This window comes from Isoptericola sp. NPDC056573, from assembly GCF_042793335.1.
Taxonomy (GTDB): domain Bacteria; phylum Actinomycetota; class Actinomycetes; order Actinomycetales; family Cellulomonadaceae; genus Isoptericola.
The window spans coordinates 369,203-423,912 of the sequence record NZ_JBHTUY010000001.1 but is presented as its reverse complement, the minus strand read 5'-3'; the positions used below and the strand labels follow the sequence as shown (position 1 = coordinate 423,912).

55 protein-coding genes and 1 tRNA gene (2 of these 56 running past the window's edge) are annotated in these 54,710 nt (G+C 74.3%); 21 read left to right on the top strand and 35 right to left on the bottom strand.

The genetic code is table 11. The annotated features are described in order from the left end of the window. The 4 genes from ACFQ8E_RS01950 to melA form a co-directional block, all read right to left on the bottom strand. Positions 1–755: the 5' portion of a carbohydrate ABC transporter permease gene (locus tag ACFQ8E_RS01950; protein WP_430548880.1), read on the bottom strand. 145 nt of this gene lie to the left of the window's left edge; 755 of the gene's 900 nt are visible here — the first part of the coding sequence; it begins with the start codon at positions 753–755; its stop codon lies beyond the left edge, outside the window. Further along, positions 752–1,723 (bottom strand): carbohydrate ABC transporter permease, encoded by a 972-nt coding sequence (locus ACFQ8E_RS01945; protein WP_430548879.1) that lies wholly within the window; start codon positions 1,721–1,723, stop codon positions 752–754. Before ACFQ8E_RS01945 ends, ACFQ8E_RS01950 begins: the two co-directional genes overlap by 4 nt. Next, complete coding sequence (locus ACFQ8E_RS01940; RefSeq protein ID WP_430548878.1) at positions 1,707–3,020, bottom strand: ABC transporter substrate-binding protein; 1,314 nt, start codon at positions 3,018–3,020, stop codon at positions 1,707–1,709. Before ACFQ8E_RS01940 ends, ACFQ8E_RS01945 begins: the two co-directional genes overlap by 17 nt. Before the next feature lie 88 nt (positions 3,021–3,108). Continuing rightward, a complete protein-coding gene (melA, locus tag ACFQ8E_RS01935; RefSeq protein ID WP_430548877.1) occupies positions 3,109–4,539 on the bottom strand; it encodes an alpha-galactosidase in 1,431 nt (476 codons plus the stop codon). Positions 4,540–4,628: 89 nt separating this feature from the next. Between melA and ACFQ8E_RS01930 the strand changes: the two genes are divergently transcribed. Then, positions 4,629–5,477, top strand: coding sequence for a helix-turn-helix domain-containing protein (locus tag ACFQ8E_RS01930; protein WP_430548876.1), 849 nt, complete (start codon positions 4,629–4,631; stop codon positions 5,475–5,477). 31 nt (positions 5,478–5,508) lie between these two features. On the opposite strand, the gene ilvA is transcribed toward ACFQ8E_RS01930, so the two are convergent. From ilvA to ACFQ8E_RS01915, 3 genes are all read right to left on the bottom strand, one after another. Further along, positions 5,509–6,735: a threonine ammonia-lyase gene (gene ilvA / locus ACFQ8E_RS01925; protein ID WP_430548875.1), complete on the bottom strand. Its 1,227-nt coding sequence runs from the start codon at positions 6,733–6,735 to the stop codon at positions 5,509–5,511. Then, entirely contained in the window at positions 6,736–7,995 is a 1,260-nt protein-coding gene (locus tag ACFQ8E_RS01920; protein WP_430548874.1) for an AI-2E family transporter, read from the bottom strand. Positions 7,996–8,157: 162 nt separating this feature from the next. After that, the gene (locus ACFQ8E_RS01915) at positions 8,158–8,772 is read right to left on the bottom strand and encodes a YdeI family protein (protein WP_430548873.1); all 615 of its coding nucleotides are present in this window, start codon (positions 8,770–8,772) and stop codon (positions 8,158–8,160) included. A 106-nt stretch (positions 8,773–8,878) separates the two neighbouring features. Here ACFQ8E_RS01915 and msrA point away from each other — a divergent pair, with 106 nt between their 5' ends. Next, positions 8,879–9,553: a peptide-methionine (S)-S-oxide reductase MsrA gene (gene msrA, locus ACFQ8E_RS01910; RefSeq protein WP_430548872.1), complete on the top strand. Its 675-nt coding sequence runs from the start codon at positions 8,879–8,881 to the stop codon at positions 9,551–9,553. A 64-nt stretch (positions 9,554–9,617) separates the two neighbouring features. On the opposite strand, the gene ACFQ8E_RS01905 is transcribed toward msrA, so the two are convergent. After that, on the bottom strand, positions 9,618–10,502 hold the full coding sequence (locus tag ACFQ8E_RS01905; protein ID WP_430548871.1) for an aminoglycoside phosphotransferase family protein: 885 nt from the start codon (positions 10,500–10,502) through the stop codon (positions 9,618–9,620). Between the two features lie 59 nt (positions 10,503–10,561). Between ACFQ8E_RS01905 and ACFQ8E_RS01900 the strand changes: the two genes are divergently transcribed. Then, positions 10,562–11,419: an aldo/keto reductase gene (locus ACFQ8E_RS01900; RefSeq protein WP_430548870.1), complete on the top strand. Its 858-nt coding sequence runs from the start codon at positions 10,562–10,564 to the stop codon at positions 11,417–11,419. Positions 11,420–11,438: 19 nt separating this feature from the next. Here the strand turns inward: ACFQ8E_RS01900 and ACFQ8E_RS01895 are convergent, their stop codons facing one another. Continuing rightward, positions 11,439–12,107: a TetR/AcrR family transcriptional regulator gene (locus ACFQ8E_RS01895; protein WP_430548869.1), complete on the bottom strand. Its 669-nt coding sequence runs from the start codon at positions 12,105–12,107 to the stop codon at positions 11,439–11,441. 63 nt (positions 12,108–12,170) lie between these two features. Here ACFQ8E_RS01895 and ACFQ8E_RS01890 point away from each other — a divergent pair, with 63 nt between their 5' ends. Beyond that, the gene (locus ACFQ8E_RS01890) at positions 12,171–13,130 is read left to right on the top strand and encodes an ATP-binding cassette domain-containing protein (RefSeq protein WP_430548868.1); all 960 of its coding nucleotides are present in this window, start codon (positions 12,171–12,173) and stop codon (positions 13,128–13,130) included. A 43-nt stretch (positions 13,131–13,173) separates the two neighbouring features. Then, a complete protein-coding gene (locus ACFQ8E_RS01885; protein ID WP_430548867.1) occupies positions 13,174–13,935 on the top strand; it encodes an ABC transporter permease in 762 nt (253 codons plus the stop codon). On the opposite strand, the gene ACFQ8E_RS01880 is transcribed toward ACFQ8E_RS01885, so the two are convergent. Next, the gene (locus ACFQ8E_RS01880) at positions 13,932–14,867 is read right to left on the bottom strand and encodes a metallophosphoesterase family protein (protein ID WP_430548866.1); all 936 of its coding nucleotides are present in this window, start codon (positions 14,865–14,867) and stop codon (positions 13,932–13,934) included. The genes ACFQ8E_RS01885 and ACFQ8E_RS01880 overlap by 4 nt on opposite strands. Between ACFQ8E_RS01880 and ACFQ8E_RS01875 the strand changes: the two genes are divergently transcribed. Continuing rightward, positions 14,838–16,394: an ATP-dependent DNA ligase gene (locus ACFQ8E_RS01875; protein WP_430548865.1), complete on the top strand. Its 1,557-nt coding sequence runs from the start codon at positions 14,838–14,840 to the stop codon at positions 16,392–16,394. The genes ACFQ8E_RS01880 and ACFQ8E_RS01875 overlap by 30 nt on opposite strands. Positions 16,395–16,407: 13 nt before the next feature. Here the strand turns inward: ACFQ8E_RS01875 and ACFQ8E_RS01870 are convergent, their stop codons facing one another. Then, a complete protein-coding gene (locus ACFQ8E_RS01870) occupies positions 16,408–17,304 on the bottom strand; it encodes a hypothetical protein (protein ID WP_430548864.1) in 897 nt (298 codons plus the stop codon). A 301-nt stretch (positions 17,305–17,605) separates the two neighbouring features. On the opposite strand from ACFQ8E_RS01870, the gene ACFQ8E_RS01865 reads away from it, so the two are divergent. Next, positions 17,606–18,202: a biotin transporter BioY gene (locus ACFQ8E_RS01865; RefSeq protein ID WP_430548863.1), complete on the top strand. Its 597-nt coding sequence runs from the start codon at positions 17,606–17,608 to the stop codon at positions 18,200–18,202. A gap of 34 nt (positions 18,203–18,236) precedes the next feature. On the opposite strand, the gene ACFQ8E_RS01860 is transcribed toward ACFQ8E_RS01865, so the two are convergent. Then, positions 18,237–19,169 carry a LysR substrate-binding domain-containing protein gene (locus tag ACFQ8E_RS01860; protein WP_430548862.1) on the bottom strand — a complete coding sequence of 311 codons (933 nt, stop codon included), beginning with the start codon at positions 19,167–19,169 and terminating at the stop codon, positions 18,237–18,239. 54 nt (positions 19,170–19,223) lie between these two features. Here ACFQ8E_RS01860 and ACFQ8E_RS01855 point away from each other — a divergent pair, with 54 nt between their 5' ends. Beyond that, positions 19,224–19,631, top strand: a complete 408-nt coding sequence (locus tag ACFQ8E_RS01855; protein WP_430548861.1) for a DUF5997 family protein — start codon at positions 19,224–19,226, stop codon at positions 19,629–19,631. An 88-nt stretch (positions 19,632–19,719) separates the two neighbouring features. Here the strand turns inward: ACFQ8E_RS01855 and ACFQ8E_RS01850 are convergent, their stop codons facing one another. After that, entirely contained in the window at positions 19,720–20,055 is a 336-nt protein-coding gene (locus ACFQ8E_RS01850; RefSeq protein ID WP_430548860.1) for a SelT/SelW/SelH family protein, read from the bottom strand. A 68-nt stretch (positions 20,056–20,123) separates the two neighbouring features. On the opposite strand from ACFQ8E_RS01850, the gene ACFQ8E_RS01845 reads away from it, so the two are divergent. Then, on the top strand, positions 20,124–21,401 hold the full coding sequence (locus tag ACFQ8E_RS01845; RefSeq protein WP_430548859.1) for a class I SAM-dependent methyltransferase: 1,278 nt from the start codon (positions 20,124–20,126) through the stop codon (positions 21,399–21,401). 116 nt (positions 21,402–21,517) lie between these two features. Here the strand turns inward: ACFQ8E_RS01845 and ACFQ8E_RS01840 are convergent, their stop codons facing one another. Beyond that, positions 21,518–21,919 (bottom strand): FKBP-type peptidyl-prolyl cis-trans isomerase, encoded by a 402-nt coding sequence (locus ACFQ8E_RS01840; protein WP_430548858.1) that lies wholly within the window; start codon positions 21,917–21,919, stop codon positions 21,518–21,520. Between the two features lie 83 nt (positions 21,920–22,002). Then, on the bottom strand, positions 22,003–22,908 hold the full coding sequence (locus tag ACFQ8E_RS01835) for a LysR family transcriptional regulator (RefSeq protein ID WP_430548857.1): 906 nt from the start codon (positions 22,906–22,908) through the stop codon (positions 22,003–22,005). An 84-nt stretch (positions 22,909–22,992) separates the two neighbouring features. Between ACFQ8E_RS01835 and ACFQ8E_RS01830 the strand changes: the two genes are divergently transcribed. Continuing rightward, positions 22,993–23,955, top strand: coding sequence for a DMT family transporter (locus ACFQ8E_RS01830; RefSeq protein ID WP_430548856.1), 963 nt, complete (start codon positions 22,993–22,995; stop codon positions 23,953–23,955). 84 nt (positions 23,956–24,039) lie between these two features. Here the strand turns inward: ACFQ8E_RS01830 and ACFQ8E_RS01825 are convergent, their stop codons facing one another. Together ACFQ8E_RS01825 and ACFQ8E_RS01820 are read right to left on the bottom strand one after the other, a co-directional pair. Continuing rightward, positions 24,040–25,350 (bottom strand): RNA polymerase sigma factor, encoded by a 1,311-nt coding sequence (locus ACFQ8E_RS01825; protein ID WP_430548855.1) that lies wholly within the window; start codon positions 25,348–25,350, stop codon positions 24,040–24,042. After that, the gene (locus ACFQ8E_RS01820) at positions 25,347–25,784 is read right to left on the bottom strand and encodes a YciI family protein (RefSeq protein ID WP_430548854.1); all 438 of its coding nucleotides are present in this window, start codon (positions 25,782–25,784) and stop codon (positions 25,347–25,349) included. The genes ACFQ8E_RS01825 and ACFQ8E_RS01820 overlap by 4 nt, the downstream gene beginning before the upstream one ends. 154 nt (positions 25,785–25,938) lie before the next feature. On the opposite strand from ACFQ8E_RS01820, the gene ACFQ8E_RS01815 reads away from it, so the two are divergent. The 3 genes from ACFQ8E_RS01815 to ACFQ8E_RS01805 are packed head-to-tail and all read left to right on the top strand — an operon-like array spanning position 25,939 to position 28,170. Then, a complete protein-coding gene (locus tag ACFQ8E_RS01815) occupies positions 25,939–26,820 on the top strand; it encodes an alpha/beta fold hydrolase (RefSeq protein WP_430548853.1) in 882 nt (293 codons plus the stop codon). Continuing rightward, complete coding sequence (locus ACFQ8E_RS01810) at positions 26,807–27,430, top strand: TetR/AcrR family transcriptional regulator (RefSeq protein WP_430548852.1); 624 nt, start codon at positions 26,807–26,809, stop codon at positions 27,428–27,430. The genes ACFQ8E_RS01815 and ACFQ8E_RS01810 overlap by 14 nt, the downstream gene beginning before the upstream one ends. Then, positions 27,427–28,170, top strand: a complete 744-nt coding sequence (locus ACFQ8E_RS01805) for a hypothetical protein (protein WP_430548851.1) — start codon at positions 27,427–27,429, stop codon at positions 28,168–28,170. The genes ACFQ8E_RS01810 and ACFQ8E_RS01805 overlap by 4 nt, the downstream gene beginning before the upstream one ends. Before the next feature lie 51 nt (positions 28,171–28,221). Here ACFQ8E_RS01805 and ACFQ8E_RS01800 read toward each other — a convergent pair whose 3' ends face one another. Further along, a complete protein-coding gene (locus ACFQ8E_RS01800) occupies positions 28,222–29,094 on the bottom strand; it encodes a Bax inhibitor-1/YccA family protein (protein WP_430548850.1) in 873 nt (290 codons plus the stop codon). A gap of 105 nt (positions 29,095–29,199) precedes the next feature. Then, positions 29,200–30,048 (bottom strand): inositol monophosphatase family protein, encoded by an 849-nt coding sequence (locus tag ACFQ8E_RS01795; RefSeq protein WP_430548849.1) that lies wholly within the window; start codon positions 30,046–30,048, stop codon positions 29,200–29,202. Between the two features lie 129 nt (positions 30,049–30,177). Here ACFQ8E_RS01795 and ACFQ8E_RS01790 point away from each other — a divergent pair, with 129 nt between their 5' ends. After that, positions 30,178–31,146: an ABC transporter ATP-binding protein gene (locus ACFQ8E_RS01790; RefSeq protein WP_430548848.1), complete on the top strand. Its 969-nt coding sequence runs from the start codon at positions 30,178–30,180 to the stop codon at positions 31,144–31,146. Next, positions 31,143–32,012, top strand: a complete 870-nt coding sequence (locus ACFQ8E_RS01785) for an ABC transporter permease subunit (protein ID WP_430548847.1) — start codon at positions 31,143–31,145, stop codon at positions 32,010–32,012. Before ACFQ8E_RS01790 ends, ACFQ8E_RS01785 begins: the two co-directional genes overlap by 4 nt. Before the next feature lie 83 nt (positions 32,013–32,095). On the opposite strand, the gene ACFQ8E_RS01780 is transcribed toward ACFQ8E_RS01785, so the two are convergent. Then, positions 32,096–35,497, bottom strand: a complete 3,402-nt coding sequence (locus ACFQ8E_RS01780) for an efflux RND transporter permease subunit (RefSeq protein WP_430548846.1) — start codon at positions 35,495–35,497, stop codon at positions 32,096–32,098. Positions 35,498–35,720: 223 nt separating this feature from the next. Beyond that, positions 35,721–36,953: an MFS transporter gene (locus ACFQ8E_RS01775; protein WP_430548845.1), complete on the bottom strand. Its 1,233-nt coding sequence runs from the start codon at positions 36,951–36,953 to the stop codon at positions 35,721–35,723. Between the two features lie 135 nt (positions 36,954–37,088). Here ACFQ8E_RS01775 and ACFQ8E_RS01770 point away from each other — a divergent pair, with 135 nt between their 5' ends. The 4 genes from ACFQ8E_RS01770 to ACFQ8E_RS01755 all read left to right on the top strand — a co-directional run bounded on the left by ACFQ8E_RS01770 (position 37,089) and on the right by ACFQ8E_RS01755 (position 41,598). Next, positions 37,089–37,610 carry a MarR family winged helix-turn-helix transcriptional regulator gene (locus ACFQ8E_RS01770; protein ID WP_430548844.1) on the top strand — a complete coding sequence of 174 codons (522 nt, stop codon included), beginning with the start codon at positions 37,089–37,091 and terminating at the stop codon, positions 37,608–37,610. A gap of 143 nt (positions 37,611–37,753) precedes the next feature. Then, complete coding sequence (locus tag ACFQ8E_RS01765) at positions 37,754–40,234, top strand: hypothetical protein (protein WP_430548843.1); 2,481 nt, start codon at positions 37,754–37,756, stop codon at positions 40,232–40,234. A gap of 102 nt (positions 40,235–40,336) precedes the next feature. After that, positions 40,337–40,978, top strand: coding sequence for a ClpP family protease (locus ACFQ8E_RS01760; RefSeq protein ID WP_430548842.1), 642 nt, complete (start codon positions 40,337–40,339; stop codon positions 40,976–40,978). Between the two features lie 11 nt (positions 40,979–40,989). Then, a complete protein-coding gene (locus tag ACFQ8E_RS01755; RefSeq protein ID WP_430548841.1) occupies positions 40,990–41,598 on the top strand; it encodes a ClpP family protease in 609 nt (202 codons plus the stop codon). Here ACFQ8E_RS01755 and ACFQ8E_RS01750 read toward each other — a convergent pair. Genes ACFQ8E_RS01750 through ACFQ8E_RS01740 form a run of 3 tightly spaced genes read right to left on the bottom strand, consistent with a single transcriptional unit; the run spans position 41,595 to position 43,532 of the window. Then, positions 41,595–42,161, bottom strand: a complete 567-nt coding sequence (locus tag ACFQ8E_RS01750; RefSeq protein WP_430548840.1) for a YciI family protein — start codon at positions 42,159–42,161, stop codon at positions 41,595–41,597. The two genes, ACFQ8E_RS01755 and ACFQ8E_RS01750, sit on opposite strands and share 4 nt — an antisense overlap. 14 nt (positions 42,162–42,175) lie before the next feature. Beyond that, positions 42,176–42,583, bottom strand: coding sequence for a helix-turn-helix domain-containing protein (locus ACFQ8E_RS01745; RefSeq protein WP_430548839.1), 408 nt, complete (start codon positions 42,581–42,583; stop codon positions 42,176–42,178). Between the two features lie 10 nt (positions 42,584–42,593). Continuing rightward, positions 42,594–43,532: an EamA family transporter gene (locus ACFQ8E_RS01740; RefSeq protein WP_430548838.1), complete on the bottom strand. Its 939-nt coding sequence runs from the start codon at positions 43,530–43,532 to the stop codon at positions 42,594–42,596. Positions 43,533–43,604: 72 nt separating this feature from the next. Between ACFQ8E_RS01740 and ACFQ8E_RS01735 the strand changes: the two genes are divergently transcribed. After that, positions 43,605–44,522, top strand: coding sequence for a LysR family transcriptional regulator (locus ACFQ8E_RS01735; protein ID WP_430548837.1), 918 nt, complete (start codon positions 43,605–43,607; stop codon positions 44,520–44,522). A gap of 18 nt (positions 44,523–44,540) precedes the next feature. On the opposite strand, the gene ACFQ8E_RS01730 is transcribed toward ACFQ8E_RS01735, so the two are convergent. The 10 genes from ACFQ8E_RS01730 to ACFQ8E_RS01685 form a co-directional block, all read right to left on the bottom strand. After that, positions 44,541–44,999, bottom strand: coding sequence for an Ltp family lipoprotein (locus tag ACFQ8E_RS01730; protein ID WP_430548836.1), 459 nt, complete (start codon positions 44,997–44,999; stop codon positions 44,541–44,543). A gap of 128 nt (positions 45,000–45,127) precedes the next feature. Then, a tRNA-Leu gene (locus tag ACFQ8E_RS01725) sits at positions 45,128–45,201 on the bottom strand. A 71-nt stretch (positions 45,202–45,272) separates the two neighbouring features. Next, positions 45,273–46,724, bottom strand: coding sequence for an NAD(P)/FAD-dependent oxidoreductase (locus tag ACFQ8E_RS01720; protein ID WP_430548835.1), 1,452 nt, complete (start codon positions 46,722–46,724; stop codon positions 45,273–45,275). Between the two features lie 112 nt (positions 46,725–46,836). Next, positions 46,837–48,132, bottom strand: coding sequence for a hypothetical protein (locus ACFQ8E_RS01715; RefSeq protein WP_430548834.1), 1,296 nt, complete (start codon positions 48,130–48,132; stop codon positions 46,837–46,839). Beyond that, the gene (locus ACFQ8E_RS01710) at positions 48,132–48,464 is read right to left on the bottom strand and encodes a PadR family transcriptional regulator (RefSeq protein ID WP_430548833.1); all 333 of its coding nucleotides are present in this window, start codon (positions 48,462–48,464) and stop codon (positions 48,132–48,134) included. Before ACFQ8E_RS01710 ends, ACFQ8E_RS01715 begins: the two co-directional genes overlap by 1 nt. A 103-nt stretch (positions 48,465–48,567) precedes the next feature. Continuing rightward, positions 48,568–49,548 carry an exopolyphosphatase gene (locus tag ACFQ8E_RS01705; RefSeq protein WP_430548832.1) on the bottom strand — a complete coding sequence of 327 codons (981 nt, stop codon included), beginning with the start codon at positions 49,546–49,548 and terminating at the stop codon, positions 48,568–48,570. A 67-nt stretch (positions 49,549–49,615) separates the two neighbouring features. Then, positions 49,616–50,140: a DUF501 domain-containing protein gene (locus ACFQ8E_RS01700; RefSeq protein WP_430548831.1), complete on the bottom strand. Its 525-nt coding sequence runs from the start codon at positions 50,138–50,140 to the stop codon at positions 49,616–49,618. 90 nt (positions 50,141–50,230) lie between these two features. Beyond that, on the bottom strand, positions 50,231–51,379 hold the full coding sequence (gene dgoD / locus ACFQ8E_RS01695; RefSeq protein ID WP_430548830.1) for a galactonate dehydratase: 1,149 nt from the start codon (positions 51,377–51,379) through the stop codon (positions 50,231–50,233). Positions 51,380–51,407: 28 nt separating this feature from the next. Continuing rightward, the gene (locus ACFQ8E_RS01690; RefSeq protein WP_430548829.1) at positions 51,408–52,025 is read right to left on the bottom strand and encodes a 2-dehydro-3-deoxy-6-phosphogalactonate aldolase; all 618 of its coding nucleotides are present in this window, start codon (positions 52,023–52,025) and stop codon (positions 51,408–51,410) included. Continuing rightward, positions 52,022–53,092, bottom strand: coding sequence for a 2-dehydro-3-deoxygalactonokinase (locus ACFQ8E_RS01685; protein ID WP_430548828.1), 1,071 nt, complete (start codon positions 53,090–53,092; stop codon positions 52,022–52,024). The genes ACFQ8E_RS01690 and ACFQ8E_RS01685 overlap by 4 nt, the downstream gene beginning before the upstream one ends. Positions 53,093–53,163: 71 nt before the next feature. Here ACFQ8E_RS01685 and ACFQ8E_RS01680 point away from each other — a divergent pair, with 71 nt between their 5' ends. Then, positions 53,164–54,015: an IclR family transcriptional regulator gene (locus tag ACFQ8E_RS01680; protein WP_430548827.1), complete on the top strand. Its 852-nt coding sequence runs from the start codon at positions 53,164–53,166 to the stop codon at positions 54,013–54,015. 55 nt (positions 54,016–54,070) lie between these two features. On the opposite strand, the gene ACFQ8E_RS01675 is transcribed toward ACFQ8E_RS01680, so the two are convergent. Further along, positions 54,071–54,710: the 3' portion of a septum formation initiator family protein gene (locus tag ACFQ8E_RS01675; protein WP_430548826.1), read on the bottom strand. 224 nt of this gene lie beyond the right edge of the window; only the last 640 of its 864 coding nucleotides appear in the window; its start codon lies beyond the right edge, outside the window; the stop codon is at positions 54,071–54,073.

Here is a 54,710-nt window from a genome sequence, read left to right as displayed (position 1 = left end):
GACAGCCCGACCGGCACGGTGAGGCTCTCGTTGCCCTGCAGCACCACCAGGGGCCACAGGAAGTCGTTCCAGCGGTTCATGAACCCGAGGATCACGAGGACGCCGACCAGGGGGCCGCACGACGGCAGCACCACCCGGAAGAAGGTGCGCAGCTCCCCCGCGCCGTCGAGCCGCGCGGCCTCGATGAGCGCGTCCGGCACGCCCAGCATGAACTGGCGGGCGATGAAGATCCCGACGACGTCGAACAGCGTGGGCAGGATGACCGCCCACGGCGAGTCGACCAGGCCCAGCCGCGCCACGACGAGGAACGCGGGCACCAGGGTGACCTGGATCGGGATCATGATCGTCACGAGGAACACCGCGTACAGCAGCCCGCGCCCGCGGAACCGGTACTTCGCGAGCGCGTACCCCGCGCCGAGCGAGACGCACACGGACAGCGCCGTGCCGACCGTGGCGACGAGGAACGAGTTGCCGAGCCAGTGCCACACGGGCTGCGTCGCGAAGACCTCGGTGAAGTTGCCGGTGGTCGGCGCGTCGGGCCAGAGGTAGAACTCGCTGCTCTGCGACTGCCCGCCCGGGGTGAGGGCCGAGACGACCATCCAGTACAGCGGGAAGACGACGAGGATCGCGACGGCGGTGAGGCCGGCGGTGAGCAACCAGCGGCGGCGGTGGGTCCGGCGCTCGCGCGGGGAGCGGCGGGACCCTGCCGGCCCGGTGCCGGGAGCGGTGCGCGCGGGGACGGCGGTGGTGGTCACAGGAGCTCCTCGGCTTTCTTCGTCGCGCGCTGCCGCAGCAGCGTGAAGACCAGCAGGATCAGCACGAGCAGCAGGCCCAGCGCGGCGGCGTAGCCCATCCGGGCGTCGGCGAACGCGGACCGGAACACGTACTGGATGAGGACGGTCGTGGAGAAGCCGGGCCCGCCGCCGGTCATCACGTAGATGACGTCGAAGGCCTGCAGCGAGAACACCACGTTGAGGATGAGCAGGATCGACGTGGTCGGCGCGAGCATCGGCACGGTGAGGCGCCGGAACCGCTGCCAGCGGCTCGCACCGTCGATGGCGGCGGCCTCGCGCAGCTCGGACGGGATCGACTGCAGCGCGCCCAGGTAGATCACCATGCAGAAGCCGATGCGGGTCCACACGACGACGAGCACCAGCGTGAGCATCGCCGTGCGCGGCGACGTCAGCCACGGCAGCCCGTCGAGCCCGACCGCCCGGAGCGCGTTGTTCGCGACCCCGTAGTCCGGGTTGAAGATCCACGACATGATCACGCCGACCACGACGCCGGCCGCGACCATCGGCACGAAGAACAGCGCCCGCAGCAGGCCCCGTCCCGGCAGCGGGCGGTTGAGCGCGACGGCGAGCGCCAGCCCGACCGCCATCGCCGTCGGCACCGTGCCGACGGTGAAGACCACCGTGTTGAGCAGGGCCGTGCGCAGCAGCGGGTCGGACAGCATGGTCCGGTAGTTGTCCGCGCCCACCCACTGCCCGTCGCCGAGCGTGGCGGTGTCCTGGAACGACAGGGCGACCGCGATGACGATCGGCACCAGGGAGAACGCGAGGAAGAGCAGCCCCGCGGGGCCGACGAACAGGTAGGGCGCCCAGCGGCCGCGACGGCGGCCCGCGGGCCCGTCCGTCCGCGACGCCGCGCGCGCGACGTCGGCCGTCGGGGAGGCCGCGGGGGGCGCCTCCGGGGCCGTGAGGGTCTCACCGCGTGGTGACACTGCGCATCGCCTCCGTCATCTGGGCGCCGCACTCGGCAGGCGTGAGCTCGCCGAGGAAGCACAGGTCGAGGTAGTCCGCGAAGACCGAGTTGAGGGAGCTGAAGTACGGCCCCGACTGGGCGCGCACCATGGACAGCGGGATCGTGGTGGCCTGGTCGATGAACTGCTGCATCGTGGCCTCGTGCCGGTCGTAGCCGATGTCCGCCGCGTCCAGCGAGGAGCGGGCAGGCAGCCAGTTGCCGCGCCGGCAGAACTCGGCGACGTGGGTACGGCTCGTGAGGAACGCGACGAGCTCGGCCGCCAGCTCGGGGTGCTTGCTGGACCGGGTCACGGCCAGCGCGTTCCCGCCGAGGTCGGACGCCTCGCCGCCGTTGCGGATCATGTAGGTGGTGCCCCACTCGTCGGGGCGGGCCTCGTCGAGGGCGGCGATCGCCTCGGGGTTGTCGAGCAGCAGCCCGGTCTGGCCGGTGGCGAAGAGGTCGCGCCCGACGGCGCCGCCGCCCGACTTGCTCATGTTCGCCGGCGAGACCAGCCCGTCGGCGTACCAGCGGCGGCCGAAGTCCAGGGCGCCGACGGCGGCGTCGGTGTCCATGCTCGGCGTCTCGCCGTCCTCGCCGAGGAACGCTCCCCCGTTCTGGTAGACGACGGGCATCCAGCGGTACGCCGTCTCGGGCCCGCTCCAGCCGTAGCCGAAGCCGTACCGCCCCGTGATCTTGCGTGCCTCGGCGGCGATCTCCAGGAACTCGTCCCACTGCCACGCCTCGTCGAGGGTCTGCGGCACGTCCACGCCGATCTGCTCGATCACCCGCTTGTCGTAGTAGGTGATGAAGTTGTCCGTGTGCTGGAAGACGCCGAACAGGCCGTCGGCCTTGGCGCCGATCGCCCAGAACGGCTCCGACCAGTCGTCCTGGTACTCCGGCGGCACGGCGCCCGTGAGGTCGACCAGGCTGCCGTTGGCGGCGTAGCGGCCGATCTGCTGCGGCGTGATGCGGATGATGTCGGGCGCGAGGTCGGCCGCGAGCCGCGTGATGAACCACTGGTGGAACTGCCCGGTCGTGACCTCGACCGCGACGCTGGTGCCCGGGTGGGCGGCCACGAACTCGTCGGCGAGCGCCTGGTACGACCCCAGGTCCAGGGGGATGTTCCACGAGGACAGGCGCAGGTGCTTCGTGCCGGTCGGGGCGCCGGAGCAGGCCGCGAGCGCCCCGGCCACGCTGATCCCGGCCACCGCCAGGAAGCTCCGCCGGGACAGCCGGCGCGAGACCGGGTGCCTGCCGGGCACCGCACGGTTCGGCATCTCGTCTCCTCTTCGTCGAGGGTCGTCGGGGCCGCGGCGCGGCCCCGCGGGTGGTGCCCCGGCCGCGTCGCCGGGGCACCGGGGTCGCTCAGTGCGCCAGGACGGGGTCCCGTTCCACGGTGGACGCCGCCGACGAGACGGACGACGCCGGGCGCAGGGCTGCGGGCAGCAGCGCGGCGTGGGCGTCGAGCAGCTCGTCCGTCATCGCCCGGGCCTGCTCGAGCGTGCAGTGCGCGGACGTCAGCGGGTCGAGCGCGACGGCGTGGTGCACGTGCTCGACGTCGCCGGTGAGGGCCGCGCGGACGGCGAGCGTCTGGACGTTGACGTTGGTGCGGTTGATCGCCGCGAGCTGGGGCGGCAGCTCCCCGAAGGACGTCGGCTGCACCCCGTTGGCGTCGACGAGGCACGCCACCTCGACGCACGCGTCGTCGGGCAGGTTGGTGATGACCCGGCCCGCGTTCGGCACGTTCCCGTAGACGACGGCGGGCACGCCCGTGACGACGGCGTTGACGATCGACGCCCCGTACTCGACGGACGGGCTGAGGTCGGCCTTGAGCCGCTCGAGCTGCTCGTCCACGTCGCCCTGCTCGTCGTGGGCGGAGCAGATCTCGTAGTAGTCCCAGCGCTCCGGGAGGTACTCGAGCACGGTCTCGGGATCCTTGCGGAACCACGGGACGTACTCCGACGCGTGGTGGCTGGACTCGGTCTCGAAGTACCCGAAGTGGTTCATCAGCGTGGTGCGCACCTGCTCGTTGCCGCCCTCGTACGTGCTGGCGGCGAGCGCGGCCTCCGAGTGGTCGCCGTCGTCGGCGAGCAGGTCGGCCGCCGCCCGGCCGCGGACGTGGCGCTCGGCCATGACCTGGCGCAGGCGCGGGTACAGGTCCTCGGCGCCCCGGCGGAACTCGAGGACCCAGGCCTGGTGGTTGATGCCGGCGCACCGGTAGGAGACCTCGTCGTAGGGGACGCCGAGCGTGCGGGCGAGCATGCGGGTGGTGCCCTGCACGCTGTGGCACAGGCCGACGGTGCGCAGGCCGAGGGCGTTGAGATAGGCGGTGGCCATCGCCATCGGGTTGGCGTAGTTGATGAACTGCGCGTCCGGGCAGACCTCCAGCGCGTCGGCCGCGATGTCCTGGTACGCGCGCACCGAGCGCAGGAAGCGGAACACGCCGCCGGGCCCGACGGTGTCGCCCACGGTCTGGTCGACGCCGTAGCGCCGCGGGATCTCGACGTCGTGCCGGTAGGACTCCACGCCGCCCACCTGGAACGTGATGATGACGAAGTCGGCCCCGTCGAGGGCCGCGCGCCGGTCCGTGGTCTGCTCGACGACGGTGGGCAGGCCGTGGTGGTCCACGAGCTCACGGGCCGCGCCCGCCACCCGGTCCAGCCGGTCGGCGTCGAGGTCCATGAGGCAGAGCGTCGCGTCGCGCAGGGCGGGGAAGCTGAGCAGGTCACCGATGAGCCGGAACGGGAACACGAAGCCGCCGGCGCCGATGATGGTGATCTTCGGGGAATGAGCCATGCAGCGACGCTAGGCCCGAGGATGGCGGTCGATCCTCCGGATCGGTCGCCCCGCTTTCCGGGATCCTTCGATCGCCCTAGGCTCCCCGCATGACGCTGACGGTCGACGACGTCCGCCTGGAGGAGGCCGCCCTGTGGGTGCGCCACGGTGCGCCCCCGGTGATGGAGCACCCGCACCGCCACGACGACCTCGAGCTCAACCTCGTGCACGCCGGACGCCTCGAGTACCTCTTCGGCGGGTCGACGCTGCGGGTCGAGGCGGGCCAGGTCGCGCTCTTCTGGGGCGGCACCCCGCACCAGCTCGTCGACCCCGACGCGGTGGAGTCGGCCGTGTCGTGGGTGCACGTGCCGCTCACCGAGGTGCTCGGCTGGGCGCTGCGGGCGGATCAGATCGCGGTGCTGCTGCGTGCCCGGCCCGTGGTGGTGCCCGCCGCCGCGCTCCCCCGCGACGTCGACGCGCTCTTCGCCACGTGGCACCGCGACGTCCTCGCGGGCGGGGACCACGCCGTCGTCATGCTCGAGGTGCAGGCCTTCGTGCGCCGGACGCTCGCGGCCGCGGAGGCCGCGGGCGCGCCCGGCCCCGCGGGCGACGCGACGGGCGCACCGGGGCCGTCGGGCGCGGCCGCGCGCGCCACCGCGATGGCGCAGTTCGTGGCGGAGCACTACCGCTCCCCCATCGCGCCGTCGGACGTCGCGCGCGCCGTCCACCTCTCCCCCAGCCACGCGATGACCCTGTTCAAGCGGGTGGTGGGCACCACCCTCGGCACCTACATCGCCCGGTGCCGGGTGGCGGAGGCGCAGCGCCTGCTCATCACGACGGACGCCACCACGGTGGAGGTGGGGCACGCGGCGGGGTTCACGTCGCAGAGCAGCTTCTACGACACCTTCCGCCAGATCTGCGGGTACGCGCCCGGCGACTACCGGCGCGCGCTGCGGTGACCCGGGCGGGCCCGGGTCACCGCCGGTCGGGTCACGCGACCGCGAACCCCGCGGCGCGCAGACGCTCGACGACCGCCTCGCAGTGCTCCTGCCCCTTGGTCTCGAGCTGCAGGTTCACGAGCACCTGCGCCACGGTGAGCGACGTGTCGGTGCGGGTGTGCTCCACCTGGACGATGCTCGCGCCGGCGCGCGCGACGACGTCGAGCAGCTCGGCGAGGGAGCCGGGCTTGTCGTCGATGCACACGCGCAGCTGGAGGTACCGGCCCGCGGCGACGAGGCCGTGCTGCACCACGCGCAGCAGCAGCAGCGGGTCGATGTTGCCGCCGGTGAGCACCGGGACGATGGTGCCCGGCAGCGAGCCGGGCTCGGCGGCCAGCACGGCCGCGACCCCGGCGGCGCCCGACGGCTCCACGATCAGCTTGCCCCGCTCGGCGACGAGCAGCAGGGCGCGCGACATCTCCTCCTCGGAGACCGTGCGCACCTCGACGCCGAGGCGCGCCAGCACCTCGAACGGCACGTCGCCGGGGGTGCCGATGGCGATGCCGTCCGCCATCGTCGCGCCCAGCGCCCGCGGCACGGGGCGGCCCGCGGCCAGCGACCCCGGGTACGCGGCGGCGGTCTCGGCCTGCACGCCCACGACCTTCACGTGCGGGGCGGCCTCGGCGAGGACGGTCGCGATGCCCGCGACCAGGCCGCCGCCGCCGAGCGGCACGACGACCGTGCCGACGTCGGGCACCTGCTCGAGGATCTCGAGGGCCACCGTGCCCTGACCGGTGACGACGTCGAGGTGGTCGAACGGGTGGATGAGCGTGCGCCCGGAGCGTGCGGCCTCCGCGCGGGCGGCGACGAGCGCGTCGTCCACGCTCTCGCCGACCTGCCGCACCTCGGCGCCGTAGCCGCGGGTGGCCCGCAGCTTCGGCACCGACGCGTCCACCGGCATGTAGACGATGGCGTGGATGCCGAGCATCTGGGCCGCAAGCGCCACGCCCTGCGCGTGGTTGCCCGCGCTGGCGGCGACGACGCCGCGCGCCTTCTCCTCGTCGGACATCCGGCTCAGGCGCGTGTACGCGCCGCGGATCTTGAACGACCCGGCGCGCTGCAGGTTCTCGCACTTGAGCACGACCGGCGCGCCGGCGGCCTCGGACATCGCGCGGAACGCCTGCACCGGGGTGCGGGTGATGACGCCGTCGAGCAGCCGCGCGGCGGCGCGGACGTCGTCGAGGGTGACGTGGTCGATCGGGGGGTGTGCTGCTGCCACTTACCTGTTCTCTCCTGCCGGGCCCGGGTCGGGCGAGGCAGGGGCGACGGTCGTGCTGCCGGTCGTGCTGGCGTCCGTGGTGCCGCCCGTCGTCGTCTCCTGCGACGACGCCCGACCCGACCAGAGCAGGGTACCGGGCAGCTGCGAGCGTTTGCGCAGCAGCGGCACATGGTCCTCGGTGCCGAGCTCGGGGAACTTGTCGTGCCCGTGCAGGTACAGCAGGATCGTGTTCAGCACGGCGGCCAGCGGCACCGCGAACAGCGCGCCGACGATGCCGGCCGCGAGGCTACCGGCCGCGACCACGAGCACCACCGCCACCGGGTGCAGGGACACCGCGTGGCCCATGAGGAACGGCTGCAGGATGTGGCTCTCGGCCTGCTGCACCAGCAGCACGATGCCGAGCATGATGAGGGCCGCGACCCAGCCGTTCGCCACCAGCACGACGGCGGTGGCGATGGCGCCGGTGACGATCGCACCGATGATCGGCACGAACGAGCCGACGAAGACGAGGATGCCGATCGGCAGCGCGAGCGCGGGGACGAAGAACGCCGACCCGATCCCGATGCCGACGGCGTCGACGAACGCGACGAGGATCTGGGTGCGCACGTAGGCCGACAGCGTGACGAGCCCACGACGGCCCGCCTGGTGCACGTTCTCCCGGGCCCGCACGGGCAGCAGGTTGACGAGCCACGTCCAGATGGTGCGGCCGTCGAGCAGGAAGAAGATCGTGCAGAACAGGGCGATGAGCGCGCCGACGAGAACGTGCCCCACGGTGGTCGCGGCGCCCAGCGCGCCCGAGACGAGGCCAGAGCTCTCCACGAGCGAGCTCTGCAGCTGCTGGCCGTACTGGGACAGCTGGTCGGAGTCGAGCTTCAGCGGGCCCTCGGCGAGCCAGGTCGTGAACTGGCGGAAGCCCTCGACGGCCTGGTCGGCGAGGTCCTGGAAGCCGCTGACGATGGACGTGCCGGCGAGCGTGACGAGACCGCCCACCAGCACGATCAGCCCGACGATCGACACGGCCGTCGCCAGACCCTTGCTGAGGTGCCACCGCTGCAAGGTCCGGCGCACGGGCGCCAGCAGGATCGTCAGCAGCAGCGCGATGGCGACCGGCACGACGATCGTCTTGAGCGCCGCGAGCAGCCACAGGAAGGCGGCGACGGCGGCGGCGATCAGCAGGACGCGCCACGACCAGGAGGCCGCGGCGCGGACGCTCAGCGGGACGGTGTCCGCGCCGGAGGGAGAGGTGCGTTCCGAGCTCACGCGGAAACCCTAGGTGTCCTGCGGTCACAACGCGCGAGGACGCCCCCGCGCGCCGGGCCGGCGTGCCCAGGCACCGACCGGGATCTTCACGGCGCGTCCACAGATCGGTCGCCCCGGCGCACGGTGAGCCGCGCGACGGGGCGTCGGGCCGGGCGCCCGCGCTCAGCCCGTCGGACGCCGGCGCTGCGGGTACGCGGTCTCGCCGCGCTCCAGCATGGCGACGTACTTCGCCACGTTCCGCTCGCGCGCCTCGGCCGTCTTGAGGGCGCCCAGGCGGTGCAGGATCGCGTACCGGTTCTGGGACGTGAGGACCTCGAACATCGCCGTCGCCGCCGGGCTGGCCGCGAGCGCCGCCGCCAGGTCGGGAGGCACCTCGGCCCGCGCGGACCCGTGGTAGGCCGCCTCCCAGCGCCCGTCCGCCCGCGCGGCGTCGATCTCCGCCTGCCCGCGGGGCCGCATCCGGCCCTCGTCGGTCAGCCGGGCCACGATCTCCTGGTTGCGCACCGACCACCGGCTGCGCGGCCGGCGCGGGCAGAACCGCTGCAGCATCGTGTCGGCGCCCAGGCTCCGCATCTGCGCGTCGATCCACCCGCTGCACAACGCCTCCTCGAGCGCCGTCGCGTGCGTGAGCGTCGTCGGCGCCGGGCGGCCCTTCTTCGCCAGCACCAGCCACGCGCCGTCGGGTGTGTCGTCCTCGTGCTCGTCCAGCCACGCCCGCCACCCCGCCGGGTCGGGCAGCACGAGCTGGTCGGGCAGGTCAGGGCGGTCGTCGGCCATGACGGGACCGTAGCGCCACTCGTGCCGTCCCAGCGAGGGAACACCTGCTCCCGCGCCGTCGTTGCGCATGTCGGGACGGACACGTCCCGACCAAGGAGGTAACCCGATGAACTCGATCTTCGACCAGCTGCTCGGCCGCTCCGGCAGGACCACCATGGTGGCGCCGGAGGACGCGCTGCCCGGGCGCGAGTCGCCCGTCCTGCCCGCCGCCCGCCCGCACACGGTGCTCGGCACGTCCCTCACGGGTCCGTGGCCCGAGGGCACGCGCGTGCTGTACCTGGCGATGGGCTGTTTCTGGGGCGCCGAGGAGATCTTCTGGCAGGTCCCGGGCGTGGTGAGCACGGCCGTCGGCTACATGGGCGGCACGACGCCGAACCCGACGTACGAGGAGGTGTGCACGGCCCGCACCGGGCACACCGAGACCACGCTCGTCGCCTACGACCCGGCGAAGGTCTCCGAGGCCGAGCTGCTCAAGATCTTCTGGGAGCGGCACGACCCGACGCAGGGCTTCCGGCAGGGCAACGACGTCGGCACCCAGTACCGGTCGGCGGTCTACTGGACCACGCCGGAGCAGGAGCAGGCGGTGCGTGAGACCGCGGAGACGTACTCCACGGTGCTCGCCGCGAAGGGCTACGACCCGATCACCACCGAGCTGCGACCGGCCGTCGAGGCCGGCCCGTTCTACTACGCCGAGGACTACCACCAGGAGTACCTCGACAAGAACCCGCACGGGTACCGCTGCCACGCGACGACCGGCGTCCCGTACCCCGACGCCGCGTGACCCGGGCGAGCTGACCCGCACCGCACGGCCCGTCTCCGCACAGGGGGCGGGCCGTGCACGCGTCTCAGGCGAACACGTCGAGCAGCCGCCGGCAGCGCACGGGGTCCTCGGTGAGGCCGTGCGCCAGCCCCCACAGCAGGTACGACGTCGCGCGCAGCACCACCCAGGCGCGCGCCCGGTCGCGCGGCACGTCGGCCACCTGCACGAAACGCTCGAACGCCGCGACGACGGCGGGCTCGGTGGGCAGCTCGTCGAGGCGGGTCCACAGCGCGCGGGCGAGGTCGGCCTCCCGGTCGCCGCGCCACAGGACGGGGTCGACGACGAGCCACGGCGCGCGCGCCCCGGCCAGCACCTGCGCGTGGTGCAGGTCGCCGTCGACGGCGAGGGACGACGTCGGCGCGGCCGCGCGCTCGGCGGCCAGCGCGGCCGCGACGTCGAGCTGCCGCGCCGGCATCGGCTCGCCGAGCGTGGCCCACTCGCGCGGGAACGACTCCGCCATGCCGGCGGCGATCGCGGCGGTCGATGGCGCGTCGTCGGGGGCGGGCACCGCGAGCGTCCGCGTCAGCCCGGCGAGCACCTCGGTCGCGGCGTCCAGGGGCTCGTCCGCCAGGGACCGGCCGCCGTCCAGCCGCTCCAGGAGCGTGGCGCCCTCGTCCTCGTCGGCGTCGACGAGCAGCACCGTGCCGCGGCCGGCCCACCACCGCAGCGCGCGCACCTCCGCCGCGACGTCGTCCCCGGGCGGCGTCAGCCGCAGGGCCAGCCGCTCGTCGCCCCGGCGCACGGGCACGACCAGCGCGTTCGAGCCGTGCGCGGCCTCGCCGTCGACGGAGAGACCCCAGGCCGCGCACCGCGCCGCCGCCCGGGAGGGCAGGTCCTCCAGCCAGCCGCGGCCGGCGTCGTCGTGCCACCAGCGCGGCATGGCGCGGAACGACGGCGGCACGGTGATCACGGGGTCACCCTAGGGCGCCCGCTGGACGGCCGACGGGGCCGCGGGTGTGGAATGGGGGCATGAGCGAGCAGCGCACGACGCCCGACATCCCCACCCGAACCGCCGCCGACGGCACCGCGATCCCCGCCGTCGGCTTCGGCACGTACAAGCTCAAGGGCGCGGGCGGCGCCGACGCGATCGCCCGCGCCATCGACGCCGGCTACCGCCTGATCGACTCGGCGTTCAGCTACGAGAACGAGGGCACCGTCGGCCGCGCCGTCCGCGCGGCGTCCGTGCCGCGCGAGGAGCTGCTGATCACGTCGAAGCTGCCGGGCCGCCGCCAGGCCTACGACGACGCCGTCGCCACGGTCGAGGAGTCGGTGTACCGCAGCGGCCTCGACCACCTCGACCTGTACCTCATCCACTGGCCCAACCCGCGGATCGGGAAGTACGTCGAGGCGTACCAGGCGCTGGTCGACTGCCGCGAGCGCGGCCTGATCCGCCACGTCGGCGTGTCGAACTTCCTGCCCGAGCACCTCGACGCCGTCATCGAGGCCACCGGCGTGACGCCGGTCGTGAACCAGGTCGAGCTGCACCCGTACTTCCCGCAGGCCGCCCAGCGCGCGGCCGACGCCGAGCGCGGCATCGTCACCGAGGCGTGGAGTCCGCTGGGCCGGGCGAGCGACATGCTGGAGGACCCGGTGATCGCGGAGGTCGCCGTGGCCCACGGCGTCTCGCCCGTGCGCGCCATCCTGCGCTGGCACGTGCAGCTCGGCGTCGTGCCGATCCCGAAGGCGTCCAGCCCTCAGCGGCAGACCGACAACCTCGACCTGTTCTCCTTCGAGCTCACCGACGACGAGATGGCCCGCATCACCGGCCTCGGCCGCCCCGACGGCCGCACCGCCGACCAGGACCCAGCGGTCTACGAGGAGCTCTGACGCCGCTTCGGTCGCGCCCTCACGGGTGGTGCAGGGCGTGGGCCTCAGCGTCGACATCGTGCCCCGTGGCCTCGCGGAACAGCGCGGGGTAGTCGGCCGCGATCCCCTGCAGCAGCGTCTCGACGGCGGACTCGATCTCGGCCGGCGTCGTCGTCGCGTGCCCGAACAGCGCCCTGTAGTGCACGAACGACCCGAGCAGGTCGACGGCGAGGTCCAGGTCGAGGTCGGCCCGTAGGTCGCCGCGCTCACGCGCGCCGGACAGCGTGCGCCGCACGGCGTCGCGCGGCGGGTCGAAGAGCTGCGCCATGAACTCGGTGCGCAGCGCGGGGTCGTCGGCCGTGTCCGCGAGGAGGGGCGCGAGGACGCCGGGCGGCAGCTGCTCGAAGGCCTCGACGAAGAGGCCGAGGCACTCGGCGAGGTCGCACATGGTGCACGACGTGTCCGGCGGGTCCACGCGCCCGATCCGCCGCTCCAGCGCGGCGAGCGCGAGGCGCTGCCGCGTGGGCCAGCGCCGGTAGAGCGCCGGCTTCGACGTGCCAGCGCTCCGCGCGACCTCGCCGAGCGACAGGCGGGCGTACCCGACGTCGTCGAGCGCGGCGAGGGTCTCGGTGAGCACGGCGTCGTCGATCCCGGCGTCCCGCGGCCGGCCGACCCGGGCGGACGACGTCTCGAAGAAGTCCGTTGACATCCCCCCACCCTACAGTTTAGTTTCGTTACGCCACGTAATGGATCAAGGACGAGGGGACCGACGATGATTCGCACCCGCAGCCTGACCCGCACTTTCCGCACCGACCACGAGACGGTCGAGGCCGTGCGCGAGATCGACCTCGACGTCGCGGAGGGCGAGACCGTCGCCCTGCTCGGACCCAACGGCGCGGGCAAGAGCACGACCCTGCGCATGCTCACCACTCTGCTCCCGATCACCAGCGGCACCGCGACCGTGGCCGGGCACGACGTCTCCCGCGAGCCGGTCGCGGTGCGCCGCCGCATCGGGTCCATCGGCCAGGGCAACGGTTCGTTCGACGGCCTGCGCGTCATCGAGGAGCTCACCGCGCAGGCCCGGCTCTACGGCCTGTCGCGGCGCGCGGCCCGGCGCCGGGGTGAGGAGCTGATCGACGACTTGGAGCTGACCGGGCTGGCCGACCGCGACGTCGCCACGCTCTCCGGCGGACAGCGCCGGCGGCTGGACCTCGCGCTCGGCCTGGTGCACCGCCCGCCCGTGGTATTCCTCGACGAGCCGTCCACCGGGCTCGACCCGCACAGCCGCGCCCACCTGTGGGACCACGTCGCCCGGATGCGCACCGAGCACGGCACCACCGTGGTGCTCACCACCCACTACCTCGACGAGGCCGACACTGCGGCGGACCGCGTCGTCGTCGTCGACCACGGCGAGATCATCGCCGACGGGACGCCGGACCAGCTCAAGGGCAAGGTGTCCGGCGACCTCGTGACGGTGGAGCTCGCCGACGCCGCCGACGTGCCCGCCGCCGCCGGTGTCGCGGCGCGGCTGCCCGGCGCCCAGGACGTCGAGCGCGACGGCGACGGCGTGCGCTTCCGGATCGCGGCCGGCGACACCGTGACCCCCGACGTCGTGCGGGCCCTGGACGCCGCCGGCGTGCGGATGCTCGGCACCCGCGTGCAGCGGCCCACCCTCGACGACGTCTTCCTCACCCTCACCGGGCGCCGGCTGCGCGAGGAGGCCGTGGCCTGAGAGCCCCGCTCCCGACCCCTCACGACCGCACGACGGAGGACCCATGACCGCCCTGAGCGACACCGCCACCCTCTTCGACCGTGACGTCCGCGCGAAGCTGCGCACCCCCTGGCCGTACGTGGAGTCCCTCGCCGACCCGCTGCTGCTCCTGCTGCTCTTCGCCCCGCTGGCGGGTGCGGTAGGCGCTGCGCCCGACGGCGCATCAGGAAGCACGATGCAGTGGTTCGTGCCCGGCATGCTCGTGATCATGACCTTCAGCACCTCGGCGTTCATCGGCTCCGGGATCCAGGAGGAACGGGCCGCGGGCTCCCTGGAGCGCCTGCTCGTGACGCCCACGCACCGCACCGCCATCCTCACCGGACGAGTGCTGCGCGTGATGGCGACCGTGCTGGTGCAGGCGCTCGTCATCGTCGCCGTGACGGCGCCCATGGGCCTCCGGGTGCCGGTGGCCGGCGCGCTGCTGGCCGCCGTCGAGCTCGCCGCCCTCGCTGCCGGGTTGGCGCTGCTGTCGCTGGCCGCCGGCGTCGGCCTGCGCAACGCCTACGCGTTCTGGGGCGTCGTCACGCTGGTCTACACGCCGCTGATCGTCACGTCGGGTGCGCTGCTGCCGATGCACCTCGCCCCGGACTGGCTGTACGCCCTGTCGCGTGTCAACCCCATGGCGCACACCGTGGACGCCCAGCGTGCTCTGTTCGCCGGCGACCTCACCGACCCGAGCATCGCGATCGGGCTGGCGGTCTCGCTGGTCATGGCCCTGATCGGCATCGTCCTCGGCGTGCGGGCGATGGGGCGGCTCCGGGCCTAGTGGTCGCCGGCGCGGCGAACGGGCCGCCCGTCCCGCGGTCCGAACACGCGCAGCGCGTCGGCGTCGCTCGCCGCCGACCGCAGGTACTCGTCCGCCCACGCCCGCGCGTCGGGGTAGGCAGAGCCGGCCGCCACCGCCTCCACCGCGGCGTCGACGTCGAGGTCGGTGTGCCGCAGCTCCACCTGGCCGTCGCGCAGCAGCGCCCACGACCCGCCGGGGCGGCCGTACGGCATCCCGACGCTGCCCGGGTTCACCACCAGGCGGCGGTCCACCAGCCGCACGAACGGCATGTGCGTGTGCCCGCACAGCACCGTGGTCACGTCGTCGTCGAGGCCGCCCAGCACCTCGGCCCACCGCTCGAGCGAGGAGTCGACGAGCACGACCTCTTCGTCGTCGCGCGGTGTCCCGTGGCACGCCACCACCCGCCCGAACCCGCGCACCCGCAGCTCGACGGGGTGCGGCAGGCCGGCCAGGAGCTCCACGTCCGCGGGCCGGAGCCGCGCCGCCGCCCAGGGGGCGATCGGGTCGGGCACCGCGCCGGAGCCGTCGCGGGCGTGCGCGACGAGCTCGCGGTCGGCGTTGCCGCGCACCAGCACCGCCCGGTCGCCCAGCGCGCGCAGCCGGTCGAGCACCTCCACCGGCTGCGGCCCCGCGGCGTGGTCGCCCGTCACGACGACGGCGTCGGCCGCGCGCACGTCCGGCTCGTCCAGCACCGCCTCCAGCACCGGCAGCACGCCGTGCACGTCCGAGAGCACCGCCACGGTGCCCAGCTCGCCCCTCCGCACGTCCATGCCGTCACGCTCCCAGCCCGACGGCGTGGACGCACGCGGTTCCGCCCGCAGCAGCAGGCGGCGGCACGTCGGCGCCGCGACAGCGTCGGGGGCGGGTGCGACGATCGACGGGTGCTGCTCGCCGAGCTGGTCACCACCCACGCCGCCGTCGCCGGGACGCGCTCGCGGCTGCGCAAGCGCGAGCTGCTCGCGGACGCGCTGCGCGCCGCGGAGCCCGGCGACGAGGTGGAGGTCGTCGCGGCGTTCCTCTCGGGCAGGCCGCGGCAGCGCCGCACCGGCCTGGGCTGGCGCACGCTGGGCAGCCTGCCGGAGCCCGCCGCCGAGCCCAGCCTGAGCCCCGCCGCCGTCGACGCCGCCCTCGGCCGTCTCGAGCTCCTCGCGGGAGCGGGGTCGCAGGCCGCCCGCCGGTCCGCCGTCGACGAGCTGTTCGGCCGCGCCACCGCCGACGAGCAGGACTTCGTGCGGCGCCTCGTGCTGGGCGAGCTGCGGCAGGGCGCGCTCGACTCCCTGCTGCTGGACGCGGTCGCCGCCGCGGCCGACGTCCCGCTGCCGGTGGTGCGCCGCGCGGCGATGTTCAGCGCCCTCACCGGCCCCATCGCACGGGCGGCGCTCGACGGCGGTGCCCCCGCCCTGGAGGCGTTCCGCCTCGAGCCCGGCCGCCCCGTGCGCCCCATGCTGGCGTCGTCCGCGCCCGACGTCGCCGCCGCCCTGGAGCGGTTCGAGGGGGCAGCCGTCGCCGCCGACACCAAGCTCGACGGCATCCGCGTGCAGGTGCACCGCCGCGGGGACGACGTCGTGGTGTTCACGCGCTCGCTCGACGACGTCACGGAACGGCTGCCCGAGGTGGTCGCCGTCGCGCGCTCGCTCGACGTGCGCACCGTGGTGCTCGACGGCGAGGCGATCGCCCTCGACGACGACGGCCGGCCCCGCCCGTTCCAGGAGACCGCCGCCCGCACCGGCAGCCACGACGCCGAGGCGGGCAGCGCCGCCGTGCCCCTCAGCGTGCGGTTCTTCGACGTGCTGCACCACGACGGCACCGACCTGATCGACGCGCCCGCGGCCGAGCGGCTCGAGGTGCTGGACCGGGTGCTCCCACCCGAGGTCGTGGTGCCGCGGCTGGTCTCCGCCGACGTCGGGGAGGTCGAGCGGTTCTTCGCCGACACCGTCGCCGCCGGGCAGGAGGGCCTGGTGCTCAAGGACCTCGGCGCCCCCTACGCCGCCGGCCGCCGCGGCGCCGGCTGGGTCAAGGTCAAGCCCCGACACACGCTGGACCTCGTGGTGCTCGCCGTCGAGTGGGGCTCCGGGCGCCGCCAGGGCTGGCTGTCCAACATCCACCTCGGCGCGCGCGACCCCGGCACCGGCGGCTTCGTCATGCTCGGCAAGACGTTCAAGGGCATGACCGACCAGGTGCTGGCGTGGCAGACGGACCGGTTCACCGAGCTGGCGACGACGCCCGCCGACGGGTCGTCGTACGTCGTGCAGGTCCGCCCCGAGCAGGTCGTCGAGATCGCCTTCGACGGCGTGCAGCGCTCCACCCGCTACCCCGGCGGGATGGCGCTGCGGTTCGCGCGGGTGGTGCGCTACCGGGACGACAAGACCGCCGCCGAGGCGGACACGGTGGACACCGTGCGCGCCCTGGCGGCGGCCGCCGGGGGCTCGGCCGGCTGAGCCGGCGGGGCCGTCAGCTCGTGCGCCGCTGGCGGGTCCAGATCAGCACGCCGACCCCGGCACCCACCAGCGCCACGGCCGCCATGACGATGCCGAGCAGCTGCGCACCCGTGACCGGGAGCGACTCCGGGGCGGCCGCGGCCTCGAGGTCCGCGCTCACGCGGCCGGAGCTGCCGCCCACGGCCTGCGTGCGGGCCTCGACGGCCTCGGTCTCGTCGTCCGCGTAGTCCGCACCGCCCATGCCCACCGTCTCGCCGTCGGACGGGCCCGCCTCGGCGACGGCGGCGGGCCCGGTCTCCGACGCCGTCGGGGACGGCTCCGCCGGCGGCGCCTGCGTGGTGGCCTCCGGGGTCGGCGACTCCTCGGCAGGGGCCGTCGTCTCCTCCGCGGGGGTGGGGGTCGGCGTGGCGGAAGGCGTGGTCGTCGTCTCGGGCGTCGGGCTCGGGGACGGCTTCGGGGCGTCGACGTACTCGACGGCGTAGTGGCTGATCGCCCGGCACTTGCCGCCCGTCGGGTAGGCGATCGTCACCTCCGCGACGGGCTTGTCGAGCTCCACGATCTTGGGGCCCTCGCCCCGCCTGGCGGACCCGGCCTTCACGCAGTACGCGGAGATCAGCGAGCCCTCGGGCGCCACCAGCGTGATCGTCTGCTTGTCCCCGTCGACGTCCGTCTTCGGCTCGTCCATGTGCGGGCAGACGTTGCCGTCCCAGGACCGCGTGTCGTCCGGCCACGAGAAGCGCTCGCCGTCGGCCCAGCCCGAGCCCCCGTCCCAGGACGTACCCGTGCGCGAGTCCCCGGACCCGCCCCAGTCGCCTCGGTCCCCGTGGCCCGCGGGCAGCGCGGCGGCAGGGCCGGCTGCGAGGCCGACGACGAGGAGGAGCGAGGCTCCGAGAACGGCGGGTGTGCGCACGAACGCTCCAAGGGGCAGGCGGGATCGACCGCTTCAGCAGGTGGTACGGCCTCCGGCCGCGCCGGAATGCTAGCGATTCCGACCTTTGGGCGGAAGGGTGAAATTTCCGGACGACTCGACCGGACCCGTCTGACCGCACCAGGGAGCGATGCAGGGAGCGATGGCCACAACGAATCAGTACGAACCTCGGAGGATCCCCACCTCTGTGCCGCGTGCCCCAGGCCGCTAGCGTCGACGGTCGGTGCTGCCGTGCGAGCCGCACGTCGCCCGCGTCCACCACCCCGCCGAGAAGGAGTCCTCCGTGACCACCGTCGCCACGCCCACCGTCCTGCTCGCCGACCGGGTGCTGCCGCGCAGCCTCGCCACCGACGTCGGGCTCGTGATCGGCGGCGCCGCGCTCACGGCGCTCCTCGCCCAGGTCACCGTGCCGCTGCCGCTGGTCCCGATCACCGGGCAGACGATGGCGGTGCTCCTCGTCGGTGCGACGCTCGGCGCCTCCCGGGGGGCCGCGTCGATGAGCCTGTACGCGCTGCTCGGCATGGCCGGACTGCCCGTCTTCTCCGACGGCAGCGGCGGGATGTCGGTGGTGCTGGGCGCCAGCGGCGGCTACATCGTCGGCTTCGTCGCGGCCGCCGCCCTCGTCGGCCGGCTCGCCGAGCGGAGCTGGGAGCGCACGTTCCCGAAGGCGCTCGTCACGTTCGTCGCCGGGACCGGCGTGACGTTCGTCGTCGGTCTGCCGTGGCTCGCCGTCGTCGCCGGGCTCGACCTCCAGGGCACGCTGGCCAACGGGCTCTACCCGTTCGTGCTGCCGGGCCTCCTCAAGGCCGCCGTCGTCGCCGGCCTGCTGCCCGTGGCATGGAAGGGCGCGGAGCGGCTCGCCGCCCGGCGCAGGGGCTGAGCGGGGCGCCCACCGGGCGCGGCGGTCGGCTCCCTCAGCGGCCGCCGCGCTTGCGGCCCTTGCGCGGCGACGACGCCCGCGAGCCCCCGCCGCGCCGCGCCGCGCCGCGCTGACCGCCGCCGCGCCCCTGGGCGGAGGAACCGCCCCCGCCCCGCTGGCCTTGCCCCTTCGCCGGCTTCGTGACCTCCACGGGCTTCGCGTCCGTCCGCCCGGCCGCGGCGCGGCCCCGGGAGCTGTTCGCCGTGCGGCCGCGCACGATGCCGATCATCTCCTCGACCAGGTCGCGGACGTCGTCGGTCAGGCCGTCCACGAGCCACGCGAGGCCGACCGGCGCCCCGGGCCCGCCGTCGAGCACCCGGTACGTGACGTCCTTGCGGTGGTGCAGGCGCGCCAGGGACATGGGCACCACCGTGACACCGACCCCGGTCGCGACCAGCCCGATCGCGTCGGCCGCCGTCGCCGGCCGCTCCGGCTCGACGACGCCGCCCGCGCCGTCGTCGTACGCCTCCGGCGTCCGCCCGGGCGCGGGCTCGTGCGGGTACAGGACGTCGTCCGCGGGCAACCAGACGACGTCGTCCGCGACGTCGTCGGCAGTGACGACCTCATCCTCCGTCGTCGCCGCGAGGAGGTGGTCGCGCGAGACGGCGACCACCGGCAGCTCCGTGTACAGGGGGATGGCGTGCAGCACGTCGCCGTCGACCGGGAGCCGCAGGATCGCCGCGTCCACCTGCCGCTCGGCCAGCGCCGCGGCCGCGTCGGCGACGTCGACCTGGACCAGGACGAGCCGGACGCCCGGGAGCCGGTCCCGCCACGTGCGCGCCCACCGGCCCGGCGTCGCGCCCGGCACGTACCCCAGACGGAAGGCGGGACGCCCGTCGTCGGGCCCGTCGTCGAGGGCGTCGTCGAGGGCGTCGTCGATGGCGTCGTCGATGGCGTCGTCAGGGGCCTCGCCCGGCTGGTCAGTCACGGCACCAGGCTACGTGGGCGTGCCGCGCCGCCCGCCGCGACTACCCTGGTGCCCATGGCCGGAACCCCCTTCTCCCAGCAGGTCCTCAAGCCGACGAACGCGGCGAAGAAGCTCGGGGTGTACCTGCCCGCGACCCCGCCCGAGTTCCAGGAGCACGGCATCACGCGCGCCGAGCTCGAGGAGCTCGAGAAGAACCCGCCCCAGTGGCTCGACGAGCTGCGCCGCCAGGGGCCGCACCCGCGGCCCGTCGTCGCGGGCCGCCTCGGCATCTCCATCGCCGGCCTCGCGCGCGGCGGCATCACCGAGCCGCTGACCACCGAGCAGATCGACGAGCTGCGCGACGAGCCGCCCGCGTGGCTCCTCGCCGAGCGCGAGACCGCCGCGAAGGTGCGCGAGGAGGAGGACCGGGTCAAGGCCAGGGAAGCCGAGCAGGCCGAGCGCCAGGCCCGCCGCACGCGCTGACCCCTGTTCTCGATCAGCTCGGCAGGAGATCGATCTCTTCGGCAGCTCGTCGTGCCGAAGAGATTGATCTCCTGCCGAACTGATCAGGTCATCGCGTCGACCGGACCTGGTCGGTGTGGCCCAGCGAGAGGTCCGGCGCGACGGCGTCCCGGATCGCCTTCTTGAGCGGCGGGATCTCCGGGAAGCCGCCCTCGGCGGCGCGGTCCCACAGCAGCACCGGCGCGCGGCCGTCGCCCGGGTCGAGCTCCACGCGGAAGACGCCGCCGGTGCCCGGCACCAGCGCGACCTCGCCGAGCCGCGTGCGGAACGTCTGCAGCAGCTCCTGCGCCACCCACGCCGCGCGCATCAGCCACCGGCACTGCGTGCAGTAGGTGATCGACACGCGCGCGGTCGACGTCTGCTCCGGCACGGTGGCTTCGCTCATGGCGCCAGGGTAGGGCGCCGGTCCGGGCACCGTCGGGCGGTTCCGGCCGGGTCGGGGAGACTGGTCGGGTGCACCACGCCTCCGAGCCCGACTCCCCCGCCCCCTCCGAACCCCTCGACCCCGCCGCGCGGCTGGCCGCCGTCCTCGGCGCGCTCGTCCCGTGGCCCGAGGACGGCTCGCGGCCGGACGGCCCCGTCGCCGTCGACGCGACCGACCGGCTGCTGCTCGACGAAGCGGCTCCGCAGCTCGCCACGGCAGGGCCGGGCGACGTCGTCGTCATCGGCGACCGGTTCGGCGCGCTCACCCTCGGCGCCGTGACGCTCGGCGCCCCGGACGTGCGGTCGTGCGCCGACACCGTGACCGCCGAGGCGGCGCTCGACCGGAACATGGCCGACGCCGACCTCCTCGACGTCGTGCGCGGGGACCGGCCCACCGTGGAGATCGCCGTCCGCGACCGCGTCGACGAGCACCTGCTGGGCGGCGCGCGCCTGGTGCTCCTGCAGCTGCCGAGCTCGCTGGCCGAGCTCACGGAGATCGCGGAGGCGATCGCCCGGCACGCCGCGGACGACGTCGTCGTGCTGGCCGGCGGGCGGGTCAAGCACATGACGCGCGCGATGAACGACGTGCTGGCGGCGTCGTTCACCGAGGTGCGCGCCACGCTGGCGCGACAGAAGTCGCGGGTGCTCGTCGCGACCGGCGTCCGGCCGGAGGCACGCGACGCCGCCCCCGCCTTCCCCGCGCGCGCCGTGCTGCGCGACCGGGAGCTGCTCGCGGCCGCGACCCCGGCCGGCGGGCCGCCCCCGGACGGCGTCACCGTCGTCGCGCACGGCGGGGTGTTCGCGGGCACGACCCTCGACCTCGGCACCCGCTTCCTGCTCACGACGGCGGACAAGTGGCCGGGATCCGACCGCGTGCACGACGCCGTCGACCTGGGCAGCGGCAGCGGCCTGCTCGCCACGGTGCTCGCGCTCCGGTACCCGGAGGCCCGCGTGGTCGGCACGGACCGCTCCGCCGCGGCCGTCGCGTCGACCCGGGCGACGGCGGAGGCGAACGGCGTCGGCGGGCGCGTCGTCGCGCTGCGCGGGGACGCGGGCGAGGACCTCGAGCCCGCGAGCGTCGACCTGATCCTGCTCAACCCGCCGTTCCACGACCGCACGGCTGTGCGCACCGACGCCGCCCACCGCATGTTCCGCGCGGCCGGCCGCGCGCTGCGCCAGGGCGGCGAGCTGTGGTGCGTCTTCAACACCGCGCTGCACTACCGGGACGCGCTGACCCGCGCCGCCGGGCCCACCGTGCACGTCGCGCAGAACCCGAAGTTCACGGTCACGCGGTCCCGCCGCCGCTGACCCGAACGGCGAGGTAGCCCGGGTCGCGCCGAGGTAGTTCGTGACACGGTGTCACGAACTACCTCGGCACGGAGGGGACTACCTCGCCGCGGATCGAGCTACCTCGCCGTGAGCGGTCAGCGCACGCCGACGACGTCCACGACGAAGACGAGCGTCGCGCCGCCGGGGATGCCGGCCTGCGGCACGCCGCGCTGGCCGTAGCCGTGCTCGGACGGGATGGACAGCAGCACGCGGTCGCCCACGTTGCGGCCGACCAGGCCCTTGTCCCAGCCGCCGATGACCGCGCCGACGCCGATCGGGAAGTCGATGGTCTGGCCGCGGTCGTAGGAGTTGTCGAACACGCCGCCGGCCCAGGTCTGGCCCAGGTAGTTGACGACGATGGTGCGGCCGGCGTCGACCACCGGGCCGGTGCCCTCCTCGAGCACCTGCACCTGCAGGCCGGCGGGGGCGTCGCCCTCGGGGAACGTGATCTCGGGCTTGTCGCCGAAGCCGCCGGTGGCGGTGGGGAGCGTGGTCACAGGGGTACCTCGTCTTCGTCGTCGTGCAGAGTCGGGGTGCAGAGGCCGCCGGGCACCGGCCCGGCGGAGCTGCGCCGTCCAGCCTACGCGGCGGACGGGACCGGGCACCCGGCGACGTCGCGCAGCGCCGCGAGCGCGGCCTGCACCGGCGGGGTGTCGGCGACGGCGTCCTGCACCAGGGCGTAGATGGACCGCACCGGCACCGGCCGTACCACGGGCACCGCCACCGTCCCGGCCGCGGGGCGCGCGGAGCCGAGCGCGGGCAGCACGGTGATCCCGATGCCGGCGGCGACGAACGCGAGGGCGGTCGGGTAGTCGTGCGCCTCGACCGCGAACGCCGGGCTGAACCCGGCGGCGCGGCACGCCTCGAGCAGGTTGCGGCGGCACCAGCCGCGCGCGAAGTCGTTGTCGATCCACCGGTCGCCGACCAGCTCGGCGAGCTCGATCTCGTCGCGCCCGGCCAACGGGTGGTCCTGGCGGACGACGGCGACGTACGGGTCGTCGAGCAGGTGGTGCGCCGTCGTCCCGGCGGCGGGCCGGAAGTCCGTCTGCGCGACAGCGAGCTGGAGGTCGGCGCGCTTCGAGGGGTCGGTGGGGATCTCCTCCGTCAGCTCGAGGTCGAGCCGCACCCCGGGGAACCCGGTGCTGAGCACGCTGACGACGGCCGGCAGCCATGCCGCCCCGACGGAGGCGAAGTAGGCGAGGGACAGGCTGCCCGAGCGCCCGGAGCGCAGGTCGGCCACGAACGTCTCCACCTCGCCCAGCCGGGCGAGCAGGCCGTCCGCCTGGGCGGCGAGCGCCTGGCCCGCCGCGGTGGGGCGCACGCCGCGCCCGTGCCGGGCGAGCAGCTGCAGCCCGGTCTCACGCTGGAGCGCGGCGACGTGCTGGCTGACCGCGGACGGCGTGTACCCGAGGTTGGCGGCCGCCGCGGCGACCGAGCCGCTGGCGACGACGGAGCGGAAGACGCGGAGCCGGTGGACGTCGAGCATGCTCGCGACGATACAGCGACACTGAAGCATTCGGTAGATATCTGAACTGGTGCTCACGGAAAGTTCCAGGGCATCATCGACCGCATGGCCCAGACCGCCGCCGGCACCGCGCCCGCCACCACCGCCCCCGCCCGGTCTCTCGGGGTCGGCCCGCTCACCGTGGCCGCGATGGCCGTGACCGTGGTCCTGTGGGCGTCGGCGTTCGTGGGCGTGCGCGCCGTCGGCCACGACCTCGACGCCGGGGCGCTCACCCTCGGCCGGGTCGCCGTCGGGTCCGCCGCCCTCACCGTCATCCTGGCCGTGGCCCGCGCCCGGCGCCGCACCCCCGTGCGCCTCCCGCGCGGCCGCGTGCTGCTGCTCGTGCTCGCCTGGGGGGTGGCCTGGTTCGGCGCGTACAACCTCACCCTCAACGCGGCCGAGCAGCACCTCGACGCGGGCACCACCGCGCTGCTGGTCAACATCGCGCCGATGCTCGTCGCCGTCCTCGCCGGCTTCCTGCTGCGGGAGGGCTTCCCGCGCCGCCTCCTCGTGGGCATCGCCGTGGCGTTCGGCGGCGTGGTCGTCATCGCCGTCGCCACGACGTCCGGCCGGTTCGACGCCGCGGGCGTGGCCCTGGGCCTCGCCTCGGCCGTCCTGTACGCCGGCGCGGCGACCCTGCAGAAGCGCCTGCTCCCCCAGCTCGACGCGCTCACCATGACCTGGCTGGGCTGCCTGGCGGGCACCGTCGCGGCGCTGCCGTTCCTGCCCGCGCTCGTGTCGCAGGCCGCCGTCGCGCCGGCGTCGTCCCTGCTCGGGGTCGTCTACCTGGGCGTCTTCCCGACCGCGATCGCCTTCACCACCTGGGGATACGCCCTGGCCCGGGTCAGCGCCGGTCGTGCCGCGGCGTCCACGTACGCCGTCCCGCCGCTCGTCGTGCTGATGTCCTGGGCGCTGCTCGACGAGGTGCCCGCTCCCGTCGTGCTGCTCGGCGGGGTGCTGGCCCTGGCGGGCGTCGCCGTGGCGACCCTCCCCCGCCGGCCCGTCAGGGCGACGCGCACCGATACGTGAACCGGGCCCCGACAACCCTCCGGCCCGTGGAGCCGTCAGAGCCACGGGCAGGTGTCCGTGCACCTCGGCCCGACAGGTCGCGGGTCAGAGGGCGGAGGCCTTCGCCTCCAGCACGCCGCGCTCGCGGGCGTTGCCGCACAAGCGCGCGGCGAGCTCCAGCTCGCCCCGCGCCTCGTCGTTCCGCCCGAGGCGGGCGAGCAGCTCGCCGCGCACGGACGGCAGCAGGTACGACCCGGACAGCACCTCCCGGGCGACGAGGTCGTCCACGACGGCGAGCCCGGCGGCCGGGCCCGACGCCATCGCCACCGCGACCGCGCCGTTGAGCTCGACGACGGGCGACGGCGCCACGCGGTTCAACGCCTCGTAGAGCACCACGATCCGGTCCCAGTCCGTCTCGGGCACCGACCGGGCCGTGTCGTGCTGCTCCGCGATGGCGGCCTGCAGCCCGTACGGCCCCAGCCCGCGGCCGACGGCGACGGCCCGGGCCAGGGCGTCGCGCCCGCGCCGGATCGCGGACCGGTCCCAGCGGCGCCGGTCCTGGTCCTCCAGCAGCACGGGCTCGCCGTCCGGCCCGGTGCGCGCGGGGAACCGCGCCGCGGTGAGCTCGAGCAGGGCGAGCAGCCCGAACGTCTCCGGCTCGGGGGCGAGCCGCGTCAGCACGCGCGCGAGGCGCACCGCCTCGTACGCCAGGTCCGGCCGCATCCAGTCGTCGCCGCCCGACGCCGTCGACCCCTCCGAGAAGATGAGGTAGACGACGTTCAGCACGGAACCGAGCCGCTCCGCGCGGTCCTCGGCGGCCGGCACCTCGAACGGCACCCGCGCGGCCGTCAGCGTCTTCTTCGCCCGGGTGATGCGTGCCTGCACGGTGGGCACGGGGACGAGGAAGGCGCGCGCGATCTCCTCGCTGCTCAGGCCGGCCACCACGCGCAGGGTGAGCGCGACCCGCGCCTCCTTGGACAGCACCGGGTGGCAGGCCACGAACAGCAGCGCGAGGCGGTCGTCCTCGATCTTGTCCGGGTCCCACAGCAGGTCGTCGGCGGGCTCGGGGACGGAGCCCGGCCCGCCCGTGACGGCGCCGCCCTCGCCGAGGTCGCGGGCCAGCGCCGCGTACCGTTCGTCCCGCCCGGAGCGCCGCCGGAACGCGTCGATCGCGCGACGCCGCCCGGTCGCGAGCAGCCACGCGACCGGGTCGCGCGGGACGCCGTCGCGCGGCCAGGCGACCAGCGCTTCCGCCAGCGCCTCCGACGCGACGTCCTCCGCGAGCGCGAAGTCGTTCGTGTACCGCGCGAGCGCGCCGACGATGCGGCTGGACTCGATGCGCCAGACCGCCTCGACGACGCGACGGGAGGCCGCGCCGTCGTCGGCGCGGCCTCCGTCGGGAGCGCTCGGGGTCACTGCGCCTGCTCGGCCCGCTGGGCCTGCTCCTCGCGCCACCCCTGCTCCTTCTGGATCCACTCGTCGTCCTGCGGGAAGTCCTCGGGGCCGTTGACCCGGCGCACCTCGAGCTTGGTCCCGGGCCCGCCCAGCGGCGCCCGCTTGGCCCACTCGATCGCCTCCTCCTTGGTGGCGACGTCGACGATCCAGAAGCCGTTGAACAGCTCCTTGGTCTCGCCGTAGGGGCCGTCCGTGACGACGGGCGTGTCGGTGGAGAAGTCGACGACGGCGCCCTCGGACGCGTCGGACAGCCCCTCGCCCGCGGCGAGCACGCCGGCGTTCATCATCGACTCGTTGTAGCGGCCCATCGCCGCGATGACCTCCGTGAAGTCCATCTGCTCGAACTGAGCCTGGCCCTCGTCGGTCCCCCGCATGATCAGCATGTACTTGGCCATCGTCCTGCTCCCTGTCGTGATCGCGGTCACCCTCGTGGCGACCTTCTCATCCCCAGGTCGAACGGGGAACCGCGAGATCGACATCGCCCCAGAAGTTTCTTCGAGGAGCCTCTTGCGATCGCTGGCTAACGGTATTAGCTTTGTGGCTATGGACATGACCACAACACCGGACGTCCGGTACCTCACCCGCCCCGAGGGGCGGATCGCCTACACCGACGCGGGCAGCGGCCCGCTCGTCGTCGCCGTCCCCGGGATGGGCGACCTCCGCTCCACCTACGAAGACCTCGTCCCCGCTCTCGTCGCCGCCGGCCACCGGGTGGTCGTCGCGGACCTGCGCGGCCACGGCGACTCCGACACCACCTTCACCACGCACGGCGACATCGCCACCGGGGCCGACCTCGTCGCGCTCGTCGAGCACCTGGACGCCGGGCCGGCGGTGCTGGTCGGCAGCTCCATGGGCGGGTCCGCCGCCGTGTGGGCCGCCGCCGAGCGGCCCGAGCTCGTGCGGGCCCTGGTGCTGGTGGCCCCGCACCTGCGGGAGGTCGCCTCCCCGGGGGCGCTGCGCACCTACCGCCTGCTCTACCGCGTGCTGTTCCGTCGCCCGTGGGGCGCCGCGGCGTGGGCGTGGCTCTACACCTCGATGTTCGCCAAGGGGCGCCGCTCGCCCGGGCACGCGCAGCACGTCGCGGAGATCCGGCGCAGCATGGCCGACCCGGCGCACCTCCGGTCGTTCCGCGACCTGGCCGTCGCGCTCGACCACTCCGTCATCGAGCCGCTGGTCCCCTCGGTCGAGGCACCGTCGCTCGTCGTCGTCGGCGAGCTCGACCCCGACTACAAGGACGCCGGAGCCGAGCTCGCCCGCATGCGCGACGCGCTCGGCGGCCAGGAGCTCCTGGTGCCCGGCGTGGGCCACTACCCGCAGCACCAGGCGCCCGAGGTCGTCACCCCGGCCGTCGTCGAGTTCCTCGCGGGCCTGCCCGCCGCCCGGCACGACGACGAGCGCGACGGCGCCGACGAGCGGGGTGCCCGTGCCTAGGGCGGGCCTGTCCCGCGACGCCGTCGTGCGCATCGCGCTCGAGCAGGTGGACGCCGGCGGGCCTACCGGGCTCGCCGACCTCACCCTCGCGAAGGTCGCCGCCTCCGCCGGGGTCGCCACCCCGAGCCTCTACAAGCACGTGGGGTCGCTCGCGGCGCTGCGCCGGGAGGTCGCGCTGGTCGCCCTCGAGGAGCTGACGACGACGAGCGCGGCGGCGACGGTCGGCCGGGCCGGCCCCGACGCCCTGCGCGCCCTCGCCCGCGCGTGGCGGGACTACGCCCTCGCGCACCCCGGCCGGTACGCCGCCGTCCAGCTCGCGCCGGATCCCGACGCCCCCGAGGACGCCGGGCACCGCACCGCGGCGGCGCGCGTCGTCGCGCTGGTCGGGGCGGTGCTGCACGGCTTCGGCCTCCCCGACGACCGCACGATCGACGCCGTCCGCGTGGTGCGCGCCGGGGTGCACGGCTTCGTGGTCCTCGAGCTCGGCGGCGGGTTCCGCCTGCCCGAGGACCTCGACCGCAGCTTCGACGCGCTGGTCGACATGCTCGTCGCCGGGGTCGCCGCCCTCGCGGACGCACCGTCGTCATCCGCACCGAAGGAGCAGCCATGACCCGCACCGCCCCGTCCCCCGACGCCCTCGCCACGACGCACGTCCCGGCCCGCAGCACCGTGGCGGCCTGGACCGCGACCGGCGCCGGCGCGGCAGGAGCCCTCCTGCTGCTCTTCCCCGTGCTCCGACCGTGGCCCGACGAGTCCGTGCCGAGCCTCGCGCTCGCCCAGGCGTTCGCCTCCGACCGGTGGGTGCTGGCGCACCTGTGCGGGATCGCGGGACTCTTCCTGCTGGCGCCGACGTTCCTCGGCCTGCGGTCGCTGCTGCGCGCGGCGACGGCCCCGGGGCCCACCGCCCCTGGCGCCCGTGCCGCCACCACCGCCGTCGCGACCGCCTGGGCCGGGGCCGCGCTGAGCTCCCTCTACTTCGGTGCCGAGATCTTCGGCATCCGCACGATCGCGCAGGCCGCGCTGCGCACGGACGACCCAGCGCTGCTCGCCGACGTCGAGGTGCTGCGGCTCCAGCCCGCGGCGATGACGCTCTTCGGCGTCGGCCTGGCCCTCGTCGCGGCGGCCGGCGTGCTCGCGGCCGTCGCGCTGTGGCGCGGCGGCGGCCGGCCGCGCTGGGTCGGCGTCCCGCTGGCCGCCGGGCTGCTGCTCTATCTGCCGCAGTTCTTCGGCACCCCGGCGGTGCGCGTCGGGCACGGCGTCCTCGCCGCCGCCGGGCTGCTGCTGGTCGCGTGGGCGGTGCGGCGCGGCACCGCGCCGGGCACGACGACGGCCGGCCACCCCGCAGGGTGACCGGCCGTCGGGCCTCGACCGTCAGAGGCCTGCCGGAGCCGAGCCGGAGCGTCAGTCGCCGCTCTGGAAGATCGCCAGCAGGCGCAGGAACTCCAGGTACAGCCACACCAGGGTGACGATGAGCCCGAAGGCCGCGGTCCAGGCGAACTGCGCCGGGACGCCCTGCTCGACACCGCGCTTGATCGAGTCGAAGTCGACGATGAGCGACGCGGCGGCCAGGCCGACCGCGACGAGGCCGACGATGATGCCGAGCGCGCCGCCCCGCATTCCCCAGCCGTCGAGGACCCCGGTCCAGGTCAGGACGACGTTGACGAGCGAGAAGACGAGGTAGCCCACCATGGCGATGAGCAGCCAGCGGGTGAACTTCGGGGTGACCCGCACCTTGCCGGACTTGAACAGGAACAGCGCGGCGGCGAACGTGGCCAGGGTCGCCACGACGGCCTGCAGCACGATGCCGGAGAGCGGGGCGCCGGAGCTGCCGACCGCGATCGACGCGAAGGCGATCGAGATGCCGCCCAGGAAGACGCCCTCGGCGACCGTGTAGGCCACGATCAGCGCGGGGCTGGGCTTCTTCTTGAAGGCGTTCACCAGGCCCAGCACGAGGCCGGCGATCATGCCGATCGGCCACAGGTTCGGGGCGAAGTTCCACGTCGCGGCCGCCACCACGATCAGCAGCGCGAGGAGGCCGCCGGTCTTGATGATGACGTCGTCGTAGGTGAGGCGCTTGGTGTCGGCCGTGGTGGCGGACGGCGCCTGGTACATGGCGTCGAGGCTCGCGGCGTCGGCGGTCTGCGCACCGGCGGTGCCCGCACCGTAGGCGACCTGCCCGTACTGCGGCTGGGCCGTGGCGGTGCCGCCCCGGCGAGCCCCGGTACGGCGCGGCTCGCCGAAGACGTTGCTGCTCGAGAAGACGGGGTTGGTCATGTACTCCTCCTGGTCGCGGCTGCCGGGTGCCCGACGACGGGTCGTCGCGCGCGCAGTGCCGGGTCGCTGGCCGTGCGTTCCATCGTAGTGAACGCGCGATGTTCCTCAGACGTTCCCAGGTCGGCGACTCTTTCCGAGGGCGCCGCGCGCGGCCTCCGCCGTCGCCTCGTCGGCGGCGAACACCCCGGTCCCGGTCACGGGGTGCGGCTGTCCGTGGTCGCCGCCGAAGGTGCCGCCGGCCTCCGTGACGATGAGGGACAGCGGCGCGTAGTCCCACACCTTGCCGCCCACCTGCATCGCGAGGTCGAGCTCCCCGGCCGCGACGAGCAGTGCGCCGTGCACGCGCCAGTCGGCCGGCTCGACGGCGCCGACGAGCCGGTCGACCTCGGCCCGGTACCGCTCGGGCACCATGGCCACCGGGGGCAGCACCGCCGTCCGCGCCGAGCGGAGCGACCCGGGCGGCCCGCCGACGCGCAGGGGCCGCGCCCCCGTGACGCGCCCGCCGACGACGTCCGCGACGAACGCGCCCCGACCGCGAGCCGCGTACCAGACCTGTCCCTGAGCGGGCACGATCGCGACGCCGACGGTCACCTCGCCGTCCTCCTCGAGCGCGATCAGGGTCTGCCACCGGTCGTCGCCCTCGACGAACACGAGCGTCCCGTCGATCCCGTCGAGGACCCACCGGCGCCGCGCGGCGCCGCGCTCCCCCGTCTCCTCGCCGAGGAACGCGTCGTCGGGCCGCGCGGCGAGCAGCACGGCGCGCACCCGCTCCTCGACCGCGAGATCGGCCTCGGTCACGACGGACCCGTCGAGCTTGTGGTCCCGCGCGAGCTCCTGCACGTGCGCGAAGTACCGCAGCCCCAGCTCGGCGCCGGCGAGCGCCGCCTGCAGCGCCAGGTCGAGGTCGTCGGCGGACAGGGCGTCGTGCAGGTCGGACGGCAGCTCGGACGGCATGGCCGCATCATGCCCTGTCCGCCCGGATCACCCGCTCCCTGCCCGTGACGCGGCGATGACCAGCACGTAGGCTCGGGAAGGACCCGTGATCCCGCGACGACGGCACCCGAGATGACCTCCAGGGGCGACATGATCGAAGCACACGGCCTGACCAAGAGATACGGACCCAAGCTCGCGGTGGACGACGTGACGTTCACCGTGCGGCCCGGCACGGTCACGGGCTTCCTCGGCCCGAACGGGGCCGGCAAGTCCACCACGATGCGGATGATCATGGGCCTGGACCGCCCGACGGCCGGACGGGTCACGGTGAACGGCAGCCCGTACGCGCAGCACGCCCGGCCGCTGGCCGAGGTGGGCGCGCTGCTGGAGGCCAAGGCGGTGCACCCCGGCCGCACGGCGCGCCAGCACCTGCAGGCGCTGGCCGCCACGCACGCGATCGCGCCGGCGCGGGTGGACGAGGTGGTCGAGCTCACCGGCCTGACGGCGGTCGCGCGCAAGCGCGTGGGCGGCTTCTCCCTCGGCATGGGGCAGCGGCTCGGCATCGCGGTCGCGCTGCTGGGCGACCCGCGCACCCTCATCCTCGACGAGCCCGTCAACGGCCTCGACCCCGAGGGCGTGCTGTGGGTGCGCAACCTCGCGCGCTTCCTGGCGGGCGAGGGCCGCACGGTCTTCCTGTCCAGCCACCTCATGAGCGAGGTGGCGCTCACCGCCGACCACGTCATCGTGATCGGGCGGGGGCGGATCCTCGCGGACATGCCGGTGCAGCAGCTGGTCGACGGCGCCTCCCGCCGGCTCGTGCGGGTGCGCTCGCCGCAGGCCGCCGACCTCGCCGACGTCCTGCGGCGCGAGGGCGGCGACGTCGCCCCGGCCGAGGACGGCGTCCTCGAGGTCACGGGCGTCGAGGCGGCCCGGGTGGGCGAGCTCGCCGCCGCGGGCGGCGTCGTCCTGCACGAGCTGACCCCCGTGTCCTCCACCCTCGAGGAGGCCTACCTGGAGCTCACCGCCGACTCGGTCGAGTACCAGGCCGAGGCCCTGGACGGCGCCGCCCCGGCGCCGGGCGCCGAGACCGGCGCGACGACGGACGGAGCGCCCCGATGACCGCCACCGCACCCACCCGCGAGGCCGCGCCGGCCGTCGTCGTGCAGCGGGTGACGTTCGGCCGCGTGCTGCGCGGCGAGTGGATCAAGTTCCGCACCCTGCGCTCCACGGTGTGGACCGTGGTGATCACGGCCGTCGTCATGGTGGGGCTGGCGCTCATGATGGCCGCGATCGTGCGCACGATGGTCGACACCCCCGAGATGGCCGAGGGCATGTCGCAGGACCCGGGGCTCCAGGCGATCGGCCTCACCGGCACGACGATCGTGTCGTTCGGCTACTCGTTCGGCGCGCTCGCCGTGGGCGTGCTGGCCACGCTCATCGTCACCAGCGAGTACTCCACGGGCACCGTGCGGTCCACGTTCGCCGCCGTGCCCCGCCGCCTGCCCGTGCTGTGGGGCAAGCTGGTCGTCATCGTGCTCGCCACCGCCGTCGTGGTGGCCCTCGCCCTGGTGATCGCGTACGTCGCCACGGCGCCCCTGCTCGAGGACGCCGGGATGAGCGTGGACCTGTCCGACTCCGAGCAGGTGCGGGCGTTGGCCGGCTGCGTGCTCTACCTCGCCACCGTGGCCGCGTTCTCGCTGGCCGTGGGCACGCTGATGCGCCACAGCGCGGGCGCGATCTTCACGATCGTCGCGATCTTCTTCGTGGTGCCGCTCATCTTCAGCATCGTCGTGCAGGCGTCCGACGCCGCGTGGACGGACTGGGTGAACAAGCTGCTGCCCAGCGTGGCCGGCGAGCGGATCATCTCCCGCGGCGCCGAGACGGACGCCCTGCTCGACCCGTGGGTCGGCTACGCCGTCCTCGTCGGGTACACCGTGGTGCTGCTCGTCGCCGCGGCGATCACGCTCAGGCGCCGCGACGCCTGACCCGCGCTCGTGGTGAGCGTGATCGTGGCCCTGGGTCACGACCGGAACAGGGCCACGATCACGCTCACCACCGCCGAGCACGGTCAGGCGGGGTCGGTACCCGCCTGACGGCGGGCGACGGCGGCGGCCTCCTCGGCCGCCTCCGCCTTCTCAGCGGCGCGCGCCGCGGCCCGCTCGGCCTTCTCCGCCCGGCGCACGACGCGCGAGTCACGCTTCGTGTGCCGGCGCTCCTTGCGGCGCTCGATGAGCTCGTAGAGCACGGGCACCACGAACAGCGTGAGCAGCGTCGAGGAGATGAGCCCGCCGATGACCACCAGCGCCAGCGGCTGGCTGATGAACGACCCGCCGCCGGTGAGGCCGATCGCCATCGGCGTCAGCGCGAAGATCGTCGCCAGCGCCGTCATGACGATGGGGCGCAGACGCTTGCGGGCGCCCTCGCGCACGGCCTCCTCCAGCGACCGGGGGTGCCCGTGCGCCGGGTCCCGGTACTGGTTGATGAGGTCGATGAGCACGATCGCGTTCGACACCACGATGCCGACGAGCATCAGCACGCCGATGAGCGCCGGGACGCCCAGCGGGGTGTCGGTGGCGAGCAGCGCCAGCAGCGCGCCGGTGGCGGAGAACGGCACCGACACCAGCAGGATCAGCGGCTGCACCAGCGACCCGAAGGTCGCGACCATCACCAGGTAGACGATGGCGATCGCGGCGACCAGCGCCAGCCCGAGGTCGGCGAACGCGTCCGCCTGGTCGGAGGCGACGCCGCCGATCTCGACGGTCGCCCCCGCGGGGAGGTCGAGGTCGTCGGTCGCGGCCGTGATGTCCGCGGTGAGCGTGCCGACGTCCTGCGTCTCGGGCGTCACCGACACGGTCGCGGACCGCGCGCCGTCGGTGCGGGAGATCGACGTGGGCACGTCCACCTTCTCGACGGTCGCGACGTCGGTGAGCGGCACCATGCCTGCGGCGGTGGGGACCTCGAGGTCCTCGATCTCGCCCTGCGTGGCCGGGGCGTCGCCGGTCTTCACGACCACGTCGGTGGGCCCGTCGCCCAGGTCGACCTCGCCCACGGTCTGCTCGGGCCCCATGGCCGCCGAGACGATCCCGGAGACCTGGGTCTCGGTCAGCCCCGCCTCGGCCGCCTTCTCGCGGTCGACGGACACCTGCACGACCTGCTGCGCGGCGGCGAGGTCGTTGGTCACCTCGGCCACGCCGTCCAGGCCCGACACCGCGTCGGTGACCTGCTGCGCCGCGGCGTCCAGGTCGTCGCTGTCGTTCGCCTGCACGACGAGGTCCACGGTGCTGGAGCCGAAGCCGGAGTCCCCGCCGGAGACGCTGACCCCGGTGGTGACGCCGGTCTCGGCCAGCGGCTCGACGGCGTCGCGGATCTCGGTCTGCGCCTCGACGCCGTCGGCGTCGGGGTCGAGCGTGATCGCGAACGTGGCCTGCGGCGCGGAGCCGCCGCCCATGAACGCGGCCATCGCGGCGTCGCCCGACCCGACGGTGGTCTGCACGCTCTCGACCGCGTCGACGTCGGCCAGGGCGTCCTCGACCTCGGTGGCCGCGGCGTCCTGCGCCTCGAGCGACGCGCCGGTCTCGAACGACTGCGTCACCGTGACGGTGTCCTGGCCGGAGTCGCCGATGAAGTTGGTCTCCAGGCGCGGCACCAGCGCGAGCGTGCCGCCGAGGACGGCGACCGCGACCACGAGCGTGACCCACGGGTGGCGCAGCGCGGCGCCGAGGCTCGGCACGTACGCGCGCTGCCACAGGCCGCGGCGCTCCTTGGCCTCGGCGGCCTCGCGGACACGCTCCGCCTCGGCCGGGTCCGTGGCGACGGCGGGCGCCTTGACGAACCAGTACGCCAGCACGGGCACGATCGTCAGGGCCACGACCAGCGACGCGAGCATCGCGATCGCGACGGTCATCGCGAACGGCCGGAACAGCTCGCCCACCATGCCGCCGACCAGCGCGATCGGCAGGAAGACGGCGACCGTGCTGATGGTCGACGCGGTGATGGCGCCGCCCACCTCGCGCACGGCGGTGAGGATCGCCGCCTTCTTGTCCTCGCCGTACGACAGGTGTCTCTTGATGTTCTCGATGACCACGATGGCGTCGTCGACGACGCGGCCGATCGAGATGGTCAGGGCGCCGAGCGTGAGGATGTTCAGGGTGTACCCGGTGGCGTTCATGACCACGAAGGTCACGGCCAGCGACAGCGGGATCGACACCGCGGACACGAGCGTGGAGCGCAGGGAGACCAGGAACACGAGGATGACGATCACGGCGAACAGCAGGCCGAGGCCGCCCTCGGTGGCGAGGCCCTCGATCGACTCCTCGATGAACGGCGCCTGGTCGAACACGACGGCGGTGGTGACCCCGGCGGCCTCGAGCTCGGGCCGCAGGTCGTCCATCGCGTCCTGGACGGCGTGGGAGACGTCGACGGTGTTGCCGTCGGGGGTCTTGGTGATGGCGACGCCCAGCGAGGACTCGCCGTCGAGCCGGGAGTGCGACGTCGCCTCGACCGGCACGACCTGCACGGTGGCCACGTCGGCGAGCGTGACGGGCTCGGGGGCGGCCGGGGTCTGCGGGGTGGTGGCGCCCTCGGCGCCCTGCGCGGGGTCCTGCGCAGAGCCGTCGGCCGCGGGCGGGGCGCCCGTGCCGTCGCCGACCTCGCCCGTGGTGCCGCCGGTCGCGTCGCCCGCGCCCGTCGTCGCGCCCGCCGCCGCCGCCGGGTCCGGCACGAGCGGGAGCGCCTTGAGCTCCTTGACGCTGTCGATGCTGGAGCCGGCCTGGACGGAGTAGGTGACGTCGTCGTCGGTGATGGTGCCGGCGGGCAGCACGACGCCGTTGTCCTTGAGCACGTCGGCGACGTCCTGCGTCGTCAGGCCGGCCGCCGCGAGCTTCTTCGTCTTGACGTCGACCAGCACCTGGTCGGTCTCGCCGCCGGTGACGGCGACCGAGCGGACGCCGTCCAGGTCCTCCAGCGCGGGCACGACGACGGAGTCGACGGTGTCCGCGAGCGCCGCGGCGTCCACGTCCTCGCCCGAGTCCTGGCTGCCGGCGGCCGCCAGCTGGATGACGGGCAGGTCGTCGAGCGAGCCGGTGACGACCTGCGGCTCGACGTCCTCGGGGAGCTGTGACTGGATGCGGGTGACGGCGGTCTGGAGCCGCTGGGTCGCCGCGTCCATGTCGGTGCCGTACTCGAACTGCACGGTGGTGACCGAGCTGCCGGTGGACGCCGTCGAGCCGATGGACTCGATGCCCTCGACGGACTGCGCGGCGGCCTCGAGCGGCTCGGTGACGCGCTGCTCGACCACCTCCGGCGAGGCGCCCGGGTAGGTCGCGACGACCGCGCCCGCCGGGAGCTCCAGGGACGGGATGAGCTCCTGCTTGAGGGAGCCCAGGCTCATCGCCCCGAAGACGAAGATCGCGATCGTCGCCAGGGCGACGACGGCGCGGTTCGCCAGGGACAGGCGGGCAAGTCGGAACACGCTCACTCCAGACGGGCGGTCGGCAGGGGGGCACGACTCCGCTGTCGTGACGCTTGGGCTGAACGGACGATACGCCGCCCGAGTTCCCCGGGACATCGTCCGAAGGGCTGACGGCCGTGGCCGAAGGTCGGACGGGTGCGCCGCGCGGACGGCGGCGGGCGCCGGGCGGTCCCCCGCCCGACGCCCGCCTGTGCCCGCGTCGCGCCGGTGCGCGACGGGGGTGTCACAGCTCGGACATGGCCTCCTCGGGCGTGCCCTCGACGGCGCGGGCGGCGCGGTTCCACCGCGCCCACAGCACCTTCTCGCCGAGCTGGCCGGCCATCTTGTGCGCGGTGAGCAGGAAGACGATCACGCCCACGGCCAGCACGCCGACGCCGACCCAGTACGGGGCGGACGCGCCGACCGGGTGCAGCAGGCCGGCGATCACCGGGGCGGGGGCGGCGAAGCCCCAGCGCACGAGGTTGAAGGCGCCGGTCGTGACGCGGCGGTCGGGGTCGCCGAGGGCGAGCGACAGGTCGGTGAGGATGGCGTTGGCGATACCCATGAACACGCCCGCAACGACGAGCACGACGATGGAGGCCGCCGTCGGGAGCCCGAGGGCGAGCAGCAGGGTCATCACGAGCACGCCGGCGACGGCGACGCCCAGGGTCTGCACGGCGCCGATCGTGTGCGCGAGCTTGTGGCCGACGACGAGGATGCCGAACGCGAGCCCGAGGCCCCAGGCGGTGAAGACCAGGCCGAGGGGGATGACGTCGAGCCCGAGGAAGATCGGCGTGTAGCCGAGGATGACGAAGAACACGAAGTTGTAGGTGGCGGTGACCACCGCGAGCGCGAGGAACGCGGGCTTGCGGAAGAGCCCGAAGACCTGGCCCACGTGCAGCGGCGCCGGCTTCTCGGCCGGGTCCTTGAGCTTCGTGATCGACATCGCGAGGGCCACGATCATGAACAGGCCGCAGGCGAGGAACGGCACGCGCCAGCTGATGCTGCCGAGCAGGCCGCCGATGAGGGGGCCGACGGCGAAGCCGAGGCCGACGCAGGTCTCGAAGATGCCGACCACCCACTCGCGGTCGTTGGCGAGCGAGACGAGCAGCACCATCGCGGTGGCGAAGAACATGGCGTTGCCGAGGCCCCACAGACCGCGCAGCGCAGCGAGCTGGCCGATCGAGGTGCTCAGCGCGGCGAGGATCGCCGCGATCGCGACGATGGTGACGCCGGCGCCCAGGATCTTCTTGTAGCCGAACTTCCCGGTGGCGAGCACGGCCGGGATCATGCCGACGGCCATGACCGCGATGTACGCGGTGAACAGGAGCTCGATCTGCCACGTGGTGGCACCGATCGCCTCCCCGATCACCGGGAGGATCGGGTCGACGACGGCGATGCCGGCGATCGCGAAGAACGCGGTCAGCGCGGTCGCGTAGATCGCGGTCTTGTTCGGTTCGTTGCGTGTGCCTGCCACGGACTCCTCACTCCTGCCCCACGGTCGGTCGCGGGCGTCGTCTGCTGGTTGCTGCGCCGTCGTCGTCGCCGGCCACGGGCCGTTCGGGCGCCGAAATACCTGCATGGTGCAGGTAATTACCTGTAGGATACACCTATGACCGCTTCCCGGGGAAACAATGTCGAGAAGAAGCGCCCCGACCAGGGCGACGACGCCGCGACGGCGGAGGTCGTCGCCCGCGTCGAGCTCGGCCTCGCCCAGCTGCTGCGCCGCGCCGAGCGCACCACCGCGGCGACCACCGTCCGGACCGGCGGCCACGACCTCGACCGCTCCGGCTACCTCCTGCTGCACGCCCTGCGCGACGGCGGCCCCCAGCGCGTCCAGGCGCTCGCGGACCGCCTCGGGATCGACGCCTCCACCGTGACGCGCCAGGTCGTCGCCCTCGAACGGGCGGGCCACGTGCAGCGCTCCCGCGACCCCCACGACGGGCGCGCCGTCCTCGTCTCCGCGACCGCCGGCGGCCGGGACGCCCTGCGCGCGCAGCGACGCCGGCGCGGTGCCACCTACTCCACCGTGCTCGCCGACTGGAGCCCCGCCGACCGCACCCTGCTCGCCGAGCTCGTCGAGCGCCTCAACGCCGACCTCGACGCCTACAAGCGGGACACGCCCCCGGCCTGACCGTCGCGACACTCGGTTGCCTCACGCAATATTTGTCACGAGCGCGGAACCGGTCGCTCCTGGCTACCGTCGGGAGGGTTGCCTGCGTCACAGACGTGTGACCACCCCGGCGGCAGACCCACCCCGCGTCGAAGGAGAGCGTCGTGAGCAGGCACGCCAACGAGGTCGACGAGTCCACCGCCGCCGTGCTGCGACGCGACCGCCTGCGACGCGCCGTCGCGTCCGCCGTGGCCACAGCCCTCGTGCTCGCCGTCTCCCTCGTGCTGGTGCCCGGACTCGCCAGCGAGGGCGCGCCCAAGTTCAACGTCCAGTGCGACGAGCTCATCGACGGCATCTCGGAAGCGGCAGATCCCGTCGACCTGCCCGGCGGCGGCCTGCCCAGCGGCCACGCCGAGACGATCGCCGACTACGAGTACGAGAACCCGGCCGAGCACCTCAGCGGCGAGAAGGAGCCGACGAAGGCCGAGCTGAAGAAGCTCAAGGGGAGCTACAAGACGTTCCCGGTCGGCTCCCGCGACCGCATGATCCGGCGATGGAACGTCTACAAGGGCACGTGGGGGTGGGACCAGTGGCGCAACTCCTACATCCCGAACCAGGCCAACGACGCCCGCGGCGACGCGTTCCACGGGAACGTGGGTCGGCGGCTCAAGCTCGGCGGCCCGAGCTGGATGTGCGAGGACACCAAGCTGGCGAAGGAGCAGAAGCTCGGTTCCAACCGCCGCTACGACTCGGTCAACCGGACCCTCAAGATCGCGTACGAGGTCAAGTCCGGGAACTCCTCGCTGCGCGCCAGCCAGCTCAAGGCCGACGCCGCGCTGCGCGCGAAGGGCTGGCGCGTCGTCTACATCTTCAGCAAGGAGCCGACACCGAAGCAGCTCGAGCAGATGCGCACGCACAAGGTCGAGCACACGACCTTGCGCTCCACCGCGGTCCAGAAGAACCCGTCACCGTCGTCGAGCACCGCGATGAACCCGACGTGCGGGCCCGCCCCGAAGTCCGCGGGCCCGTCCACGCTCTCGGCGACGTGCCCGCGCCGCGCGACGGCGGGGCCGGCGAAGGATCTCGCCCAGCGGTCGGGACGCACCCCGGCGCTCGCCCGCGAGGGCCAGCGGATGCAGGCCTCGTTCGGCGCCGACGGCCGCCGGCAGGGGTTCATGCCGCGCAGCCCCGGCGGGATCGACTGGCGCTCCCTCGAGCTGCGCTACGTCACCGATGACCCGAAGGCGGGCGACTACGGGTACGCCTTCTCGGCGGACGAGCTCCCCGACGACGGCGTGGCGGAACCCGGGTACGGAGGCGAGGCCGCGCTGGACCTGTCCTCCGACGCCCTCATGACGTGGCTCGCGCTCGACCCCGAGCAGTTCTGGGTGAACCTCAACCCGGACACGCCGGACACCATCGTCGACGAGGAGTTCGGCTCCACCGACGCCGGTCGCGTGCTGCTCGAGGCGGACCTGGAGATGAAGCAGAGCCTCAACGACCTCATGCGCCCCGAGACGGAGCAGGGCAAGAAGCACTGGGAGTCGCTGGAGCGCACCGACGACGGCCTGATCTGCTCCGACTGGACCCGGCTGTGGATCGATCCGCAGCCGGCCAAGGTGCGCGTCGAGGACGACCAGCTCTACATCCTGGACGCCCCGCTGCAGGTCCAGATCGAGCCGTTCGACGTGGACTGGGAGGTACCCGGCAACGAGGTCTGCCAGGACGCTCCCCCGAAGATGGTCGAGCGGAACACGCAGCGCATCGTCGACGACTTCGAGCAACCGCTCGAGGACTACGTCAACTCCGCCCCCGAGTACGCGGACCTGCGCCGCGTCTACACGGCCCGGGTCGCCGCCGAGTGGATCAAGGACCGCGACGCGGAGCGCCCGGGCGCCTTCCACGACGTCATCGGCTCGGGCGACGTCAGCGCCTGGCCGGCGCGCACCGAGTACGACCCGAAGGACGTGTACGACGAGTACCGCGAGCTGCTGAAGACCGTGCAGTACCGCTACGAGTACGAGCACGGCGAGCAGGAGTTCTACATCGAGATCTTCGGCGGCATCGTGCTCCCCGACGCGCCGCGGGACCTGACGCCGAAGGCGGAGTTCGAGCGCGACCACCCGAAGCTGCCACGTACCGTCCGCAGCGCTCGGTTCGAGGCGACGAGCCTTCCCGTGGGCGTCCAGGCGCCGCAGGGGGACGAGGTCGGCACGCTCGACGACGCGACCACGACGGCATGGCTCGGCGGCGGGACGCTCGCCGAACCCGAGGAGCCCGAGCCCACCGACCCGCCGGACGAGCCGGACCCGACCGACCCGCCGGGCGATGGCGGTAGCGACGGTGGCAACGGCGGTGGCAACGGCGGTGGTGGCGGTGGCGGTGGCGGTGGCGGTAGTGGCGACAGTGGCGACGGCAGCGACGACGCGGTGCCCCCGGATGCCTCCGACGGGCCCGCCGGTCGAGGTGACGAACGGCCCGGGGCACCGCACGCCGACGCACCGCCGTCGTCCCAGGCCCCGCTGCCGGGCGCGCTGGCATCCACCGGCTTCGGTGACGCCGGGCTGATGGTGGCGGCGATCGTCCTGGTGCTCGTGGGGCTCGTCCTCGTCGGTGTCCGACGACGCTGGTTCCCGCGACTCTGACCGCCCGCCCCGCCAGAGGGTTCCCACCGGATCTGCCCTGAGCGGATGCGCTCCCGGCAGAGAACCCTCCCGCTGCGGCCACCGTCGTCGGACGGTGGGGACATGAGCACACCGACCCAGAGCACCCCGACCCTGAGCACCCCGGCACCGCCCGCCGCGCCCGCCTTCGACGACCAGCTCACCGCGCGGCTGCTGCACCAGCGCATCGTGGTGATCGGCACCGAGATCGACGACGCCGTCGCCAACCGCGTCGTCGCGCAGCTCCTGCTGCTGTCGGCGGAGGACCCGCGGTCCGACGTCGCGTTGTACGTCAACTCCCCCGGCGGCTCCGTCACCGCGGGGCTCGGCATCTACGACACCATGCGGCTGCTGCCGAACGACGTCGTGACGGTCGGGTTCGGCTTCGCCGCCAGCATGGGCCAGTTCCTCCTCACCACCGGCACCAAGGGCAAGCGCTACGTGCTGCCGCACACGCGGGTGATGATGCACCAGCCGTCGGCCGGCATCGGGGGCACCGCCGTCGACATCGCGATCCAGGCGGAGAACCTGGAGCACACCAAGCGCGTGATGCACGAGCTCATCGCGCAGCACACCGGCCGCACGGTGGAGCAGATCGCCACCGACAGCGACCGTGACCGCTGGTTCACGGCCACCGAGGCGGTCGAGTACGGCATGGTCGACCGGATCGTCGAGAGCGTCGAGGACGTGCGGCCGTCGGCCGGCGGCCGGAAGGCGGGGCTGTGATGGACGAGCGGATGAGCTACACGATCCCGAACGTCGTCGAGCGCACCCCGCTGGGAGAGCGCTACTCCGACGTCTTCTCCCGCCTGCTGCGCGACCGGATCATCTTCCTCGGCACCGAGATCGACGACGGCGTGGCGAACGTCGTCATGGCGCAGCTGCTGCACCTGGAGTCCGAGGCGCCCGAGCAGGAGATCGGGTTGTACATCAACTCCCCCGGCGGCTCCGCGACCGCGATGACCGCGATCTACGACACCATGCAGTACGTGCGCAGCGACGTCGCCACCACCTGCATGGGGCAGGCGGCGTCCGCCGCCGCGGTGCTGCTGGCCGCCGGCACGCCCGGCAAGCGCACGGTGCTGGAGCACTCCCGCGTGCTGCTGCACCAGCCGTCCACCCAGGGGCAGGGCACCGTGTCCGACCTCGCCATCCAGGCGCGCGAGGTGCTGCGCCTGCGCGCCGAGACCGAGCAGCTCCTGGCCCGGCACACCGGGCAGACCGCCGAAAGGCTGCGCGCCGACACCGACCGCGACCTCATCCTGTCGGCCCAGGACGCCGTCGACTACGGGGTGGCGGACGCGGTCGTCACCTCGCGCAAGCTGTCGGACCGCGCCGCGGCCTAGCCGTCCCCCGGCACCGGGCGGCCGCCGACGTGCCAGTCGTGGACCTCGACGTCCGCGTAGTCGTCCGCGACCAGCACCCGGCGGGCGTCGTCGGGCCCGGCGGCCTCGACCAGCACGGCGGCGCCGAGGACCGCGGCGCCGTCGTCCGACAGGAGCGGTCCCGCCGCGACCAGGCCGACCCCCGCTCCCGGCGCGACCAGGGGCTCGCCGGTCCCCCGCCACCCGAGCCCGAGGACCAGGTACCGGGGATCGCCCTCCGGCCCGCCGGGGTAGTCCCACATCGTGCGCCCGAGCGTGTTGCGCCACCGGCGCAGCAGCACGTCGCGGTACGCGCCGGCCTGGTAGTTGGGCTCGTCGAACGCGAACGCCCGGGCGGCCTCGGGCCCGGGCAGGTCGAGGACGTGCACGCTCCCGGTGAGCGTCTCGCCACCGTCCGTCGTCGTCGGACCACGCGCGATCATCCCGTCCGCGAACCGGTCCATGTAGGCCAGGTGCTCGTCGTTGAGCGCCTCGCGCAGGGCGATCGACCCGGCACGGTCACGGTGGTAGACGAAGAACTCCATGCTCGGCGCTGGCGCTACGCGGCGAGGGCGACGACGTCCGACGTCGTCGTGCGCACGGCCGTCGCCGAGCGCACGTGCCGGGACGACGACGGCGACCGGTCGCGCAGGGACGTGAGCACGCGGACGCGCTCCTGGTGCTCGGCGCTCGCGGCGAGCGCGTCGTGCGCCTCGGCGACGAGGTCGACGAGCCGGATGCCGAGCGCCGCGCACACCGCGGCGAGCACCTCGGACGACGCCTCCTTGCGCCCGCGCTCCACCTCGGACAGGTACGCGGTGGACATGCGCGCCGTGCCGGAGACCTCCTGCAGCGTGCGGCCCTGCGCCAGGCGCGCCCGGCGCAGGATCGCCCCGACCAGGTGCCGCAGCAGCGGCTCGCGCACGTGCTCCGTCGTCGTCGTGCCGAACCCCGTGTCCGCCGTCATGCCGACGACGCTACCCGCGACCGGCGGCCGACGGCTCCGCCAGCGGCTCCGCGGTCGGCCGTTCTGCTGACGGCAGAAGGCGGCGCGCGGCCCGGCCGCTGCCGTACAGGACCCCGCCCACGACGAGGACGGCGCCCACCCCCTCGAGCGGGGTCACCCGCTCGCCGAGCAGCAGCCAGGCCGCCGACATGCCGACCACGGGCACGAGCATGGAGAACGGGGCGACCACGCCCGCGGGGTGGCGGGCCATGAGCCAGGTCCACACGCCGGAACCGAGCACCGTCGCGACGAGCACCGTGTACAGGAGGCCGACGACGGCGCCCACGGCCCCCGGGTCGTCCCACGACGTGAGGGAGTGCGCGATCTCGCCCGGCCCCTCGACCAGCAGCGACAGCGCGAGCATCGGCAGGGGCGGAACCACCGACATCCACAGGGTGAGGCGCAGCGGGCTCTGCGGCTTCGCCTGCCGGTTGCAGATGTTGCCGATCGCCCAGCCGAACGCGCCGGCCAGGGTGAGCAGGAAGGGCACGACGGTGGCGGTCGCGGCCTGCTGCCACGCCACCAGGGTGAGCCCGCCGACGGCCACGAGGATGCCGAGCACCTGCCGGCCGCTCACGCGTTCGCGCAGGAACGTGGCGCCGAGCAGCACGGTGAACGGGCCGGACATCTGCAGCACGAGCGACGCGAGCCCGGCGGGCATCCCGGCCGCCATGCCCCAGTACAGGAAGAGGAACTGCAGCGCGCCGAACCCGAGCCCGTAGCCGACCACCCAGCGCACCGGGACGTCCGGCCACGGCACCAGGAACACGGTCGGAAGCGCGATGAGCGCGAACCGCAGCGCGACGAGGAACATCGGCGGGAAGTGCTGCAGCGACGCGTCGATGGCGATGAAGTTCAACCCCCACAGGAGGGCGACGAGGACGGCGAGCAGCCGGTGGCGGGCGGGCATGCGCCCAGCCTCACCCGGCGGCACGGTGAAGGACAAGCGAAAGTTGCTTCATCGTGTCTGTAGGCTGACTTCATGGATGTCCGGCACCTCGAGCTGCTCCGCGAGCTCGCCGACCGGGGCAGCGTCACGGCCGTCGCCCGCGCCACCCACCGCACGCCGTCGGCCGTCTCCCAACAGCTGCGCACCGCCCAGCGCGAGCTGCGCGCCCCGCTCGTCGAGCCGTCCGGCCGCGGGCTGCGCCTCACGGACGCCGGGCGGCTGCTGGCCGAGGGCGGGGCCAGCGTCGCCGCCGCGCTCGCGCAGGTGCAGGCCCGCTGGGACGAGTTCCAGGGCGAGCCGTCCGGCACGGTCACCGTGGCGGCCCTGGCCAGCGCCGCCACGTTCCTGCTCCCCCGCGCCATAGCCGACCTCGAGGGCACCGCCCTCACCCTGCGGTGCGTCGACGTCGACATCGCCGAGGCCGAGTACGGTCCGCTCACCGCGGACCACGACGTCGTCGTCGCGCACTCGCTCACCAGCGTGCGGCCCGCCGGGGCCGAGGGGCTCACCGTCGTGCCGCTGGCCCGCGAGCCGCTCGACATCGCGATGGCCGCGGGGCACCCGCTGGCCCGCCTGCCGCGCGTACGGCCGGCGGACCTGGTCGACCAGGACTGGATCGGCGTGCCCCTCGGCTACCCGTTCGACACCGTGCGCCTCGCCATCGAGCAGGCGACCGGGGCCGAGCTGCGCGTCGTCCAGCGGCTGCGCGACAACCGCCTCATCGAGGCGCTCGTCGCCGCCGGCGACCAGGTCGCCGTCCTGCCCCGCTTCACCACGCCCACCGGCGACCGGCTCGTGCTGCGCGAGCTCGCCGACATCGCGTCCGCGCGGCACGTCTCCGCCGTCCTCCGCCCCGACCGCGCCGAGCGGCTCGCGGTGCGCCGCGTCGTCGACGCCTTCCGCCGCGCCGGCGCCGACGTCGAAGCGGAGACGGCCGGTGGTGCGGGGTGACCGCGAGATGACGTGACGTCAAAGCCCCACGGAATCGGCTCCATGCTCGGCCTGCTTCGCGGTGAAACCGTCGAACTCGAGCTGCTCGATGAGACCCGAACGCGAGAAGGACTGCGTGTCCATGTAGTTCTTGGCAGCGATCTCCGCCTGCACGTTCCAGTCGACGTCGACGTGCGCCACGGCGTATTTCGCGTCAGCGTTCGAGTAGCCCTCGAACTTCAGCTGGTCCGTGAGGCCCTGCTTCGAGAAGCCACCCATCTCGAGATAGCTCTGGGCGCTCGCCACGGCGTTCTCCTGCGCGACCGTCGCGTCGTCCTTCTCGTCACCGGCTTCGGGCGACTCCGCCGCCGGTTCCGAGGCCACGGACTCCGCGGGTTCCGGCGAGTCACCGTCGTCCGCAGAGCCGCACCCGACAAGAAATCCGGCCGCCGCGATCGCGACAGCCACCCTGAGCGACTGCGTGCGTCGAGAAATCATCACTGCCCCCTCCGAGCGAGTCGATATCTCGGATCGTGACACTTGCCCCGCGCACACGCCCGCCGACGTCCGGTGCACGGAACGCCGGCGCGACGCGCCACGGACAGGGCGACGAGGGCCAGAGAGGGTGCCCCCGCCCGGGTTCGAACCGGGACTGGGCCGGGTTTAAGCCGGCTGCCTCTGCCAGTTGGGCTACGGGGGCGGGACGACGGAGCGGGCGCCGGCGACCTCTCGAGGGAGATCGCCGACGCCCGCTCACGGTACCGGGGAAGGTCAGCCCTTCTCGGCGCGTGCGGCCGACGACTCGGCCTTCTGCTCCACCTTCTCGCCCGGCTGCTTCGGCGGCACGGACGCCTTGCGGAACTCGTCGCGCGGGTCGTGCAGGGAGCCGAGCGACACGATCTCGCGGCCCATGAGGAACTGGCCGATCCAGCCGATGAGGATGCGCACCTTGCGGTTGCCGGTCGGCATCGCCATGACGTGGTAGCCGCGGTGCGCGAGCCACGCGAGCGGGCCGCGCAGCTTGAGGAAGCCGAACAGCTCCGCGACGCCCTTGTACAGGCCGAGGGACGCGACGACGCCGACGCTCTTGTGGGCGTAGTCCTCGGGCTGCTGGCCCTTGAGGACGGCGACCAGGTTGTCGGCGAGCTTGGTGGCCTCGCGGATCGCGTGCTGCGCGTTCGGCGGGCAGAACTGGCCCGGGTTGAGCACGTCCGGCACGGCGGCGCAGTCGCCCGCGGCCCAGGCGTCGGGGACGATCTCGCCGTCCTCCGTCGCGACCTGGAGCGTGGGCTTGACGATGACGCGGCCCATCCGGTCGAACGGGAGGTCCGACTCCTCCTTGATGACTGGGTTCGCCTTGACGCCCGCGGTCCACACGATCGTCTCGGTGTCGAACTCGACGCCCGTCGAGGTGACGACGTGCCCGTCGACGCAGGACGACAGGAACGTGTTGAGGTGGAACTCGATGCCGCGCTTCTTCATCTCGTCGAGCGCCCACAGGCCCATGGGCTCGGAGACCTCGGGCAGGATGCGGCCCGAGCCCTCGATCATGACGAAGCGCAGGTCCTCGGCGTCGATCGTCGGGTAGTTGCGCGTGGCGTAGCGCGCCATGTCCTCGATCTCGGCCAGGGCCTCGATACCGGCGAACCCGCCGCCGACGAACGTGAACGTCAGCATGCGCTTGCGCGCGTCCGCGTCCCAGGTGGACGAGGCGACGTCCATGCGGTTGAGCACGTGGTTGCGGACCGCGATGGCCTCCTCCACGTTCTTGAAGCCGATCGCGTTCTCCGCGAGGCCCGGGATGGGCAGCGTGCGGGACACCGAGCCGAGGCCGATGACGAGCTGGTCGTACGAGACCTCGTAGTCCGGCCCCTCCTCGGGGTGGATCGTGACCTTGTGGCCGGCGTGGTCGATGTGGTTGACCAGGCCCTGCAGCACGTCGATGCCCTTGAGCGCCTTGCGGTGCGGGGCGACGACGTCGCGGGCGTCGATCGAGCCCGCGCCGGCCTCCGGCAGGAACGGCGCGTAGGTCATGTACGGCCGCGGGTCGACGACCACGATCGCCGCGTCCTGCTTGCCGAGCTTGCGGCGCAGGCGACGCGCCGCGTAGAGGCCGACGGAACCACCGCCGAGGACGACGATGCGGGGCACCTTGCGGGGCCGCGGGGCCGCGGCGGGCGCGTCCTGGACAGAGGTGTCCGACGACAGAACGTTCTGAGGCATGAACACCATTCTACGACCGTGCCGGGGGCATGCAGTCGGGCCGTCCAGCCCGTGACCCTCCCCCGCTCCGTGGTGCGCCGGCGCGGGTGCCGACGCGCCACGGAGCCGCAGGTCAGCGACCCGGCGCCACGGCGGCCGTCGTCCTGGCCACGGCGCCGCCCGAGCGACCGGCGGTGCTCTCCGCGGAGGGCTCCGGCGCGGGGTCCTCCTCCGTCGCGCCGCCCGTCCGCTCGCCGATCGCGGTCGGTGCCTTGAGGAAGGGCCAGGGCATGTCCTCGGGCTGCACGCCGACCTGCGGCTGCCACGATCCGCCGTCCTCCGACCACTCCATGCCCTCTTCCGGCACGGCGCGCATCGGGTAGACGTTCCACCGCTTGCGGCCGTCGTCCGCCGTCGCCGGCCGGAAGTACCAGATGCCGTCGAGGTCGGGCACCGACCATGCCTGCTCGTCTCCCTCCGTCGTCACGGTGCGCACGGGCCGCCCGCGGTCGTCGAAGAGCTGGACGTTCTTGATGGGGTCGCCGTTCGCGTCGAAGGCGAAGAGGTTGGCCACGGGCTCGCCGTCCACCCAGACGCCGTCGCCCTCGGCACCGTCGCCGTAGCCGACGTTCAGCGCGTCGGAGTGCCCGGCGCTGTAGCCGGCGTCGTACGAGCTGCCGCCCGAGGCCGAGCCCCGCACGGACTCGTCGTGCGTCGCGACCGCCACGGCGGGCACCAGCAGCACCGCGGCGAGCGACGCCGCGACCGTGAGCCGCGGCTGCCACCGGCGCGGGAGCCATCGACCGCGCGCCCACTGCACGCTCACCAGGGCGGACCCGCCCATGACCAACAGGTCTCCCGCTCCCTCCGGGACGAGCGACGGCTGACCGTCCGTCGACCGCGTGAACAAGGCGACGAGCAGCGCGCCGACGATCCAGCCGCGCGCCACCCACCACGCCGGCCGCACGTCCCGGCCCAGCCCGCGCAGCCGCGCCCATGCGGGAGTGCTGGTCACCGGCTGCCAGGCCCGGCGCCACCGTTCGCCCAGCAGGACGCGCCGGGCCGCGAGCGTGGGCCGCGCACCCGCACGCCTCCGTGCGCCCGGCAGCTCGGCGGGCAGGCCGGCGGCTGCCCGCAGCTCGGCGGCGTAGTCCGCGGCCGGGCCGAAGTGCGCGACGAGGTCGAGCGCGACGTCGTCGTCGTCGGACCGGGCCCGCCCCGCCCTCAGCGGCGCCGTCGCCTCCGTGAACGCCTCGGCGAGGTCGGCCTCCATCCCGTCGGTCAGCTCGTCCACGACCTCCGGCCCGAGGTCTGCCAGGTTGAGGCGGACCGCCTGGGCGTAGCCCCGGGCGTGCGTGGCGAGGACGTCGGCGAGCGACGTCGCGGTCGTGGCGGTGCCGGCGTCCTCGCCGGGCGCGATGCTGGTCATCAGGCTGCCTCGTCCCTCTTCCCGAGGAGGCCGCCGACGGTGCCGGCGAACTCCTGCCACTCCTTGCGCTGGATCGCGAGCGTCTGCCGCCCGTGCGCGGTGATGCCGTAGTACTTGCGGTGCGGGCCCGCCCCCGACGGCACCACGTAGCTGGTGAGAGACCCTGCGGCGTAGAGCCGCCGGAGCGTCCCGTAGACGGAGGCGTCGCCCACGTCGTCGAGCCCTCGGGCGCGCAGGCGCCGCACCACGTCGTACCCGTACCCGTCCTCGTCCTCGACGACGGCGAGGACCGCCGCGTCGAGCACCCCCTTGAGCAGCTGCGTCGTGTCCATCGACCTCTCCTCCCGACTGCTTCGCGACAGACACTAGTGCGCGATGCGCAGTAGTACAGGCGACGCGCCGACGAGCCGTCGGCGCGTCTCGGCCGGTGTGCGCTCAGGCGAGGGAGAGCGCGATGCCGTCCAGGATGTCGCTCTCGCTGGTGACGACGTCCGCGAGCTCGCCGCCCGCGGCGGCGACGTCGTCGCGCACCCGCCGCACGACCTCCGCCCAGACCAGCGCGCCCGCGCCGATGACGTCCGCGCGGCCGGGGTGCATGAACCCGAGGGCGAGGCGCTGCTCGCGGCTGCGGTGCAGCAGGTCGTCGCACGCGGCGAGCACCCGGTCGACGCCCAGGACGGCGCCGTGCACGGCGTCGCGCCGGTACTCGGCCAGCCCCAGGGCGTGCGCGGTCACGGACGTCACCGAGCCGGCGAGGCCGACGAGCGTCATGGTCCGGCCGAACGGGACGGTCCGGGCGGCGGTGTCGAGCGCGGCGCGCACGTCGGCGCGGGCGGCCTCCACCTCGGCCGGCGCCGGCGGGTCGGAGTGCAGGTGGCGCTCCGTCATCCGCACCGAGCCGACGTCGAGCGAGAGGGCGGCCTCCGGCGTCGTCGTGCCGAGCACCAGCTCGGTCGAGCCGCCGCCGAGGTCCACCACCAGGTACGGCCCGGGGTGCTGCGAGGCCACGCCCGCGGTGGCGCCGCGGAAGGAGAGCTCCGCCTCCTCACGCCCGGAGACCACCTCGGGGTCGACGCCCACGGCCGCGTGGACGCCGTCGAAGAACTCCCGCCGGTTGCGCGCGTCGCGCGTGGCCGACGTCGCCACGAAGCGGACCCGCGTGGCCCCTGCCTCGGCGATCACCGCGGCGTACTCGCGCGATGCCTCCAGCGTCCGCGCCAGCGCCTCCGGGGCGAGCTCGCCCGTGCGGTCCACACCCTGGCCGAGGCGCACGATGCGCAGCCGCCGGTCGACCTCCGTGAGGGTGCCGTCGGGCGCGACGTCGGCGACCAGGAGGCGGATGGAGTTGGTGCCGCAGTCGATCGCGGCGACCCGGGTCGACGTGGAGGGTGCGGAGGGCGCGGGGCGTTCGGTCACGGGCGACACGATCTCATCCGACACCGACGCCACGCCTCTCGGGACCGGGACGTGTGACGGACGTCGTTCAGCAGCTGCAGCGGTCGGGCCGCCACTGGTCGCGCACCAGTGCGAGCGCCTCGTCGCCGAGCGGGTTCACGCCCGGACCGGCGGCCAGCGCGTGGCCCATGAGGACGTGGACGCACTTGACGCGCGTGGGCATGCCACCGGCGGAGATGCCCTCGATCTCGTCGACCTGCCCGAGCTCGGCGCGCCGCGCCAGGTAGTGCTCGTGCGCCCGGTGGTACGCGTCCGCGAGCTCCTCGTCTTCGGCGAGGCGCGCCGTCATCTCCTTCATCACGCCGTCCGCCTCCAGCCGGGAGGCGGCCGCGACCGCCCCCGGGTGCGTGAGGTAGTACGTGGTCGGGAACGGCGTGCCGTCGGGCAGCCGCGGCGCGGTGCGCACGACGAGCGGGCGACCGCACACGCATCGGGCGGCGATGCCGACGACGCCGCGCGGCTCGCGCCCGAGCTGCTCGGCGAGCACCTCGAGGTCGCGCTCGGTGACCACGGTCGGGTCGGCGTCGCCGACGGGGGCGGTGTGGTCGGTCATAGGGGCGGTCCTCGGGGCGTTCGCGGGCGGGGCAGCCCCCATTCTCCCCCGGGCCCGGCCCCGGTCGCGCCGCTGCCGGGGTGCGCCCGCTCACCACTCCGCGAACGAGCCGTCGGCGTGCCGCCACACGGGGTTGCGCCACCGGTGCCCGACGGCGGCCCGCTGGCGCACGTAGTCCTCGTCCACCTCGATGCCGAGGCCGGGGCCGCGCGGGATCTCGACGGACCCGTCGGAGTAGGCGAAGACGGTCGGGTCGACGACGTAGTCGAGCAGGTCGTTGGAGGTGTTGTAGTGGATGCCCAGGCTCTGCTCCTGGATCACCGCGTTGTACGCGACGGCGTCGAGCTGGAGGCAGGCGGCGAGCGCGATCGGCCCGAGCGGGCAGTGCGGGGCGACGGCGATGTCGTAGGCCTCCGCCATCGCCGCGATCTTGCGCACCTCGGTGATACCGCCGGCGTGCGAGAGGTCGGGCTGGATCACGTCGACGACGCCGGACGTGATGACGTCCTTGAAGTCCCACCGCGAGTACAGCCGCTCCCCCAGGGCGATCGGCGTGCTCGACGCGCGGAGCACGTCCGCGATGCCGTCGACGTGCTCGGACAGCACCGGCTCCTCGACGAACATCAGGTGGTACGGCTCCAGCGCCTCGAGGAGGACGCGCGCCATCGGGCGGTGCACGCGCCCGTGGAAGTCGACGCCGATGCCGACGTCGGGCCCCACGGCCTCGCGGACGGCGGCGACGTTGGCGACGACCTTCTCCACCTTGTCCCGGGTGTCGAGGTACTGGAGCTCCTCCGGGCCGTTCATCTTCACGGCGGAGAAGCCGCGACCGACGGCCTCCCGCGCGGCCGCGGCGGTCTCGGCCGGCCGGTCGCCGCCGATCCACGAGTACACCTTGATGCGGTCGCGCACCCGCCCGCCCAGCAGCTCGTGCACGGGGACGCCGAGCGCCTTGCCCTTGATGTCCCACAGCGCCTGGTCGATGCCGGCCAGCGCGCTCATGTGGACGCCGCCGCCCCGGTAGAACCCGGAGCGGTACAGCACGGTCCAGTGGTCCTCGATCTGCCGGGGGTCCTTGCCCACCAGGTAGTCGGACAGCTCCTCGACGGCGGCCGCGACGCTCGCGGCACGGCCCTCCAGGACGGGTTCTCCCCAGCCGACGATCCCCTGGTCGGTCTCGATCTTCAGGAAGAGCCAGCGGGGCGGGACGACGAACGTCGTCAACGACGTGATCTTCACGGCTTGCCTTTCAGCGTGTGACGCGTGGTCAGTGGTCGGTGTGGTCGGCCCAGACGCGGACGAGCTCGGCGGCGCGCGCGGCGACGGTCTCGGCGGCGTCGCCCGGCCGGTACAGCGAGGTGCCCAGGCCCGCGCCCGCCGCGCCGGCGCGCGCCCACTCGCCCAGGTTCGTGGCGTCGACCCCGCCCACCGGGACGAGCGCCGTGCCGGTCGGCAGCACGCTCGCCCAGGCGCGCAGGCCCGACACCCCGACCGCGGAGGCCGGGAAGAGCTTGACGGCTGTGGCCCCGGCGTCGAGCGCGGCGAACGCCTCGGTGGGCGTCGCCGCCCCCGGATAGCTCTCCAGCCCGAGGCGCACCGTCTCCGCGACGACGTCGGGCCGCGTGTTCGGCGACACGACGAGCGAGGCTCCGGCGTCGGCGGCGCGGCGCACGTCCTCGGGCGTGAGCACGGTGCCCGCGCCGACCCGGGCGTCCGGGCCGGCCGCGTCGCGGATGCGGCGGACCGACCCGAGCGGGTCGGGAGAGTTGAGGGGCACCTCGACGGCGTCGAACCCCGCCTCGAGGACGGCGGCCGCGACGTCGACGGACTCCGGCGGCGTGACGCCTCGCAGGATGGCGACGAGGCCGGTGGGTCGGTGCGTCATGAGGTTCCTTCCTCGGTGCTGGACAGGGTCGTGGTGCGCTCGGAAGTCCGGGCCCCGGGGAGCGGCGCGCCCGTCACGAGCCCGGCGTCGCGGGCGACGCGCCACAGGCCGCGCACCGCGACGTCCTCCCCGGCCGCCCGCACCACGGCGCCGTGGCGCTCGAGCGCCCGGCGGTAGCGCCGCGCGGTCGCGGGTGACGCGCACACCGTGACGAGCGCGGCCGGGTCCGCGCGCAGCGCGTGCCGCACCTCCGAGCCGACGAGGAGGCCCGACACGTAGTCCGCCACCTGGGCGGGCCGGAGCGCGCCGGCCATGACCAGGGTGCGGGCCGTGAACAGCAGGGCCGCCAGCCCGCGCTCGTCCCCCCGCCGCGCGTCGGTGTCGAGGCCCCGGTCGAAGGCCTCCTGGTCGACGGCATCCCGCCCGGCCGCCGGGTCGCCGTGGGGGCCGTCCTCGGCGAGGCGGGCCAGGATGCTGTCGCGCAGCAGGAGGCCGTACAGCTCGCCGGTCATGACGGTGGCGAAGCCCGTGACGCGGTCGCCGTCGAGGCGCACCCACTTGGAGTGCGTGCCGGGCAGCACCGCCGTGGCGAGCGGCGCCCCGCCCTCCTCGCGGGTCTCCTCCAGCGCGCCGAGCAGCTGCACCTCCTCCCCGCGCAGCACGTCGGGGTCCGGTCCGACGACCCGCAGGCCGGGCACCAGGTGCACGACGGAACCGGCGGCCGGCACCGGCGTGAGGTGGTCGGCGAGCCGCGAGAGCCGGGCGGGCACGTCGAGGTACCCCGCGTCGGCCCAGCCGTGGTTGGAGCCCACCATGCCCGCGCCCAGCACGGGCAGGTCCGGGTGGCGCTCGAGCCAGGGTCCGCACAGGCGCGCGAACGTCCGCTCGAACGCGGCGGCGCGCTCGGGCGCGGAGCCGGTTCCCGCGGAGCAGCGGAGGGTGCCGTCGTCCGTGCGGACCTCGTCGAGGACACCGCCCGCGGCGTCCAGGAGCCAACCGCGGAAGCTGGAGGTGCCCCAGTCGAGGGCGACGAGCGCTGCGTCGCGCCGGGGTGCGTCATCGGCCATGATCGGGAACGGTAGGCAGCCGATCCCGACTATGAGAACCGCGTCCCTATTATCGGGATACGCTCCTCGCCGTGAGCCCCTCCGCCTCCCCGGACGCCCCCGCGCCCCCTCCCAGGGCCCGGGCCGGCACCCGCGCCCCGGCGGCGCCCCCGCCCCCCGGCACGCAGACGCTGGCCCGCGGCATCGCCGTCGTCGACGCCGTCGCGCGCGGGCACGGACGCCTGCGCGACATCGCCGCCGAGACCGGCGTCGGCCGCAGCACCACCCACCGCCTCCTGCAGCTGCTGCTCGCGACCGGCTACGTGCGCCACCTCGACGACGGACGGTACGCGCTCGGCCCCGCGCTCATCGAGCTCGGCTACCAGGCGCTGCAGGAGAACCCGGTCGCCGACGTCGCGGCCGGGCCGCTCCGGGCGCTCGCCGCCCGGGTCTCGGACACCGTGCACCTCGCCATCGAGGACCGCGGCCAGGTGCTCTACCTCGACAAGATCCCCGGCACCCGCGGCGCGGAGATGCGTTCGCGGGTCGGGCACCGGATGCCGCTCACGCGTACCGGGGTCGGCAAGGCCCTGCTGCTCGACCAGCCCGAGCGGTGGCGCGAGCAGTTCGTCGCCGAGCGGCGCGTCGGCGGGGACGCCTCGGACGGCCCCGCGGCGGACGTGCTCACGCCCGACGAGTTCGTCGCCGTCATGGAGGCGTCCGCCCGCCGGGGCGTCGCGTTCGACCTGGAGGAGAACGAACCCGGCATCCTCTGCGTCGCCGCGCCCGTGCGCGACGCCTCCGGCGCCGTCGCCGCCGCCGTGAGCGTCTCCGCCACCCGCCCGTACATGCCGCCGGCCCGGGTCGAGTCGCTCGTGCCCGTCGTGCTCGACGCCGCCGCCGCCGTCGCGGCCGGGCTCGGCTACCGCCCCGGCGGCCGCTGAGCGTGGGGCCGTCCGCGGCCCGGCCCAGCGGATCACGCCCGGCGCGTCCTGCTGCTCAGCCGGCCCCGGACGACGGGGTCACCGAGCCGCCGGGCTCGGGACCGTCGCCCGCGGTGTCGTCCTCCGTGGCATCGTCCGTGGCATCGTCCGTGGCGTCGTCCGTGGCATCGTCCGTGGCGTCGTCCGTGGCCGCGGGGCCGTCGGCCACCTGCACCGACTCCCAGACCGACTGGTACCAGGGCACGCTCGGCCCGGTGGACGTCCCCACCGGCCCGGAGCCGACGGCCTCGCCCGTCACCGGGTCGACGTCGTCGTCCCCCGCGGCGTCCGGGTCGACCACGCGCCACACCTTGTCGGCGGGCATGACGAAGCTGAGCCGCGACCGCGCCTGCTCCTCGACGTACGACCGGTCCTCCCAGCGGCCGAGCTCCACCTCCAGGCGGTCGCGCTCGGCCCGGTTCTGCGCCAGCTCCGTGCGCAGCCGGTCCAGCTCGTGCGCCTGGGTCACCGCGCCGCGCACCGTGGGCAGCAGGAGCACCACCGCGAGCAGCACCACCACCGACAGCACGATGAGCCGGACGGTGAGCACCTCCGGCAGCACCAGCCCGTAACGGCTGCGGCGCCGGTCCTCGCGCGCCGGCCCCGCCGGCCGACGCGACCCGCGTCGCCCGCTCGCCGTGCCCTTGCCGGTGCTC

Bases quoted from the DNA above. Each gene is read 5' to 3' on its own strand.
- ACFQ8E_RS01940 (WP_430548878.1), bottom strand. From the start codon at position 3,020: ATGCCGAACCGTGCGGTGCCCGGCAGGCACCCGGTCTCGCGCCGGCTG.
- melA (WP_430548877.1), bottom strand. From the start codon at position 4,539: ATGGCTCATTCCCCGAAGATCACCATCATCGGCGCCGGCGGCTTCGTG.
- ACFQ8E_RS01930 (WP_430548876.1), top strand. From the start codon at position 4,629: ATGACGCTGACGGTCGACGACGTCCGCCTGGAGGAGGCCGCCCTGTGG.
- ACFQ8E_RS01915 (WP_430548873.1), bottom strand. From the start codon at position 8,772: ATGGCCGACGACCGCCCTGACCTGCCCGACCAGCTCGTGCTGCCCGAC.
- msrA (WP_430548872.1), top strand. From the start codon at position 8,879: ATGAACTCGATCTTCGACCAGCTGCTCGGCCGCTCCGGCAGGACCACC.
- ACFQ8E_RS01900 (WP_430548870.1), top strand. From the start codon at position 10,562: ATGAGCGAGCAGCGCACGACGCCCGACATCCCCACCCGAACCGCCGCC.
- ACFQ8E_RS01895 (WP_430548869.1), bottom strand. From the start codon at position 12,107: ATGTCAACGGACTTCTTCGAGACGTCGTCCGCCCGGGTCGGCCGGCCG.
- ACFQ8E_RS01890 (WP_430548868.1), top strand. From the start codon at position 12,171: ATGATTCGCACCCGCAGCCTGACCCGCACTTTCCGCACCGACCACGAG.
- ACFQ8E_RS01885 (WP_430548867.1), top strand. From the start codon at position 13,174: ATGACCGCCCTGAGCGACACCGCCACCCTCTTCGACCGTGACGTCCGC.
- ACFQ8E_RS01855 (WP_430548861.1), top strand. From the start codon at position 19,224: ATGGCCGGAACCCCCTTCTCCCAGCAGGTCCTCAAGCCGACGAACGCG.
- ACFQ8E_RS01850 (WP_430548860.1), bottom strand. From the start codon at position 20,055: ATGAGCGAAGCCACCGTGCCGGAGCAGACGTCGACCGCGCGCGTGTCG.
- ACFQ8E_RS01835 (WP_430548857.1), bottom strand. From the start codon at position 22,908: ATGCTCGACGTCCACCGGCTCCGCGTCTTCCGCTCCGTCGTCGCCAGC.
- ACFQ8E_RS01830 (WP_430548856.1), top strand. From the start codon at position 22,993: ATGGCCCAGACCGCCGCCGGCACCGCGCCCGCCACCACCGCCCCCGCC.
- ACFQ8E_RS01820 (WP_430548854.1), bottom strand. From the start codon at position 25,784: ATGGCCAAGTACATGCTGATCATGCGGGGGACCGACGAGGGCCAGGCT.
- ACFQ8E_RS01815 (WP_430548853.1), top strand. From the start codon at position 25,939: ATGACCACAACACCGGACGTCCGGTACCTCACCCGCCCCGAGGGGCGG.
- ACFQ8E_RS01805 (WP_430548851.1), top strand. From the start codon at position 27,427: ATGACCCGCACCGCCCCGTCCCCCGACGCCCTCGCCACGACGCACGTC.
- ACFQ8E_RS01800 (WP_430548850.1), bottom strand. From the start codon at position 29,094: ATGACCAACCCCGTCTTCTCGAGCAGCAACGTCTTCGGCGAGCCGCGC.
- ACFQ8E_RS01795 (WP_430548849.1), bottom strand. From the start codon at position 30,048: ATGCCGTCCGAGCTGCCGTCCGACCTGCACGACGCCCTGTCCGCCGAC.
- ACFQ8E_RS01790 (WP_430548848.1), top strand. From the start codon at position 30,178: ATGATCGAAGCACACGGCCTGACCAAGAGATACGGACCCAAGCTCGCG.
- ACFQ8E_RS01785 (WP_430548847.1), top strand. From the start codon at position 31,143: ATGACCGCCACCGCACCCACCCGCGAGGCCGCGCCGGCCGTCGTCGTG.
- ACFQ8E_RS01770 (WP_430548844.1), top strand. From the start codon at position 37,089: ATGACCGCTTCCCGGGGAAACAATGTCGAGAAGAAGCGCCCCGACCAG.
- ACFQ8E_RS01760 (WP_430548842.1), top strand. From the start codon at position 40,337: ATGAGCACACCGACCCAGAGCACCCCGACCCTGAGCACCCCGGCACCG.
- ACFQ8E_RS01755 (WP_430548841.1), top strand. From the start codon at position 40,990: ATGAGCTACACGATCCCGAACGTCGTCGAGCGCACCCCGCTGGGAGAG.
- ACFQ8E_RS01750 (WP_430548840.1), bottom strand. From the start codon at position 42,161: ATGGAGTTCTTCGTCTACCACCGTGACCGTGCCGGGTCGATCGCCCTG.
- ACFQ8E_RS01745 (WP_430548839.1), bottom strand. From the start codon at position 42,583: ATGACGGCGGACACGGGGTTCGGCACGACGACGACGGAGCACGTGCGC.
- ACFQ8E_RS01740 (WP_430548838.1), bottom strand. From the start codon at position 43,532: ATGCCCGCCCGCCACCGGCTGCTCGCCGTCCTCGTCGCCCTCCTGTGG.
- ACFQ8E_RS01735 (WP_430548837.1), top strand. From the start codon at position 43,605: ATGGATGTCCGGCACCTCGAGCTGCTCCGCGAGCTCGCCGACCGGGGC.
- ACFQ8E_RS01730 (WP_430548836.1), bottom strand. From the start codon at position 44,999: ATGATTTCTCGACGCACGCAGTCGCTCAGGGTGGCTGTCGCGATCGCG.
- ACFQ8E_RS01720 (WP_430548835.1), bottom strand. From the start codon at position 46,724: ATGCCTCAGAACGTTCTGTCGTCGGACACCTCTGTCCAGGACGCGCCC.
- ACFQ8E_RS01715 (WP_430548834.1), bottom strand. From the start codon at position 48,132: ATGACCAGCATCGCGCCCGGCGAGGACGCCGGCACCGCCACGACCGCG.
- ACFQ8E_RS01710 (WP_430548833.1), bottom strand. From the start codon at position 48,464: ATGGACACGACGCAGCTGCTCAAGGGGGTGCTCGACGCGGCGGTCCTC.
- ACFQ8E_RS01700 (WP_430548831.1), bottom strand. From the start codon at position 50,140: ATGACCGACCACACCGCCCCCGTCGGCGACGCCGACCCGACCGTGGTC.
- ACFQ8E_RS01690 (WP_430548829.1), bottom strand. From the start codon at position 52,025: ATGACGCACCGACCCACCGGCCTCGTCGCCATCCTGCGAGGCGTCACG.
- ACFQ8E_RS01685 (WP_430548828.1), bottom strand. From the start codon at position 53,092: ATGGCCGATGACGCACCCCGGCGCGACGCAGCGCTCGTCGCCCTCGAC.